The organism is Kitasatospora sp. NPDC058115 (assembly GCF_042884635.1).
Lineage (GTDB): Bacteria > Actinomycetota > Actinomycetes > Streptomycetales > Streptomycetaceae > Kitasatospora.
Genome location: NZ_JBHVTL010000015.1, coordinates 168,698 through 217,319 on the forward strand (window position 1 = coordinate 168,698; position 48,622 = coordinate 217,319).

36 protein-coding genes, 2 tRNA genes and 1 pseudogene (1 of these 39 only partly in view) are annotated in these 48,622 nt (G+C 75.4%); 16 read left to right on the forward strand and 23 right to left on the reverse strand.

Annotated elements, in window-relative coordinates:
• Positions 1-894, reverse strand: the 5' portion of a protein-coding gene (locus tag ACFVVL_RS18215) for an NADP-dependent oxidoreductase (protein WP_387676255.1). It extends 15 nt beyond the left edge of the window; 894 of the gene's 909 nt are visible here — the first part of the coding sequence; it begins with the start codon at positions 892-894; its stop codon lies off the left edge, out of view.
• 196 nt (positions 895-1,090) lie between these two features.
• On the opposite strand from ACFVVL_RS18215, the gene ACFVVL_RS18220 reads away from it, so the two are divergent.
• Complete coding sequence (locus tag ACFVVL_RS18220; RefSeq protein WP_380296517.1) at positions 1,091-2,674, forward strand: Na+/H+ antiporter; 1,584 nt, start codon at positions 1,091-1,093, stop codon at positions 2,672-2,674.
• A 257-nt stretch (positions 2,675-2,931) separates the two neighbouring features.
• On the forward strand, positions 2,932-4,593 hold the full coding sequence (gene pgi / locus ACFVVL_RS18225) for a glucose-6-phosphate isomerase (protein ID WP_387676258.1): 1,662 nt from the start codon (positions 2,932-2,934) through the stop codon (positions 4,591-4,593).
• Between the two features lie 156 nt (positions 4,594-4,749).
• On the opposite strand, the gene ACFVVL_RS18230 is transcribed toward pgi, so the two are convergent.
• The 6 genes from ACFVVL_RS18230 to ACFVVL_RS18255 form a co-directional block, all read right to left on the reverse strand.
• Positions 4,750-4,823 (reverse strand) — tRNA-Lys (locus ACFVVL_RS18230).
• Between the two features lie 89 nt (positions 4,824-4,912).
• Positions 4,913-5,443, reverse strand: coding sequence for a bifunctional DNA primase/polymerase (locus ACFVVL_RS18235; RefSeq protein ID WP_387676261.1), 531 nt, complete (start codon positions 5,441-5,443; stop codon positions 4,913-4,915).
• Between the two features lie 137 nt (positions 5,444-5,580).
• Positions 5,581-5,988 (reverse strand): hypothetical protein, encoded by a 408-nt coding sequence (locus tag ACFVVL_RS18240; protein WP_380295353.1) that lies wholly within the window; start codon positions 5,986-5,988, stop codon positions 5,581-5,583.
• A 319-nt stretch (positions 5,989-6,307) separates the two neighbouring features.
• Positions 6,308-7,678 (reverse strand): AAA family ATPase, encoded by a 1,371-nt coding sequence (locus ACFVVL_RS18245; protein WP_387676264.1) that lies wholly within the window; start codon positions 7,676-7,678, stop codon positions 6,308-6,310.
• Positions 7,679-7,686: 8 nt separating this feature from the next.
• Entirely contained in the window at positions 7,687-9,324 is a 1,638-nt protein-coding gene (locus tag ACFVVL_RS18250; protein ID WP_387676267.1) for a hypothetical protein, read from the reverse strand.
• Entirely contained in the window at positions 9,321-10,592 is a 1,272-nt protein-coding gene (locus ACFVVL_RS18255) for a hypothetical protein (protein WP_387676270.1), read from the reverse strand. The genes ACFVVL_RS18250 and ACFVVL_RS18255 overlap by 4 nt, the downstream gene beginning before the upstream one ends.
• Before the next feature lie 207 nt (positions 10,593-10,799).
• On the opposite strand from ACFVVL_RS18255, the gene ACFVVL_RS18260 reads away from it, so the two are divergent.
• A complete protein-coding gene (locus ACFVVL_RS18260) occupies positions 10,800-11,450 on the forward strand; it encodes a histidine phosphatase family protein (protein ID WP_387676272.1) in 651 nt (216 codons plus the stop codon).
• Between the two features lie 24 nt (positions 11,451-11,474).
• Here ACFVVL_RS18260 and ACFVVL_RS18265 read toward each other — a convergent pair whose 3' ends face one another.
• Positions 11,475-13,082 carry a tetratricopeptide repeat protein gene (locus tag ACFVVL_RS18265; protein ID WP_387676275.1) on the reverse strand — a complete coding sequence of 536 codons (1,608 nt, stop codon included), beginning with the start codon at positions 13,080-13,082 and terminating at the stop codon, positions 11,475-11,477.
• 372 nt (positions 13,083-13,454) lie between these two features.
• Between ACFVVL_RS18265 and ACFVVL_RS18270 the strand changes: the two genes are divergently transcribed.
• The 3 genes from ACFVVL_RS18270 to ACFVVL_RS18280 all read left to right on the forward strand — a co-directional run bounded on the left by ACFVVL_RS18270 (position 13,455) and on the right by ACFVVL_RS18280 (position 15,502).
• On the forward strand, positions 13,455-13,949 hold the full coding sequence (locus ACFVVL_RS18270; RefSeq protein WP_380295380.1) for a hypothetical protein: 495 nt from the start codon (positions 13,455-13,457) through the stop codon (positions 13,947-13,949).
• Between the two features lie 101 nt (positions 13,950-14,050).
• Positions 14,051-14,983, forward strand: coding sequence for a spermidine synthase (locus ACFVVL_RS18275; protein WP_387676278.1), 933 nt, complete (start codon positions 14,051-14,053; stop codon positions 14,981-14,983).
• A 54-nt stretch (positions 14,984-15,037) separates the two neighbouring features.
• The gene (locus ACFVVL_RS18280) at positions 15,038-15,502 is read left to right on the forward strand and encodes a GNAT family N-acetyltransferase (RefSeq protein WP_387676281.1); all 465 of its coding nucleotides are present in this window, start codon (positions 15,038-15,040) and stop codon (positions 15,500-15,502) included.
• Positions 15,503-15,597: 95 nt separating this feature from the next.
• Here the strand turns inward: ACFVVL_RS18280 and ACFVVL_RS18285 are convergent, their stop codons facing one another.
• The 6 genes and pseudogenes from ACFVVL_RS18285 to ACFVVL_RS18310 form a co-directional block, all read right to left on the reverse strand.
• Positions 15,598-16,401, reverse strand: a complete 804-nt coding sequence (locus tag ACFVVL_RS18285; RefSeq protein WP_387676284.1) for a hypothetical protein — start codon at positions 16,399-16,401, stop codon at positions 15,598-15,600.
• Positions 16,402-16,629: 228 nt separating this feature from the next.
• Positions 16,630-17,076, reverse strand: a complete 447-nt coding sequence (locus ACFVVL_RS18290) for a DUF4442 domain-containing protein (protein WP_380755995.1) — start codon at positions 17,074-17,076, stop codon at positions 16,630-16,632.
• A 180-nt stretch (positions 17,077-17,256) separates the two neighbouring features.
• Positions 17,257-17,332: transfer RNA gene (locus tag ACFVVL_RS18295), tRNA-His, on the reverse strand.
• Between the two features lie 125 nt (positions 17,333-17,457).
• Positions 17,458-18,060 (reverse strand): oligoribonuclease, encoded by a 603-nt coding sequence (gene orn, locus ACFVVL_RS18300; RefSeq protein WP_380297703.1) that lies wholly within the window; start codon positions 18,058-18,060, stop codon positions 17,458-17,460.
• A gap of 724 nt (positions 18,061-18,784) precedes the next feature.
• Positions 18,785-19,784: pseudogene (locus ACFVVL_RS18305) on the reverse strand (helix-turn-helix domain-containing protein); the annotation flags it as partial.
• A gap of 1,607 nt (positions 19,785-21,391) precedes the next feature.
• The gene (locus ACFVVL_RS18310; RefSeq protein WP_387676287.1) at positions 21,392-22,534 is read right to left on the reverse strand and encodes an HAD-IA family hydrolase; all 1,143 of its coding nucleotides are present in this window, start codon (positions 22,532-22,534) and stop codon (positions 21,392-21,394) included.
• A gap of 707 nt (positions 22,535-23,241) precedes the next feature.
• Here ACFVVL_RS18310 and ACFVVL_RS18315 point away from each other — a divergent pair.
• Positions 23,242-23,721: a universal stress protein gene (locus tag ACFVVL_RS18315; protein ID WP_380297708.1), complete on the forward strand. Its 480-nt coding sequence runs from the start codon at positions 23,242-23,244 to the stop codon at positions 23,719-23,721.
• 122 nt (positions 23,722-23,843) lie between these two features.
• Here the strand turns inward: ACFVVL_RS18315 and ACFVVL_RS18320 are convergent, their stop codons facing one another.
• The gene (locus ACFVVL_RS18320; protein ID WP_387676347.1) at positions 23,844-24,245 is read right to left on the reverse strand and encodes a hypothetical protein; all 402 of its coding nucleotides are present in this window, start codon (positions 24,243-24,245) and stop codon (positions 23,844-23,846) included.
• Positions 24,246-24,691: 446 nt separating this feature from the next.
• Between ACFVVL_RS18320 and ACFVVL_RS18325 the strand changes: the two genes are divergently transcribed.
• Both ACFVVL_RS18325 and ACFVVL_RS18330 read left to right on the forward strand, forming a co-directional pair.
• Positions 24,692-26,260 carry a hypothetical protein gene (locus tag ACFVVL_RS18325; protein ID WP_387676290.1) on the forward strand — a complete coding sequence of 523 codons (1,569 nt, stop codon included), beginning with the start codon at positions 24,692-24,694 and terminating at the stop codon, positions 26,258-26,260.
• A 22-nt stretch (positions 26,261-26,282) separates the two neighbouring features.
• Positions 26,283-27,053 (forward strand): hypothetical protein, encoded by a 771-nt coding sequence (locus tag ACFVVL_RS18330; RefSeq protein WP_380295129.1) that lies wholly within the window; start codon positions 26,283-26,285, stop codon positions 27,051-27,053.
• Positions 27,054-27,155: 102 nt separating this feature from the next.
• Here ACFVVL_RS18330 and ACFVVL_RS18335 read toward each other — a convergent pair whose 3' ends face one another.
• The 4 genes from ACFVVL_RS18335 to ACFVVL_RS18350 all read right to left on the reverse strand — a co-directional run bounded on the left by ACFVVL_RS18335 (position 27,156) and on the right by ACFVVL_RS18350 (position 33,577).
• On the reverse strand, positions 27,156-28,343 hold the full coding sequence (locus ACFVVL_RS18335) for an acyl-CoA dehydrogenase family protein (RefSeq protein ID WP_380295128.1): 1,188 nt from the start codon (positions 28,341-28,343) through the stop codon (positions 27,156-27,158).
• 122 nt (positions 28,344-28,465) lie between these two features.
• On the reverse strand, positions 28,466-29,434 hold the full coding sequence (locus ACFVVL_RS18340; RefSeq protein WP_387676349.1) for a hydroxymethylglutaryl-CoA lyase: 969 nt from the start codon (positions 29,432-29,434) through the stop codon (positions 28,466-28,468).
• Positions 29,435-29,481: 47 nt separating this feature from the next.
• Positions 29,482-31,773, reverse strand: a complete 2,292-nt coding sequence (locus tag ACFVVL_RS18345) for an acetyl/propionyl/methylcrotonyl-CoA carboxylase subunit alpha (protein ID WP_387676295.1) — start codon at positions 31,771-31,773, stop codon at positions 29,482-29,484.
• Positions 31,774-31,888: 115 nt separating this feature from the next.
• Positions 31,889-33,577 (reverse strand): carboxyl transferase domain-containing protein, encoded by a 1,689-nt coding sequence (locus ACFVVL_RS18350; RefSeq protein ID WP_387676298.1) that lies wholly within the window; start codon positions 33,575-33,577, stop codon positions 31,889-31,891.
• Between the two features lie 134 nt (positions 33,578-33,711).
• Here ACFVVL_RS18350 and ACFVVL_RS18355 point away from each other — a divergent pair, with 134 nt between their 5' ends.
• Positions 33,712-34,401 carry a TetR/AcrR family transcriptional regulator gene (locus ACFVVL_RS18355; protein WP_387676301.1) on the forward strand — a complete coding sequence of 230 codons (690 nt, stop codon included), beginning with the start codon at positions 33,712-33,714 and terminating at the stop codon, positions 34,399-34,401.
• A 334-nt stretch (positions 34,402-34,735) separates the two neighbouring features.
• Positions 34,736-38,869, forward strand: coding sequence for an ABC transporter ATP-binding protein (locus tag ACFVVL_RS18360; RefSeq protein ID WP_387676304.1), 4,134 nt, complete (start codon positions 34,736-34,738; stop codon positions 38,867-38,869).
• 153 nt (positions 38,870-39,022) lie between these two features.
• Here the strand turns inward: ACFVVL_RS18360 and ACFVVL_RS18365 are convergent, their stop codons facing one another.
• A complete protein-coding gene (locus tag ACFVVL_RS18365) occupies positions 39,023-40,021 on the reverse strand; it encodes an ATP-grasp domain-containing protein (protein WP_387676307.1) in 999 nt (332 codons plus the stop codon).
• A 244-nt stretch (positions 40,022-40,265) separates the two neighbouring features.
• On the opposite strand from ACFVVL_RS18365, the gene ACFVVL_RS18370 reads away from it, so the two are divergent.
• A complete protein-coding gene (locus ACFVVL_RS18370) occupies positions 40,266-40,802 on the forward strand; it encodes an NUDIX hydrolase (RefSeq protein WP_387676310.1) in 537 nt (178 codons plus the stop codon).
• On the opposite strand, the gene ACFVVL_RS18375 is transcribed toward ACFVVL_RS18370, so the two are convergent.
• Entirely contained in the window at positions 40,769-41,893 is a 1,125-nt protein-coding gene (locus ACFVVL_RS18375) for a hypothetical protein (protein WP_387676313.1), read from the reverse strand. The two genes, ACFVVL_RS18370 and ACFVVL_RS18375, sit on opposite strands and share 34 nt — an antisense overlap.
• Positions 41,894-42,075: 182 nt before the next feature.
• Positions 42,076-43,182: an ABC transporter substrate-binding protein gene (locus tag ACFVVL_RS18380; RefSeq protein WP_380295116.1), complete on the reverse strand. Its 1,107-nt coding sequence runs from the start codon at positions 43,180-43,182 to the stop codon at positions 42,076-42,078.
• Between the two features lie 297 nt (positions 43,183-43,479).
• Between ACFVVL_RS18380 and ACFVVL_RS18385 the strand changes: the two genes are divergently transcribed.
• From ACFVVL_RS18385 to ACFVVL_RS18400, 4 genes are all read left to right on the forward strand, one after another.
• Positions 43,480-45,111, forward strand: a complete 1,632-nt coding sequence (locus ACFVVL_RS18385) for an APC family permease (RefSeq protein ID WP_380295115.1) — start codon at positions 43,480-43,482, stop codon at positions 45,109-45,111.
• A gap of 291 nt (positions 45,112-45,402) precedes the next feature.
• Positions 45,403-46,419, forward strand: coding sequence for a tryptophan--tRNA ligase (gene trpS / locus ACFVVL_RS18390; protein WP_387676352.1), 1,017 nt, complete (start codon positions 45,403-45,405; stop codon positions 46,417-46,419).
• A gap of 108 nt (positions 46,420-46,527) precedes the next feature.
• Complete coding sequence (locus tag ACFVVL_RS18395; protein WP_387676318.1) at positions 46,528-47,484, forward strand: LD-carboxypeptidase; 957 nt, start codon at positions 46,528-46,530, stop codon at positions 47,482-47,484.
• Between the two features lie 13 nt (positions 47,485-47,497).
• Positions 47,498-48,214 (forward strand): nucleoside/nucleotide kinase family protein, encoded by a 717-nt coding sequence (locus ACFVVL_RS18400; RefSeq protein WP_380295111.1) that lies wholly within the window; start codon positions 47,498-47,500, stop codon positions 48,212-48,214.
• Between the two features lie 220 nt (positions 48,215-48,434).
• On the opposite strand, the gene ACFVVL_RS18405 is transcribed toward ACFVVL_RS18400, so the two are convergent.
• A partial coding sequence (locus tag ACFVVL_RS18405; protein ID WP_387676322.1) for a hypothetical protein occupies positions 48,435-48,622 on the reverse strand: 188 nt, incomplete at its 5' end.

Here is a 48,622-nt window from a genome sequence, read left to right on the forward strand (position 1 = left end):
GACCTTCCCCCGGACGTGGCCGGTGCCGACCAGCCGGTGGGCGTCGGCCGCCCGGCCCAGCGGGAAGGTGTCGGCGATCTCCAGCCGCAGCGCGCCCGCCTCCCAGAGGCCGACCAGCCCGGCCAGCCGGGCCGCCGTCCGCTCCCCCCGGATCCCCAGGACGCCCAGGCGCCGGGCCGCCGGGTAGTCGACCACGGTGCCGATCCGGGCCCGGTCGGCGACCAGCTCGACGGAGGCCTCCAGCGCCCCGCGCCCGGCCGCGTCGAAGGCCGCGTCCACGCCCCGGGGCGCCACCGCCCGCACCCGCCCGACCAGCCCCTCGCCGTACGCGACCGGGATCGCGCCCAGCTCCCGCAGGTAGCCGTGGTTGCGCTCGCTCGCGGTGCCGATCACCGTGGCGCCCCAGGCCCGGGCCAGCTGGACGGCGACCGTGCCGACCCCGCCGGCGGCGCCGTGCACGAGCACGGTGTCGCCCTCGCCCGCCTTCAGCTCGGTGAGCGCGAGGTGCGCCGTCTGCCCGGAGGCCGACAGCGCGCCCGCGTGCTCCCAGGGCATCCCGGCCGGCTTGCGCACCAGCCGCGCGGCGTCGGCGGTGACCAGCTCGGCGGCGCAGCCCAGCAGCCGGAAGCCCAGGACCTCGTCCCCGACCGCCCAGTCCCGCACGCCCTCGCCGAGCCGGTCCACCACCCCGGCGAACTCGTTGCCGGGGATCAGCCCGGGGGCGACCTCGACGCTGGCCGGGGCCCGGCCCTCCCGGATCGCGAGGTCCACCGGCTGCACCCCGGCGGCGTAGACCCGCACCCGCACCTCGCCGGGACCGGGGACGGGGTCGGGCACCGCGGTCACCCGCAGCACCTCGGGGCCGCCGAACCGGGGGACGGTCACTGCCTTCATCGCGGGCACTCCTGTCGGGTCCTGTCGAGCCTCGGGTTCCCCCGATCCTGCGGGGTGAAGTCTGCTTGAGGTCAACCCCTCCCCGGCGTGTCGTCCCAGTTGAGATCATTGTCAGATTTATCCTCGACGGCGGCCCGGGCCATGTCCGGACCGCACTCCCGTGCAGACCCTGCCCGCCACCGAGAGGACGTTCCCCGTGGGCCAGCTGCCCCTGCTCTTCCTGGTGCTGCTCGCCTCCGTGGTGACCATGCCGCTGGCCCGCCGGACCGGCGTGCCCCAACCGGTGCTGATGACCCTGCTGGGCATCGCCATGGCGCTGGTCCCGCAGATCCCCGACATCGCCATCGAACCCGAGCTGATCCTGCCGCTGGTCCTGCCGCCGCTGATCTTCGCCGTCGCCCGGCGCTCCTCGGTGCGCTACTTCAAGGCGAACATCCGCTCGATCCTGCTGCTCGCCGTCGCCCTGGTCGTGGTCACCACCGCCGCCGTGGCCGGCACCGTGCACTGGCTGCTGCCCGGACTGCCGATCGCCGCCGCCATCGCGCTCGGCGCGCTGGTCTCCCCGCCCGACCCGGTCGCCGCCGTCGCGGTGGCCGGCAGCGTCGGCCTGCCCCGCCGCCTGGTCGCCATCCTGGAGAGCGAGGGCCTGTTCAACGACGTCACCGCGATCGTCGTCTACTCGCTGGCCATCGAGGCCGTGGTCGGCGGCGACTTCTCGGCCGGCGGGGCCGTGCTGCGCTTCGTCCTCTCGGCGGTCCTCGCGGTCGTCATCGGCGTCGTCCTCGGCTGGGCCAACACCAAGCTCGCCGCCCTCCTGGAGGACCCCACCCAGCAGGTCGCGCTCAACCTGCTGGTGCCCTTCGCCGCCTACAGCCTGGCCGAGGAGATCCACGGCTCCGGCGTCCTCGCCGTCGTCGTCTGCGGCCTCTACCTCGCCGAGCGGGCCGCCGACGCCGACGCCGTCTCCTACCGGCTGGTCGGCAACGCGTTCTGGGAGATCGTCGAGATCCTCATCACCGGCGTCGCCTTCGGCCTCATCGGCCTCGAACTGGCCACCGTCCTCAAGGAGGCCGGCTCCGGCTGGACCGGCATGCTCGGCGACGCCGCCGTGGTGATCGCCGTGGTCGTGGTGGTCCGGCTGCTCTGGCTGCTCCCGGCCGGCTGGCTCTCCCAGAAGCTGCGCTCCGGCTCCGAGGAGGACACCCCGATCAGCTGGCAGGAGAGCGTGCTGCTCTGGTGGTCCGGGATGCGCGGGGTCGCCACCGTGGCCCTGGCCCTGGCCATCCCGCTCACCCTGGACTCCGGCGAGTCCTTCCCGGAGCGCGGCCGGCTGGTCTTCATCGCGTTCAGCGTGGTGCTCTTCACCCTGCTGGTCCAGGGCCTCACCCTGCCCTGGCTGGCCAAGCGCTTCGAGCTCGACCTCGGCCACGACCGGCACGAGCAGCAGGTCCGCCAGCTCTGGTGGCGGGCCGCCAAGGCCGGACTGCGGCGGCTCGGCGAACTGGAGGAGGCCGACCGGCTGCCCGCCGAGGTCGCCGACCGGCTGCGGGACCGCCAGCACGACCGGCTGGCCCGGCTCTGCCCCGAGAACTACGCCGAGGAGGAGGCCGCCGAGGCGAAGCAGCGGCTCGTCCAGTGGCGGGAGGCGCACAGCGTCGAACAGGAGATGATCGCCGCCTCCCGGCGCGAGATGCTGGTCGCCCGCGCCGAGCCCGGTGCCGACCCGGAGCTCGTCGACCAGGTGCTGCGCGGCCTCGACCTGCGCTCCGAACGGCGGTGACGGCCGGGCGGTGACGGCGGGTCGGGCGGCCGCGCGGTGACGGCCGGGCGGCCGCCCCGCGACGCGCGTCCGAACGGCGGGCATCCCGACGGATCGTCCGGATGCGGAATGTGCGCCCGGGGTCGCGGTGTTGCATAGGCTGGCCCCGGGCAAGGCCGTCAAAGGAGTCGGCGCACCCCCAGTACCCGCACGACCTCGCGAAACCCTCCCGCCTGGCCCTGCCGGTATCTGCACCCAGACGAAACGAGGAGCCACCGATGTCGGAGACCCGCGCCGACGCCCGTACCCCGCTGGACCGTACCCCGCAGTGGGCCGCCCTCGCCAAGCACCGGGAGGAGTTCGGTGACACGCACCTGCGCGAGCTGTTCGCCGCCGACCCGGAGCGCGGCCGCCGCTACACCCTCCAGGTCGGCGACCTGCACGTCGACTACGCCAAGCAGCTCGTCACCGACGAGACCCTGGCGCTGCTGCGCGACCTGGCCGGGGCCACCGGTGTCGCCGCCCTGCGGGACGCCATGTTCCGCGGGGAGAAGATCAACACCACCGAGCACCGCGCCGTCCTGCACACCGCGCTGCGCGCCCCGCGCGGCGCGGTCGTCGAGGTCGACGGCGAGAACGTCGTCCCCGCCGTGCACGCCGTGCTGGACAAGATGGCCGCCTTCGCCGAGCAGGTCCGCAGCGGCGAGTGGCGCGGCCACACCGGCAAGCGGATCCGCACCGTGGTCAACATCGGCATCGGCGGCTCCGACCTCGGCCCCGCGATGGCCTACGAGGTGCTGCGCTCCTTCGCGCAGCGCGACCTCGACGTCCGCTTCGTCTCCAACGTGGACGGCGCCGACCTGCACGAGGCGGTCCGCGACCTGGACGCCGCCGAGACGCTCTTCATCGTCGCCTCCAAGACCTTCACCACCATCGAGACCATCACCAACGCGGTCTCGGCCCGGAACTGGCTGCTCACCGAGCTGCGCGCGGACACCGACGCGGTCGCCAAGCACTTCGTCGCGCTGTCCACCAACGCCGAGGGCGTCGCCGACTTCGGCATCGACACCGCCAACATGTTCGAGTTCTGGGACTGGGTCGGCGGCCGCTACTCCTACGACTCGGCGATCGGCCTCTCGCTGATGATCGCCATCGGCCCGGACGCCTTCCGCGAGATGCTGGACGGCTTCCACCTGGTCGACGAGCACTTCCGCACCGCCCCGCCGGAGGAGAACGTCCCGCTGCTGCTCGGCCTGCTCGGGGTCTGGTACGGCGCGTTCTTCGACGCCCAGGCGCACGCCGTGCTGCCGTACTCGCACTACCTCTCGAAGTTCACCGCCTACCTCCAGCAGCTGGACATGGAGTCCAACGGCAAGTCGGTGGACCGCGACGGGCGCCCGGTGAGCTGGCAGACCGGCCCGGTGGTCTGGGGCACCCCCGGCACCAACGGCCAGCACGCCTACTACCAGCTGCTGCACCAGGGCACCAAGGTGATCCCGGCGGACTTCATCGGCTTCGCCCGGCCGGTCGCCGACCTGCTGCCCGGCCTGGTCGCCCAGCACGACCTGCTGCTCGCGAACTTCTTCGCCCAGACCCAGGCGCTGGCCTTCGGCAAGACGCCGGAGGAGGTCGCCGCCGAGGGCGTGCCGGCCGAGCTGGTCCCGCACAAGACCTTCCGGGGCAACCACCCGACCACCACCGTGCTGGCCGGCGAGCTGACCCCCTCGGTGCTCGGCCAGCTGGTCGCCCTCTACGAGCACAAGGTGTTCGTCCAGGGCGCGATCTGGAACATCGACTCCTTCGACCAGTGGGGCGTCGAGCTGGGCAAGGTGCTCGCCAAGCGGATCGAGCCGGTGCTGCTGACCGGCGAGGGCACGGAGGCGCTGGACAGCTCCACCGCGGCGCTGGTCGCCCGCTACCGCGAGCTGCGCGGCCGCTGAGCCGCTCAACCGCTGAGCCGCCGGGCCCGTGCACGGGCCGTCCGCCTCCCGGCGGGCGGCCCCCGCGCGGCCGGCCCCCGCACGCTCCCCGCTCCGCTCCGGACCCGGGAACGCCGGAAAGCCCCTCGTTCTCACGAGGGGCCTTCCGGCTGTCTGTGCGCCGCCAGGGACTCGAACCCCGGACCCGCTGATTAAGAGTCAGCTGCTCTAACCAACTGAGCTAGCGGCGCCTGCTGACAGGGAAGACTCTAGCAGCGGGGCCGGGTCCGGCCAAAATCGAATACCCGCACCTCCCGGGCCCGGTACCGGCCGGGGGCGCTCAGGGCGCGGAGACCGGCTCGCGGGCCGCCCGGACGCAGGCCCAGAGGACCACGGAGGCCCCCGGCAGCCACGGCTCCCGGCTCTCCGGGGCGACGATCCACCGCCCCCGGCCGTGCTCCGCCGCCTGCGGCCCGCCGTCCGCCGTCCGCTGCACCGGCGGCACGGTCACCGTGTCGCCCTTGCCGTGGCACAGCAGCGGGGGCACGTCCCGGGCCCACTCCTCCCAGGCCAGCAGCCGGCGCAGCCGGGGCGCCGCCCCCGGCTGCACGAACAGCAGGGTGCGCCCCCGGACGACCGCCACCGGCCCGCAGCCGGGCCCGGAGGCCCACAGCTCGTCCAGGACCCGGCGGCCGAACAGCGCCGGCATGCTGATCACGTCGAAGGCCCGGCCGCAGGGCAGCACCGAGGGCGCCCACGGGCGGGACTCCCACAGGGCGCGCATGCTGCGCGGGTACTCGCTGGCGGAGGCGAGCCAGGCCTCCCCGGCCACGGTCACGTACTCCACCGATTGATAGGTCCAGATGTCCACGGACAGCAGGGTGGGGTGTCCGGAGCGTGTCCGGGAGGGAAAGCGCGGTTCGCCGGACAGCGGGGCGGGCGGGGGCGTACCCTTCCGCGTCCTCCGGCATATGCCAGGGGCGACCGGGCCGGGGACCGCCGGCCGGCTCAGTCCTCGTGCCGCCGGGGGCTGAGCAGGGTGCGGCCGTACTCGATCATCTTGGCCGCGTAGTCCGGCGTCCAGTCGGCCCGGTCGGCGATCTCGGCCTCGGACAGCGCGTCGAACCGGCGCGGGTCCGCCAGTTGCGCGGCCGCGACCGCCTGGAAGTCGGTGGCCCGCTCGGCGGCCGCCCGGAAGGCCAGCGTCAGCTCGGTGGAGCGGCGCAGCAGCTCGGCCGGGTCGTCGATCGACTCCAGGTCGAAGAAACGCTCCGGCTCCGGTTCGCCGGCCGGCGGCTCGAACAGCAACTGCACCGGGCGCTGCCGCCGGCCGGACGCCGTACCGGCGCCCGTGCCGGGACCGGCCGGCGCGGCGGGGCCGCTCGGGTCGGACGCCTGCGCATGGGAGTCGGGCATGGACGGACACCTCCGGGTGCTCGATGGGGGGCGGGCGACGGCCGGTACGGATCGGGCGCCGCCCGGTCGTGGCCGTCGTCCATTGTCTCGCGGCGGCGGCCGGTAACGGAACGGTGCGCGTCCGGGCGCTATTCCCACCCGGCGCGCCGGGAGCGTGCGTCCGCCGGTGCGGCCTTCCACACGCCCCTGCGGCCCGGTGCGCGCCCGCGTCTGCCGCGAGCTGCCGCGCCCGCCCGTGCCGTCGGTGCGGCCCGCGCCGTCCGTGCGGCCCCCGCCTTCGCCTTCCGTGCCGTCCGCGCCGGCAGGCCGCCCCCGGTCGTCAGAGCCGGTCCAGCCGCACCCGGTGCCCGGACAGGTGGTGCAGCACCCGGTGGTTGGCCTCCCAGCCGTCGGGGAACGCCACCGGGACGTTCAACTGCACCGGCTCGGTGGCCGGATGCTCGTCCAGCAGGTCCGCGATCCCGGCCCGGGCCACCACGATGCAGGCGTGGCGGTGCCGGGAGGCCAGCACGCAGAGCCGGCCGGTCTCCAGGTGGAACGCGGTCGCGTCCGGCCGCCCCGACAGCGGGTGCAGCACCACCGTGACGTCGTACTCGCGCCCCTGCAGCCGGTTCGCGGTGTCCACGGTCACCGCCGGTCCGGCCGCCGGGTCCACCGGCACCCCCGCCCTGGCCAGCGCCGCCCGCACGGCCGCCGCCTGGTCCCGGTGCGCCGTGCCGACCGCGACCCGGTCCGCCGTGAGCGGGGCCGCACCCTGCTCGGAGTGCGCCGTCAGCCCGCGGTCCAGCAGCCGGCGCACGGTCGCCGCGACGGCCGCCACCGCCTGCGGGTCGGTGCGCACGGTGTGCCGGGCCGGCAGCTCCAGCAGCGCCCAGCCGTGCTCGGCGGCGCGGTCGATCGCCGCGTCCACCGCCGAGCCGTCCGGGCGCACCGAGGCGGTCAGCGAGCGGTCGCCGGGGCCGGTGCCCGAGCGGAACGGCGTGAACGGGTAGAACGCCCCGGAGATCAGCGGCGCCGCACTGGCCGGCAGCCGCCAGGACACCGGCAGCCGGTGCGGTTCGATCTGCGGATTGTGCGCGAGCAGGGTGACCACCGCGCTGCTCGACGGGTCGTACGACAGGCCCGCCCACTGCTCGGTGCCGACCACCGTGAACGGGTCCAGCTGGCCCGGGTCGCCGACGAACAGCGCCCGCTCGAACAGCCGCGCCACCGCCAGCAGCGCGTCCGACCGCATCTGGTACGCCTCGTCGACGATCGCGTGCCGCCACGGCTGCTCGGCCCGCACCCACTGCCACTTCGCCGAGGTGGAGATCACCACGTCCAGCTCGGCCAGCTCGGCGACCTTGTCCGAGGGCGTGACGTTGGCGTGCCGCAGCACCTCCGGCCCCGGGCGCGCGTCGGCCGCGTGCAGCCGGCCGATCGTCAGGTCCGGTGCCTTGACGGCCAGCCGGTCGACCAGGTCGTCCACCTGGCCGTTGGTCTGGGCGACGATCATCAGCCGCTCGCCGGCCGCGACCAGCTCCCGGGCGGCGCGCACCACCAGGGTCGACTTCCCGGCGCCGGGCGGCGAGTCCACCACCACGCCGCGCGGGGCTCCGGCGGCCGGGCGGACGGTCGCCTCCAGGATCCGCGCCACCGCGGCGTCGGCGGCCGCGCCCGGGGTCTGGCCGGCGGCCTGCTCGGTGCTCATCGGGCGGATCACTCCCAGTCCTCGGCGGCGCCGGTCACGACCGGCACCACGGTGACGGCGGCGCCGGGCGGGCCGCCGTGCGTCCACGGCGTGTCGTCCGGCTCGGGCAGCGGCGCGGCCTGTCGGACCGTCAGTTCGAACAGGGTGAAGGTCACCCGCTCGCCCGGCTCGGGCAGGCTGCCCGGCTCGGGTTCCCGCTTGCGCCCCATCCCGGACAGCAGCCGCACGGTGATGGTGCCTTCCTGCGGGTCGGCCGCCGCGATCACGGCCTTCTGCGCCGGCCCGGCCGCCGCCTCCGGCCCCGCCGGCTCGCGGACCCGGTGCACCTCGCGGCCCGGGTCGGCGTGCGGACGGTCGTCGGTGCGCACGATCACCAGCGGGCGCGGCTTGGGGGAGCGGCCGGTGGTGTCGTAGTCCGGCACCACCTCGGTCACCACCCCGCTGAACGCCTCCCCGGCCAGCCGGTGCCCGGCCATCGCCAGCGGGTCGTCCAGCGCCTCCTGGACGTCCAGCCGGGCCTGCTCGCGCTCGCGCTGGGCGAGCTTGCGGGCCGCCGTCACGGCGTCGTCGATCCGCGGCTGCGGGGGCTCCCCGGCCGCCAGCCGGTCCCGGTGGCCGGTGTACGACCAGCGGTCGCCGGTCCAGCGCTCGGGCAGGTGGCGGGCCGGCGGCAGGGCACGGAGCAGGTCCAGGCCGTGCCAGACGTCGTGCCAGGTCGGCAGCAGCTCCTCGTGCAGGACGGCGCGCAGCTGCTCGACGGCGACCCGCACGGCCTCCCGGGCCGCCGCGGCGTCCGCGCCGCCCGCCGCACCCGTGGCGTCGGCCCCGCGCAGCGCCGCCGCGGCCGCGTCGTAGCGGGCGATCGCCGGGGCGAGCACCTTGGCGTCGAACACCGGGTCGGTGGTCGGACCGGCCGGCGGGTGGAGCAGCCGGCCCGTCCCGCCGCGCCCGGTCTCGGCCCGCTCGGCGGCCTGCGCGCCGCTCAGCCCCTCCGGCGGGGTGTGCCAGGCCAGCCGGGCGGCCAGGTGCTGGTCCTCCAGGTGGCTCTGGCCGGTCGCCCAGTGCCGGGCCAGCAGGCCGGTCACCGGCAGCAGCAGGCTGGTGCCCGGCACCATCGCCCGCTCGGCGAGGTGGGTCAGCCAGCGGCCGAGCAGCGGCACCCGGGCGGGGGCCGGGAACGGGCCCGGGTCCTCGTCCTCGGCGGTGCGGCGGAACCGGGTCGAACGGCCGAGCAGCGCCAGGTACCGCACGCCCCCGCTGTTCGGGACGATCAGCTGCGGCGCGTCCGCGCACAGCTCCCGGACGACCGGCGTCCTCTCCCCGCTCTCCGGATCCTTCTCGGAGCCCTCGATCAGCTCGACCTCGTCGCCGAAGGACTCCAGGTAGGGCAGCAGATCGGCGGCCAGGTCGGCCAGGAACTCCGAGCGCAGCGTCCGGTTGAGCGGCTGCGGCACGATGTGCAGCGCCGGCGCGTCGCGGTCGGTGCCCAGCAGCACGGCCAGCGGCGCGCCGTCCTCGCCGGCCGAGGTCAGCGGGACGAGCACCATCGGGCGCTCGGAGAGGTGCCGGTGGCGGACGGTCGCCAGCGGCTCGGCCCGGCCGCTGCGCACGGCCTCCAGCCGGGCCAGGGTGGACAGCAGGCTCACCGCTCGGCCCCCGCCCCGGCGGGCGCGGGGCGCCCGAGCGCCTCGGCGCGCAGCGCGGCGGCGTACGCCAGCCGGGCGGCGGCCTCGTCCGCCCCGTCGCCGTCCTCGTCGCCTTCCCCGTCGCCGTCCTCGCCGGCGCCCGCCCGGGCGGACCCGGCCGGGCCGGTGCCGGCGACGGCCAGCGCCTCGGTCACCGTGCGGATGCTGCCCAGCTCGCCCCGCACCCCCCGGCCGAGCTGCTCGACCCGGTCCCCGCAGCGCGCCTGGGCGCGGCAGTGGAAGCCGAGTTCGCAGGTGGAGAGGCAGTCCGGGCTGTACGCGGCGGGCACCGTGCCGACCGTCTTCTCCAGCTCCTCGGCCGACCGGACCGGCACGCCGTCCGCGCCGGGGGAGAGGTCGAGGTCCGCCCCCGGCGGCAGCACCGCCAGCAGCCGCTCGATGCCGGTCATCCGGCTCAGCTGCCGGCGGGTGGTGGCCAGCTCGCGGCGCACGTCCACCGGCACGGCGGTCGGCCGGCTGCCGAAGTCCTCCGGGCAGACCAGCAGCACGCTGGTGCGCGGACTGCCGGGCAGCCGCTGCTCGGCGTACGGGTCCGGGTCGACCGGCCGCCCGGCCAGCGCGGCGGCGGCCTCCTGGAGGGCCAGCACGTAGACGGCGGCCTGCCGGGCGGCGGCGCCCACCTTGCCCGGGTCGGCGGTGCCGTCCAGCACCGGGAAGGACTTGATCTCCACGACCGTGCAGCGGCCGCCGTGCACCACGACGGCGTCCGGCTCCAGGTAGGCGGTGGAGCCCGCCACGTCCAGCCGCAGCATCGGGTGGTCGAGCAGCGTCCAGGCGTGCTCGTCGGCGGCCGCCTGCGCCAGCGCGGCCGCCGTGCGGTCGGCCCGGACCGCCGGGCCGGAGGAGCGCAGCAGGTCCGGCACGAGCAGCGGGCCGCCGTCCTCGGACAGGCCGAGCCGGCCGCGCAGCGGCTCCAGCAGCGCCGCGTAGCCGTTCTCCTTCAGCCGGGCCTCGAACACCACGCCGCGCGCCAGCGCGAACGGCGACCGGCCGAAGGGGGCGGGGCGGCCGAGCCGGGCGGCCAGTGCCGCCTTGTCCACCCCGGCGGCGTCCAGCACGGCGCGGCGGTGGCACCCCGGATTGGCGGCCAGGGCGGCGAGGGCACGGGCGTTCAGACTGCGCTGCGGCGCCGGTCCGCGCAGCTCGGCGAGCCGCTGGGCGAGCGGCTCCGCCGGCCCGCGGAGCGGGGCGTTCGTCGAGACGTTCATGGTGCGGCCCAGTGTCGCATCCGGCTCCGACAATCCGCCCCGGACGGGGGCGTTGGCGGCGAATGCGCAGGTGCCGGACCCGCCGGCGGACGGAGCCCGGGATCGTGGGCGCTCCGCCGGTGGGGGATCATGGAGACCGGTGCCCGCCGGCGAGGCCGACCGCTGCCGCCGCCCCGACGGCACCGCCCGAGCACGAGGAGCCTGCCCATGCCCGCCCGCATCCTGCTGGTCCGCCACGGCGAGACCGACTGGTCGGCCACCGGCCGCCACACCGGCCGCACCGACATCCCGCTGACCGAGGAGGGCCGGGCGATGGCCCGCGCGCTCGGCACCCGCCTCGCCGGGGCGCCCTGGAACGGCCTGCCCGACGCCCGCGTCCTGACCAGCCCGCTCGGCCGCGCCCGGGAGACCTGCGAGCTGGCCGGCTTCGGCGACCGGGCCGTGGAGCGCCCCGAACTCCTGGAGTGGGACTACGGCCGCTACGAGGGCCGCACCGGCGCCGACATCCGCGCCACCGACCAGCCCGGCTGGCTGATCTGGCGCGACGGCGTCCCCGGCGGCGAGAAGCTCTCCGAGGTCGCCGCCCGGGTCGACGCGCTGCTCGCCGACCTCAACGCCGCGCACGGCGTGCCGGACCCGGACACCACGGTCATGCACTGCGCCGACTGCGACGTCCTGCTCTTCGCCCACGGCCACCTGCTGCGCATCCTGACCGCCCGCTGGCTCGGCCTGCCGCCCGAGTACGCCCAGCGCTTCAAGCTCGGCACCGCCGCGCTGTGCGTCCTGTCCTGGGAGTACGGCGCCCCGGCGGTCGAACTGTGGAACGACCAGGGCCACCTGGAGACGCTGAGGCACTGACCCGGGCCGGCCGCCCGCGCCGGTTCAGGCGGCCGTCGTCGCCGCGCCGTACTCGGCCAGGAACCGCCCCACCTCCGGCACCCGCCGGTGCTCCCGCAGCCGCTGCGCGGTGTCCGCGAGCATGGAGCGGATCCGGGCCGAGCGGACGTCGCCGAACAGCGCGACGGCGGCCGAGCCGTGCCCGGCCGCACCCGTGAGGTCGCCCCGGCCGAGCCGGTCGTGGGCGAGCTCGGCGGTGTAGAGCACCCGGTTGCGCACGAAGTGCGGCTGCTGGAGCGCCATGGCCAGCCGGGCGTGCTCGCTGGCCCGGTCCCAGTCCCCGAGCGCGGACCAGCACTGGGCCTGCAGCCCGGCGAGTTCGGCGTCGCCGAAGAACGACATCCACTCCGGGTCCGTCGCGCGGGGGCCCTGCTCGAACAGCCCGCGGGCCCGGCCGATCGCCCGCTCGCAGGCACCGCGGTCGCGCAGCAGCGCCCAGCCGCCCGCCTCACGCATCGTCAGCAGCGCGAGCAGCCGCGGCGACGCGAGGTGGCGGGCGGCGGACTGCCCGGCCTGGGCGGCGCGCAGCGCCTCGCGGGGGCGGCCGGCGTCCCGGGCGAGGAAGGCGCTGTTGGAGAAGACGTGCGCCTCCAGCGCGGGATCGCCGGCCATCCGCGCGGTGGCCAGCGCCTCCGCGTAGTACGAGCGGGCGTCCCCGAGCCGGTTCGAGTCGTGCGCCAACCAGCCGACCGAGATGGCCAGTTCGCCGGCCCCGGCCTGGAGCCTGCGCTCGGTGTCGGTGGAGTACTCGCAGGCGTCGAGCAGCAGATAGGCCTCCCGCAGGGAACGGCCGGCCTGTTCGAACAGGGCGTCGCCGCCGTGCGCGTCGTCGGCCAGCCGGATGTCCCGGACGGCCTGCTCCACGCCGAGCACCTCGGCCGCGCCGACCTTGCGGGGCAGCGGCGCGGGGCCGGGACGGCCGGGCACCACGGCGCCGGGCGGCGCCGGGAGGACGGCCGCGCCGTGGGGGGCGGCGGCCTCGGCGGCCCGACCGGGCAGGTCGAGGCCGATCACGGAGGCCAGCGCGGCAGAGCCGCCGGCCAGGAAGGTACGGCGACGCACGTCGTCGTTCTCCTCGTCACGGGGGAGCGGTTCGTCGGACCCCCGGGGCGCCGTCGCGAACCTCGGCACCGGGGCCCCGACCGGTGGGGGTGGTTCCGCGTACGGCGAGGCAGCGTACGGGAGCCGGGTGGCGAGCGGCGAGCGGGGGACGGGCAGCGGCGGGAACGCCGGATGGAAAGGCGGTGGCACCCCGGCGCCCCGCGGACCGCCCCCCGCGCCCCCGCCGCCGCCCCCGCCGCCGTCCGCCGGACGGCGGCGCAGCGCGGTGCGGGGGACGAAGCCGAGGTCGGTGAGCGAGCGGTCCGGCCACATGTGCCGGAACACCCGCTCGTAGGCGTAGTTGGGACAGCGGATCTCGCCCGACTCGACCCGCCCGACATACCGGGCGTCGCAGGAGACGTGCTCGCCGATCTCACGGGCCGCCCGGCGCACCGCCGTGGCGAACTCGCCCGGCGAGCGGTCGCCGCGCAGCGCGCGCATCGCGGTGTTGGGTGACGGGCGGTTCGGCTCGGCCGGTGGGGTGGCTGCCATGGTGCGCTCCGTGATGGTGCGGGTGGTGGTGCGGGGTCGGGCGGCGGCGGGGCGGCGGGGTCGCCCCACCGCGCGTGGGTCCGGTGGGGCCCGGTGGACGGCCGGGCGCGGCACGACAGTACCGGGAGTCACCGGACGGACACAGCGGGTTCGCTGTCGATGTGCCATCAATCCGGGGCAAACGGGGCAAAGTTCCCGGGATCCGCCATGAAATGCCATGCCTTGCTGTAAGGCGCCCCGTGGCCTGCGGAACGGGCCCGGCGTTGTCCTGGTACACGGAAGCCCCCGCCGCCGTCCCCCCTGCCGCGCCCCTGGCGGCACCCCCACCCGGGCGGAACGGCTTCCGGTCCCGACGAGGTGACAGGAGGGCCCATGCCGGCCACAGGAGTACCGCAGTTCCGCCGCCTGGCCGTCGGCGGGGTGCTCGACGGAGCCGCCCCCGCCCTGCTGCCCGAGTCGGCCGACGACCGCGACCCCGGCCGGTCCCCGTCCGGCGGCGGCCCCGCCCCCCGCCCGCGCGCCGACGCCGTGCTCGTCGCCGCCTTCGACACCGTGACGGTCGCGCTGCGCCACGGCCTGGAGGCGGTCGACATCCTGCGGCTGCGCCGGGCCTGCGGCGCCGTGCTGCAGAGCAGCAACGGCGCCACCGTCTCCTTCCTCGTCCCGGCCGGCACCTCGGCGTCCTGGCACCTGCCCGGCAGCTCCTGTACCGCCGGCGCCCCCCTGCTGCCGCCCACCGACCCGCGCTGGGTGATGCCCCCGGCCGGCGCCGACCGCGCCACCCGGCCCACCGACCCCTGGGTCCTGCGCTCCGCCCTCTGCGAGGCCGCCTGCACCCTCGCCGCCGGCGGCCTCGGCCCGGCCTGATCCCGGCCCGCCCCGGGCCCCGACCCGGCCCCGCCCCTCGCCCCCGCCCTCGCCCTCGCTGAGCTGCGGGGTTCCGCCGCGCGGCGGCGATAATCGGGGGCATGGGACGAAGCAACCGAGCCGGCCGCACCGCGGACCGCAGCCGCACCACCGCCGAGAGCGGCCCGCCCGCCGCCACCGGCCCCGGCGGCCGCACCCACGCCCAGGGCCCGCTCACCCGCGCCGTCGACTCCGGCCTCGCCGAGCTGCGCCCCGACCGTGACCGCCCGCACGCCTGGTCGCTGCTGATCGACGGCGCCCCGCAGTCTCTGGTCGACCTCGCCGACCCCGCCCACCTGGGCTTCGAGTACCAGCGCCGGCTCGGCCACCTGGTCGACCTGGTGGCCCCGCCCGGCCGGCCGCTCACCGTCCTGCACCTCGGCGGCGGCGCCCTCACCCTGGCCCGCTACGTCGCCGCCACCCGCCCCCGCTCGCGTCAGCAGGTCGCCGAGATCGACACCGCGCTCACCGAACTGGTCCGCGCCGAACTCCCGCTGGAACGCGGCTGGCAGGTCAAGGTGCGCGGCGCGGACGCCCGCGGCGTGCTGGAGCGCACCCCGGAGGGCAGCGTCGACCTGGTGATCGCCGACGTCTTCTCCGGCGCCCGGGTCCCCGCCCACTGCACCACCGTCGAGTTCACGGCGCTGGCCGCCCGGGCGCTCGCCCCCGGCGGCTGGTACGCCGTCAACATCGCCGACGGCTCCGCCCTGCCGTTCGCCCGCTCCCAGGTGGCCACCCTCGGCGTGGTCCTCCCCGAACTCTGCCTGGTCGCCGACCCGGCGGTGCTGCGCGGCAAGCGCTTCGGCAACCTCGTCCTGGCCGCCGCGCACACCCCGCTCCCGCTGGCCGAACTCACCCGCCGGGCGGCCTCCGACGCCTCCCACGGCCGGGTCGAACACGGCCGCGCCCTCGCCGACTTCGCCGCCGGCGCCGTCCCGGCCACCGACGCCACCGCCACCCCGTCCCCGGCCCCGCCCCCGGGGGTCTTCCGCTAGTTTCGGTCCACCGGGTCCGGATCCCGGAGAACCCGACCAGGAGGAGCACCCACCATGCTGATCCGACCGGCCCGGCCGGACGAGGCGGCGGCGCTCAGCGCCCTCGCGCTGCGCTCCAAGGCGCACTGGGGCTACGACGCGGCGTTCATCGAGGCCTGCCGGGCCGAACTCACCCTCCACCCGGAGCGGATCGGGCCCGACCGCACGGCCGTCGCCGAGGACGACGGCCGGGTGCTGGGCTTCGTCACCCTCACCGGCGAGCCGCCGGAGGGCGAACTGGGCATGCTCTTCGTCGAACCGGCCGTCATCGGGCGGGGCATCGGCCGCCGCCTGATGGAGCACCTGCGGGCCGAGGCGACCGCCCTCGGCTTCGCCCGGATCACCTTCGGGGCGGACCCGAACGCCGAGCCGTTCTACCTGGCCGTGGGCGCGGTCCGCACCGGCACCACCCCCTCCGGCTCCGTCGCCGGCCGCGAACTGCCGCTGCTCACCCTGCACTTGCCCACCCCCGGTCGCTGATCCCCGCCTCCCGGCCCTCGCCTCGTGGCCGACGCCCCGACGCCCCGACGCCCCGGCGGCCGACGCCCCGCGCACCGGGTCCGGCCCGGCGCCACTCAGTGTCCCTTCGGCAGGCCCCGGTGCTTGTACATCGCGGCGCCGGTCAGCAGCAGCCCCGCCGTGATCGGGGCGAGGACGGCGGTGGCGGTGCCGGCGGTGTCGTGGGCGACGGTGACGGCGGCCGTCCTGGCCGCGGTCCCGGTGGGCGCCGCCGTCCCGCCGGCGGCCGTGCCCCCGGCGGCGGCCGCCGCACGCTCCCGCCCGGCCGTCGGGCCGTCGGGCCGTCCGGCGGGCAGCCCGCTCCCGCCGCCCGCCGGGGCCGGACGCCCGGTCCCGGGCTGCGGGGGCCGGTCCGGCGCGACCGGCGGCGGGGGAGGTGCGGCCGGGCCGTGCGGGGAGCCCGCGGGCCGCGCCGGCCGGGCGGCGTCGGACCGGGCGGAACCGCCGGACGGCCCGGCGGGCGTCCCGTCGCCGGCCGCGCGCGCCTCGGCGGGGCGGGCCTGGGCGGGCACGGCGCCGAGCAGGCCCGAGGCGATCGCGAACGCGTCCGGCACGGCGGCCCGCTGTCCCGGCAGGGGCAGGCCACCGGCCCTGATCAGGTCCTGGAGCGCCCGGCCGATCGAGCCGGCCGCGGCGGCCGGCTCCAGGACCAGGACGTCCGCGGCGACCTCCGGGACGGCGTCGGCGAGCCCGTCCAGCAGCCCCGCGGACGGGTCCGGCCCGGGCTGCTCCGCCGCCGCGCCGGGCGTCGCCGCCCCGCCGCTCAGGGCCCGGCCGACGCTGCGGCCGGCCGGTTCCGGGAGGGTGTCGGCGCCGGCTGCGCAGGTGACGGGGGCGCCGAACCCCCACAGCTGTGCCACGAGCGCCCCGCCCGCCGCGAGGGCCCGCGGCCGGGGCAGCCACCGCCGGGCCCCGCGCCGCCCGCCGCCGACGGTCCGTCGGTCGGGTTCCGGCCCCCTGGTCGCGTGTTTGGCTCGCACGTGAATCGACAACGAGCGGGCGGACCGTGAGGTCACGGGCGCCGTCACGGACAGTCATCGGACGCCTCCGCCGGGGACGGCCGGCGCGGACCGTCCGCCGCACCCCGCTCAGGAGTTGGGGCGCAGCGTCCAGACGACCGTCATGACGCCGGTCACCGCGCCGTCGGCGCGGGTGATCTCGACGGTCACCGGGAACTCCGGGCGCTCGCCCCGGTCGAGCTCCGCGACGATGTCGGCGGCCGGCCGGCCGAGCACGGCGGTGGCCGTGACGGCGCCCATGGCGAGCTTCTTGTACGCGATCTCGGCGCTCACGGCCAGCGGCACCGCGCGCGAGAGCTGGTCGCCGAAGGCGCCCAGCACGATGCAGCCGCTGGCCGACTCGGCCAGGGTGAACATCGCACCGGCGTGCGGGCCGCCCACGTGGTTGTGGTACTCGGGCTGGTCGGGCAGCCGGAGCACGGCGCGCTCCGGAGTGGTCTCCAGGTACTCCAGCTTGAGGGTCCGGGCCATCGGGACGGTGGAGTCGAGCAGCTGGCCGATCGAAGCAGTGGTCATGGCGGCAACGTTACTAGCCAGTAGCTTCCGGCGGCAGACCCGGATCCGGACGAACGCGTGAGACGCGGACCACGGTGCGGCGTGCGCCACACCCCACCGCCGCCCGGCCGCCGCCGATGTGAGGGAACGCGAAAAAGCCCGAGGGGCCGGTCCCTTGACGAGACCGGCCCCTCGGGGCGATGGGGTGAGTGACGGGACTCGAACCCGCGGCCACCTGGACCACAACCAGGTGCTCTACCAACTGAGCTACACCCACCATCTGTCCGGACCGCTTCCGCCTTTCGGCTTCCCCGCTCCGACAAGAAGAACTCTACAGGATCCGGAAGGGTGCTCGCGCCAGGGTTTCCGTTCCCCCGCGCGAGCACCTCCGCCGCCCCGGGCTCAGCCCGCCGGGGCCTGGTACTTCTCGGCGATCGCCCGCGCGGTGTCGGTGTCCGGCCCGGGCTGCGGGACGAACACCGCCTCGCGGTAGTAGCGCAGTTCGTCGATGCTCTCGCGGATGTCGGCGAGCGCCCGGTGGTTCCCGCCCTTCTGCGGGCTGTTGTAGTACGCCTTGGGGTACCAGCGCCGGGCCAGCTCCTTGATCGAGGAGACGTCCACGATCCGGTAGTGGAGGTGGTTCTCCAGCGCGGGCATGTCCCGGCCCAGGAACCCGCGGTCGGTGGCCACCGAGTTCCCGCACAGCGGCGCGCGCCCGGCCTCCGGCACGTGCTCGCGCACGTACGCGAGGACCAGCGCCTCCGCCTCGGCCAGCGTGACCCCGTGCTCCAGCTCGTCCAGCAGCCCGGAGGAGGTGTGCATCGTCCGCACCACCTCGGGCATGTTCGCCAGCGCCTCGGCGGGCGGGCGGATGATGACGTCCACGCCCTCGCCGAGGACGTTCAGCTCCGAGTCCGTCACCAGCACCGCGACCTCGACCAGGGCGTCCCGGTCGAGGTCGAGGCCTGTCATTTCACAGTCGATCCATACCAAACGGTCATTCACACAACTCACCCTACGGCGCGATCACGCGCCGCGGGCACCGGAGGAGCCGAGCGCGGCGCCGGGGCGCGGCCCTCGGACCCGTGCTCGTCCTGGGCGTGGCCGTCCCCCTCCCGGGCCTCCCGGCCGGGATGACCGGCGGGGTGCGCCGGGCGGGAGGCCCGTCCGGCACGGCCCTCGCGGGGCTCCCCGGCCTCCGCCGCGGTGCCCCGGCCGGCCTGCGGACGGAGCTGGCCCGCCCGGGCCTGCCGGGCCCGGACCTCCGGCGCCCCGTCCTGCGGCCGGTCGGCCGCGCTCCGGTGCCCCTGGCCCTGGCCGCGCGCGCCCGGCTGCGGGACCCCGTCCTCGGCGGCGGCGTGCTCCGCCGTCCTGGGCGGACGGCCCGCGCCCGGCCCGGGCTGCGCCGGGACCATCGACGGGCGCGCCGGACCGCGGCCGGTCCCCGGCTGCCCGGGGTGCGACGGATGGCCGGCCTGCTGGTGCGGGTACGGCTGCCCGGCCCGCGCGTGGACGCCCGGCCCGGACGGCTGCCCGTGCTGGCCCGGATGCGCGGCACCCGGCCCGCCCGGGAACCCCGGGACGGCCGGCTGCCCGTGCCCGACCGGCCCGCCGTGGCCGCCGTGCTGGCCCGGCACCGATCCGACGGCCGCCGCGGTGGCCTGCGACCCGACCGTTCCGGCCGTCCGCAGGTCGCCGCCCGCCGACGCGGCCGACGCCGCGGCCGCCGCCCCGGGCCGCCGGGCCCGGTAGCTCGTCCGGTACGCGGCCGGCGAGACCCCGAGCTGGCGCCGGAAGTGCCCGCGCAGCGCCACCGGCGAGCGGAAGCCGCAACGGCGCGCGACGTCGTCCACCGACAGCTCCGAGGTCTCCAGCAGCCGCTGCGCCTGCAGCACCCGCTGGGTGATCAGCCACTGCAGCGGGGCGCTGCCGGTGAGCGTGCGGAACCGCCGGTCGAAGGTCCGCCGGCTCATGTAGGCACGAGCCGCCAGCACCTCGACGTCGAACTGCTGGTTGAGGTTCTCCAGCGCCCAGGTGACCACCTCGGCGAGCGGGTCGTTGCCGATCTCCTCAGGTAAAGACTGATCGATGTACTGGGCCTGTCCTCCGCCGCTGCGACGGCTCGGCACCACCAGCCGGCGGGCGAGCGCGTTGGCCGCCTCGGCGCCGTGGTCGCTGCGGACCACGTGCAGGCACAGGTCGATGCCGGCGGCGGTGCCGGCCGAGGTGAGCACGTCGCCGTCGTCGACGAACAGCTCGCGAGGGTCGACGTGCACCCGGGGGTAGCGCTTGGCCAGGGTCGGCGCGTACATCCAGTGGGTGGTCGCCGGGCGGCCGTCCAGCAGACCGGCGGCGGCGAGCACGAACGCGCCGGTGCACAGGCCGATGATCCGTGCGCCCTCGTGGTGCGCCTTGCGCAGTGCGGTGATCGCCTCGACCGGCGGCGGCTGGGAGATCGAGCGCCAGGCCGGGACCACGATCGTGCCGGCCCGGGCCAGCGCCTCCAGCCCGTACGGGGCGGAGAGGGTGAGGCCGCCGGTGGTGGCGAGCGGGCCCTCCTCGCCGGCGCAGACCAGCAGGCGGTAGCGCGGCACCCCGGCGTCCTGGCGGTCGACGCCGAAGACCGAGAGCGGGATCGAGCTCTCGAAGATCGGTGCGCCGCCGAAGATCAGGACGGCGACGGTCTCGCGGCGGCGGCGGCCGGAGAGCTTGCGGGGCGCGGCGGCCATCACGGGCGCCGAGGAGCCGTTGAGGCCGGTGGCGGGACCGCCGTGGCCGCCGGGGCCGTGCATCGCCGGACCGTGTCCGCCGGCGCCGTGCCCGACGGCGCCGAGGCCGAGCGGTCCGGCGGGGAGACCGCCGGCGGACACGGGGCCGGACAGCCCGGGGAGGGCGGGTCCGAGGCCGTTGCCTGGGGCACCCGGGGCGAAGGCGGCGGCGGACGGTCCGGCGGCGAAGGCCGTGAACCCGTCCGGTCCGGAATGGCCGCCCGGGTGCCCCCCGGAATGGCCGGTAACCGACGCTCCGACCCGGCCGTCCGAGCCGCTGCCGTACCCCCCGGAATGGCTGACGGCCGGTCGGCTGACGGGGCGTCCGCCGTGCTCCGGGGCGGCCGGGAAGGCCGGGGTTCCCGTGCCCGGTGGGGCGCCCGGGCCGGCCGGGGTTCCCGGTGCCGACGGGACTCCCGGGGCGGACGGGGCCGCAGGGGAATAGGAGGGGTACGAGGCGGTGCCGGAGTGACGGGTGTTGGCGGTGGAGGCCTGGGAGCCGGCGCTTCTCGCGGAACGACCCGCGATGCCGGCCACGGCCTGGCCGCTGTCAGGACCCGCGTCGCTCCTGCTCACCCTGCTCAAGGCGCTCAAGCCCCCTCGGTGGTGTGGTGTGGTCGTGCGGCACTGCTGGCCAAGATCGAATCTATCGGGTGGACCGTTGCCGTTGTGACAAGTTCACCATCCGACGCTATGTCGACATGGCAATTTGGCGTGATGCATTCGATCACGAAGCGTGGCAGCCGTCGACCCTTCTGGGAAGGGGGCCGGGGCAACGGTGGCTGGTTGTCGCGGGACGGGTCCTGGGACGTCCGGCTCGGAGGTGCCCGGCCGGTGCGCCTGGGCTGCGGATTTGCCCAAGGGCGGGGGAGCCGCGCGAGATTGACTGAAAATAGCCGGTGCACGCGAGGGCGCACGGCCGCACGGCGTGCGCCTCCCAGGCTTCATCCGGCCAGTGCCGGGGCCCGGGAAGGGTGCTCGGCGGCCTCATGCCGCCGTTCTCCCGGGGAGATCCCCGGCCGGCCCTAACCGGCCAACGGCGATGCCCGGCCCCTTGGGGCGTGGGCGCAGGCCCCGGCCGGGACGGCCGGCGGGCCGTCGAACCGCGCCGACCGGACGGGGCGTGACGCGTGGGCGGAGACCGAACCGGCGTCGCCGGGCCCGGACCTGACGACGCCGAGGGCGATGAAATGGTTGCACGATGAACGACCCGGATTCGAACGGTGCGATCACGTCCGTGCGGCGACGGGCCTTGCGCGGTGGCGCCGCTGACGGTGGGTGAGTCGCCGGGGCCGCCGCCGGATGCTCCGGCCCGACCGGCTGCCGCCGGATCGGGTGTCCTCGTCGGGTTCGCCGGACGCGACGGCCGCGCACGGCGGGCGTCGTACCCGCGATACGCGGCCGCCCGGCTTGCGCGCGGCCTGGCTGTTCGGGCCTGGCTCTGCGCGAGACCGGCTTCCGCGCGGGCCCGGCTTCCGCGCGGGACCGGCTTTCGCCCGGGACCGGCTTTCGCCCGGGACCGGCTTTCGCCCGGGACCGGCTTTCGCCCGGGACCGGCCCGAAGTCCGCTACCCGGCCCGGGCCGGTCGCTGCGGTACCGCGAAGTCCGGCCGCGCCGGGAGCGCGCCCAGGGGTTCCGCCACTGCGGGAAGGGTGGCGGCATCCCCGGCAAACCCGTCGGACCGGTTTCGGACAGTCTGTCCCGCATCGGTGACGGTTGAAGCACTGCCGGTGGTGTGCGCGGTCGAAGGCGCGTGTCCACCCTCGGCGGCGTACGGCCGCAGCGGGGCGCCGTCGCGCGGGACGCCCGGCGCCGCCGCCCGCCGCTCCGCGCCGGGGCCGGACTGCGCCCCGATCGCCCCCGTCCCGCAGATCGCCCCGGGAACGGCTGCCGCCCGGACACCGGCGGGCCCGCGCTCGTGGGTGCGCGGATGGCCCGCACCGCCCGCCGGCCCCGACAGGCGCGCGAGCGCCACGCCGCCGCCGACGACGGAACGGCGCGCGGCGGGAGCGGTTCCCGCCCGGGCCTCCCGCCGGGGCGCCGGAGCACCGCGGGCGGCCAGCACCTGCCCGACGGCCTCCGGCAGGCCGGCCGCCTTGAACGTCGGCCGGTAGGCGGGCTCGGCCCACGGGCGGCCGTGGTGCAGCCAGACGCTGCGCAGCCCGGCCAGCTCGGCACCGGCGATGTCCGCGGGGGCGTGGTCGCCGATCATCCAGGTGTGCGCGGCCCAGTCCCCGGTCGGTGTGACGCCGCAGCGCCGGGCCGCGATCTCGAAGATCAACGGGTCCGGCTTGAGGCAGTCGGCCTCCTCGGAGATCACCCACCCGTCGACCATCGGCCCGAGGCCGGTGCGGCGGATCTTCTCCAGCTGGGGACCGGTGCTGCCGTTGCTGACGATGCCGAGCGTCCACCCGGCCGCGCGTGCCGCCCGCAGCGCGTCGATGTTGCGCGCCGGGCAGTTGATGTAGGAGTTGATGCCGTGCCGGTAGTGGGCGAGCAGCCGGTCGAGCGACTCGTCGAGGCCGTAGCGGCGCCGGGCGGCGGACAGTACGGTGCTGCGCGGTACGTAGCCGCCGCCGTCGATGGTGACGAGCCAGTCGACGTCTGCGGGCGGCAGCGCCCGTTCGGTCAGAAAATCCTGAGCCCAGGCCCGGAATGCGGCGTCCCTGGGGAGCAGCGTGTTGTCGAGGTCGAGCAGGAGCAGGGGCATGTCTCGCATGGTGCCAGCGGTCGCGCCTATGCACCTGGCAAATGCCAGACGGCGTCCCGAACCGGTGCCCCTTGGCTGAAACGGGTGCCGGTCGGCGGCGCACCGCCCGCCCCACTGGTCTCCCCGCTGCTCGTCTCACTGCCCGGTGACCGTCCGCAACGGATCGTCATCGATCCATGACAGTCCGGTCACGGTGTCCCGGAGAGCTGTTGCGCCACCCGGCCCGCTCCGTCAAGCTCCAGGGAACCTCCCACGCCGGAGGGGCGCTTCCGCGCCCGGACGGGGGCGCGCCGCAGTGGCGCGCGCATCCCTCGTTCGCGGGAAGAGTGCCGCCCCGGGGCCGCGCGGCTGGGCTGCGTGTCCGGCCCGTCGTACTCTGAAAGGAACAGGTCACAAACGGTGGTGCTCGGCGCAGACCGACGTCTTCCCGTGGGCGGGCCTGCCGCCCGGGCAGCGTTGTCCTCTCCTGTCGGCCCATCTCCTTCGAAGAGCCTTGTGCCATGGCTGGTTCTGAGCCCTCCCCGCCGGTCGAACCGGACGAGGACGCCCGGGGCGGTGGTCTCACCCGCCCCCTTCGCCACCTCGTGCGCCGTGGCCGCTCCGGCTCAGGCGCCCGCCAGCGGCGCGACGAACGGCGCCCCGATGCCCCGGAGCCCCCGGTGACGGGCCGGCCGGGACCGGGCGCCGAGCGTCCGAGCGCCTCCGACCTGCCCGGTGCGGCGGGCGAACCGGTGGACCGCGAGGCACCCGCCGGGGCCTGCGACCCCGCCTTCCAGCACGGCGTGGTGGTCGGCTTCGACGGCTCGCTGTCCAGTGAGCGAGCGCTCGCCTACGCGGTGGGCATGGCCCGCCGCTCCCAGTGCGGCCTGGTGATCGTGCACGTGGCCAACCGCCTGCCCGCCACCGTCTGGGCGGGCTGCGAGCCGCCGGTCTTCGTCGACCTCCCCGACCACCGGACGGAGGTGCTCGGCCTGGAACTCGCCTGTGCGGACTTCCTCGCCGGGGTGCCCTGGATCCTGGTCGAGCGGGGCGGCGACATCTGCCACGAGATCGAGGAGGTCGGCCGCGAGTTCGCCGCCGACGCGATCGTGGTCGGCACGACCCACGGCCTGCTCGGCAAGATCTTCGGCACGGTCTCCGGCCGCCTCGCCCGCCGCGCCAACCGCCCCGTGATCGTGATCCCCTGACGGCCGGTTCGCTTCCGACCTCCCGTTCCGGCCCTCCCTCCCGGAGCGTCGCGCGCCGCCCGGCCATCCTCCCCGGAGCGGAAGCGGCCGACCGTGCCCCGTCGGCCGCATCGTCCGGTTGCTCACTCCGGGTCCGCTGAGCCTCGCTTGTCCTCGACGTGGACGACGTGAAGCTCGGTGCCGTCCCGATGACGCTTGGAGCGACCGAACAGTCCGACCGCGATCTCCGGAAGCTCCTGGGACTCATCGAGGCCGACGTAGGTGAGGATGTCGTTGTGGTGGCCGGTGACGATCCAACCGTCGGCGTCCTTGAGGTCGGTCACCCCGAAGTCTCCCGACGGCGATCCGGCGTGCACGGGGCCGAACTCCTTCAGGAGAGCGGTGGCCTGTTCGGCAAGCTCCCCGCTCGGGGCTGTCAGCACGACACAAGTGCCGTGTTCGAACAACACCCATGACTTGCGGGAGTCGGTGAGAATTCGTCGCCAGGTGTCTATCAGCATCTCGGTGTTCACGGCGATCATCATGCCGGACACCGGCGCAGGGTGACGGTCGGTCGGCGACTTCGGCGGGATCGCGACTCCCGACCATGCGGGTCCGCGAGTCTGCGGGTCCGCGGGTCCGCGGGTCCGCCGGTCGGACGGGCGGGGTGGTGTGGGCCGAACGTGTCATCCATGCCGACGGCGCGCGGTGCCGCCCGCTCCGCCGTGGGGGTGCGGCAAAGAATGACAAGGTGATCGTTGGGCCAGCCTCGCCGCCGAGTCGTTCCCCACGCCGTCCCCCCTGCCGTCCGTTCCCCCGCGCCGCCGCCTCCCCCCTTCTTTCTCTTCTCCTCCTGCTTCTCCTCGCCCCGGCCCCGGCCGGTTCGGCCCACGCTCTCCGGGCGTCGGCACTCCGTCCGGCGGGCGGCGAGGCCCGGGGAGCGATCCGGCTGGAGGTCCGCACCAACGGCGCCACCGGTGTCGACGTCCGGGTGCGCGCCGACGAACAGCTGCTCCGCGTCTACCGGTTGACGAACCAGGCCGAGTATCCGCTCACCGTCTCGACCGTGACCGACGCCCAGGTCTCCGGGGCGGCGGTGGTCTGCGGGAACCAGCAGCCCTTCGCCCTCCCGCCGTTGGGCGTGGTCGAGTGCTCGGCCACCCTGCCGGCCCTCAGCGGACGGCAGCGGACCGCGGTCCGGGCCGAGGCGACCGCCCCGAAGGGCATGCCGGCGGCCGTCGCGACCGCGGAGGCCGGCTACCAGGGGCTGGTCGCCGGGATCACCCTGGCCCGTGTCGGTGTTCCCACGGGCACGGGTGTGGTGGTTCGCGCCGCCCGTTCCGCACCGCGCCGAATCCTGACCCTTGCTCAGGTTCGCTTTGGAGCCGCTCCCTTCCTGCCGATGGTGGTCGGTGGCGACGTCCGGCTGCGATACCGGGTCGACGCCGTCGGGGATTCGCCGATCAGTTCGGTCAGCGTGGTGGACCACCTCCCGGGGGTGGGGCCGGTCAGCTGTACCGGACAGGCCGCGGGCGGCCTGCTGGAACCGGGCCACCCGCTGGACTGCGCCGCCTCCGGGCAGGCCGTGCCCGGTCGGCACACCGCCCTGGCGAGGGCCGAAGGCCTGGCGGTCGACGGCGCGGTCGGCCAGGACGGCCGCCCGCTGCCGCCCCGCCCGGTCGCCGCCGACGCCCCCGGCGAGTACGAGGGCGAGGCCCCGGCTCCGGCTCCGGCCGGTGCGGGCACTGCGGCGGTCCCTCCGGCGGCGGCCGGCGCCGCCAACCCCGCCGCCGCTCCGCCGGGCGCCGCCGCGAACCCGGGTGCCAACGCGCCACCACCCAACCCGGCGGCCGCAGCCGCCGCCCCCAACGCCGTGGCGGCAGCGGCGGCTGCAGCAGCGGCTGCGGCTGCGGCTGCGGCCGCGGCAGCCGCAACGGCCGCTGCTGCAGCCGCCGCAGCAGCGGGATCCGCGGTGCCCTACCGCCCGGGCACCAGCATTTTCGGGCTGCCCGCCAGCCCGTTCCAGGCGGTGACGGCCGCAGGCGGGGGTGCTGCTGCTGCCGCTGCTGCCGCCGCCACTGCTGCCGCAGCGGCCGCCGCAGCAGCAGCGGCAGCGGCCGGAGGTGCCGCCGGGGCCGCAGCTGCTGCCGCCGCCGGAGCTGCCGGAGCCGCCGGGGCGGCCGGAGCTTCCGGAGCCGGGGGTGCGGCCGGGGCCGGTGCGGCGGGACCGGGAGCCGCCGCAGGCGGAGCGTCGGGCGGCGCTGGCGCAGGCGCGGGTGCCGGCTCCGGAGCCGGATCCGGCCCGGGCACCACGGGACCGGAGCAGCCGGGCCAGTCCAGCAGCCCGAGCCCCCAGGGGAACGAGGCCGCGGTTGCTCAGATCCCGGACGACACACCGTTCGACTGGGACGAGGACTGGGGCACCGACGAGGTTCTGATGCTGCTGCTGGCGATCCTGCTCCCCGTCCTTGTCGTGCTGGCCGCCGCCCTGTCGGTGCGGCAACGCCGGCGAGATGGTCCTGGAGGTGGTGGCGGTGGAGGTGGTGGCGTCGGTGAGTGAACCTCGGGGGAGTGGTCGGTAGATGTGGATCAATGTCGTGGCCGCGCTGGCCGGCGCAGCGCTCGCCCTGGCCATCGGTGCACTGGTCGGCCGGTCCCGCGGCTCCCGCGAGGGCGCGACCAACCCGTCCGCGATCGGCTTCGCGGGCGCGGCGGTGCTCGGTTTCTTCGCCCTCTTCACCGGATTCGCCATCGCCGGTGCGTGGCAGCAGCTCAACACTGCCCGCCAGCACACCTACGAGGAGTCCCGGGCGCTGACCGAGGTGTACTGGTCGGCACGGCTGCTGCCCGGTCCGGACCGTCCGGTGGTCCAGCAGCGCGTGCGCGCCTACACCCATCAGGTGATCACGGACGAGTGGGAGCAGATGGGCCATGGGCACGGCAGTGCCGAGGCCTGGGCGGCGGCCGACCGGATCCGGATCGCGGTGGACGCGGTACGGAGCCAGAACGCATCCGAACTCGCCGCCAAAGCCGATGTGCTGAGGAGTCTGACGGACGTCTTCGCGCGACGGAACGCCCGGCTGGCCGATATCCGCGCGCAGGTGCCGGCGCTGGTGCTGGGGGGTCTGGTGGTGGGATCGGTGTTCGTGCTGGCGACGCCGCCGCTGGTCGGGCTGACCGCCACCGGGCGCAACCTGGTGCTGATGGGGTTCGTGGGGGCCTCGGTGGCCTTCGCGGTCAGCCTGGTGTTCCAGCTCAGCGGCCCATTCGACGGCGCCGTCAAGGTCACGCCGACGGCGTTCGAACTCGCACTGACCCGGTACGACCAGATCGACTCGGGCGGTCCGGGGTGACTCCTTCCTGCTGGTACCGGCCCCGGTCCGGCGGTCCGGTTCTCCCCGGGTCCGCCGGCCCGGGCGGGCCGGCGGACGGGGCGGTGACGGCGTGCGGCCGCCTCAGGAGACGCCGAGCTCTCGCGCGATGAGCATCCGCTGGACCTCCGAGGTGCCTTCGCCGATTTCGAGGATCTTGCAGTCCCGCCAGAAGCGGGCGACGGGGAATTCGTTCATGAAGCCGTACCCACCGTGGATCTGGGTCGCCTCGCGGGCGTTGTCGACGGCGGCCTCCGACGAGTACAGCTTGGCGATCGCGGCCTCCTTCTTGAACGGTTCCGAGTGCAGCAGCCGGGACGCGGCGTCCCGCCAGGCGAGGCGGGCGGTGTGGGCGCGCATCTCCATGTCGGCGAGCTTGAACTGGATGGCCTGGTTGGCGCCGATCGGCCGGCCGAAGGCGCGGCGCGTACCGGCGTACGAGACGGACTGGTCGACGCATCCCTGGGCCAGGCCGGTGGCCAGGGCGGCGATCGCGATGCGGCCCTCGTCGAGGATCCGCAGGAACTGGGCGTAGCCGCGACCTCGCTCGCCCAGCAGGTTGGCCGCGGGGACGCGGCAGTCGGTAAAGGACAGTTCGCGGGTGTCGGATGCGTTCCACCCGACCTTCGAGTACTTCTTCGACACCTGGAACCCGGGGGTCCCGGTGGGCACGATGATGGAGGAGATTTCCCGCCGTGGCGAGGAGAATTCGCCCTCTTCACTCGAACGAGCGATCGGTTCGGTGAGCGCGGTGACGGTGACCAGGCCGGTGATGTCGGTGCCGGAGTTGGTGATGAAGCACTTGGTGCCGTTGATCACCCACTCGTCGGTCGCCTCGTCGTACCGCGCGGTGGTGCGGGTCGCCCCGGCGTCGGAGCCGCCCTCGGGCTCGGTCAGGCCGAACGCGCCGAGCAGTTCGCCCGAGGTCAGCCTGGGCAGCCACTCGCGCTTCTGCTCCTCCGTCCCGAAGCGGTAGACGGGCATCGCGCCGAGCGAGACCGCCGCCTCCAGGGTGATCGCGACCGAGGAGTCGACCCGGGCCAGCTCCTCCAGCGCCAGACAGAGCGCGAAGTAGTCGCCGCCCATGCCGCCGTACTCCTCCGGGAACGGCAGGCCGAACAGGCCCATCCGCCCCATCTCCCGCACGATCTCGTAGGGGAACTCGCCCTGCTCGTAGTACTCGCCGATCTTCGGCGCCACCACGTCCTGGGCGAATTCGGCCACGGTGCGCCGCAGTTCCTCGTGCTCGGTGTTCAACCGGTGGTCGAGCATGGTGATCCTCCTGGGGCCCCGCCGGGTGGGCGCGGGCGTGGTCGGGACGACCGCCGCCGTTGCTGGTGTGACGGGCGGGCGGTGTGATGAGCGGACGAGTATGAGGGGCCGGTCGGGACGGGTCAGTCCGGTGATCCGGCCGGGGTCGTGCCGAGCAGGGCCTGGACCGCGCGGGAGGGGCTCGGCCGTCCGAGCCGGCCGGCCATCCAGCCGCTGGTGGCGACCAGGGCACGCAGGTCGACGCCGGTCCGGATGCCGAGGCCGTGCAGCATCCACACCAGGTCCTCGGTGGCCAGGTTGCCGGTGGCGCTCTTGGCGTAGGGGCAGCCGCCCAGCCCGCCGGCCGAGGCGTCGACGGTGGTGACCCCGGAGCGCAGCGCCGCCAGCGTGTTGCTGAGCGCCTGGCCGTAGGTGTCGTGGAAGTGCACGGCGAGCCGGCCGGCCGGCACCCCCGCGGCGGCGAAGCCGTCGAGCAGCGCGGTGACCTGGCCGGGGGTGGCCACGCCGATGGTGTCGCCGAGGCTCAGCTCGGCGCAGCCCATCTCCAGCAGCCGCACGCCGTGGCGGACCACCTGGGCGACCGGGACCGGGCCCTCCCAGGGGTCGCCGAAGCACATCGACAGGTAGCCGCGGACGGGGACCCCGGCCCCCGTGGCCCGCTCCACCACGGGGCTGAACATCGCCATCGCCTCGTCCGCCGAGCGGTTGAGGTTGCGGCGGGCGAAGGTCTCGGTGGCGCTGGCGAACACCGCGACGTCGGTGACGTGGTGGGCCAGCGCCCGGTCCAGCCCGCGCTCGTTGGGCACCAGCACCGGCAGGCGCAGGCCCGGGTGACGGTCCGGCAGGTCGGCGAGCCGGGGCATCAGGTCCTCGGCGTCGGCCAGCTGGGGTACCCATTTCGGGTGAACGAAGCTGGTGGCCTCGACGGTGCGCAGACCGGCGGCCGCGAGCCGGGCGACGAACTCGGCCTTGACCTCGACGGGGACGAGCGTGCCCTCGTTCTGCAGGCCGTCGCGCGGGCCCACCTCGTGGATCCGCACCTCCTCGGGCAGCCCGGCGGCGCGGACCGGGTCCGGCAGGCCCAGGTCCAGGGCGTCCGGTTCGCGGTCGGGGCCGGCGCCCCCCGGCGCGGGGGCGGTCACGACCGCACCTGCGCGGGGGTCTCGGCGGGAGCGTCCGCCGGGGCTTCGGCGGGGGTCACCACGACCAGCAGCTCCTCCATCGCGACGGTGGCGCCGGCGGTGGCCCGCAGCTCGCTCACCGTGCCGTCGTGCGGGGCGGCGATCACGTGTTCCATCTTCATGGCCTCCAGGACGAGCAGGGGCTGGCCCTTGCGGACCGGCTCCCCGGCCGTGGTCTTCACGACCGTGACGGTGCCCGGCATCGGCGCGGTCAGCGCGCCGTGGTGGGCGGCGCCGGTGGCCGTGCTCTCGCCGACCGCGTCGTGGGTGTGCACCGGCCAGGCGTCGCCGTCGATGCCGAGCCAGGTCACCGGGCCGGCGGCGGGTGCGGCGGGGTCGCCGGCGGCGAGGGCGAAGCTCGTCCGCAGGCCGTCGACGGTCAGGTGGAGGCGGTCGCCGGAGCGGCCGGCCCGGGCCCGGTGGACCGGTCCGGCGTCGAGCCGGAGCTCGACCTCCAGGGCGCCGTCGGACGGATTGTCAGCGGCGTCCGTTACGTTGCCCGCAGTGATCGACCGGACGCTCACCGCCACCGGGTCCTGGCCGGGGGCGCGGAGTCGGTGGGTGGTCCAGGCCGGGTCGCCGCCCAGGCGCCAGCCGGAGGGAAGGGAGAACGGGTCGGTCCAGCCGTCGGCGTCGGCGGCCGGGGCGAGGTCCAGGTGCCGCGCGAGCGCGGCCGCGTAGTAGAGGAGGTGGGCGGGTGCCGGCGCCTCCGGCGGCAGGGAGCCGGGGGACACGTCGTCCGGTGCGGTTCCGGCGGCCGGGGAGTACGGCGAGGCGAGCAGCCCTGGCTGCTGCTGGGCCGTCTGCTCGACCAGGCCGGTGTCGAGCCGGCCGGCGGCGACGTCGGGGTGGGCGAGGAGCCGGCGCAGAAAGCCGGTGTTGGTGGTGACGCCGAGGATCCGGGTGTCGGCCAGCGCGGCGCGCAGGCGCCGCAGCGCGGTCGGCCGGTCGGGTCCGTAGGCGATGACCTTGGCGAGCATGGGGTCGTAGGAGCTGGTGATCACGGTCCCGGGGGCGACCCCGGAGTCCACCCGGATGCCTTCGCCCCGTGGTTCGTCGAGGAGCAGGATGCGTCCGCCGGTGGGCAGGAAGTCCCGTTCCGGGTCCTCGGCGCAGATCCGGGCCTCGATGGCGTGGCCCTGGAAGGAGATGTCGGACTGGGCGAAGGGGAGGGATTCACCGGCGGCGACCCGCAGCTGCCACTCGACCAGGTCCAGCCGCCGGGGCCGGCCGGCGGCGGGGCTCCGGTCGTCGGCTGCCCGGTTGGCGGATGCGGAGTCGGCCACCGCGACGGCGAGTTCGGTGACGGGGTGTTCCACCTGGAGACGGGTGTTCATCTCCATGAAGAAGAAGTCCCGCACGCCCTCGCCGGCGGCGGGGGAGTCCGGGCCGATGCCGGGGACGATGAACTCCACGGTGCCGGCACCGGTGTAGCCACAGGACTCGGCGGCGCGGACGGCCGCGGCGCCCATCGCCGCACGGGTCTCGGCATTGAGCAGGACGGAGGGAGCCTCTTCGATCAGCTTCTGGTGGCGGCGCTGCAGACTGCACTCGCGCTCGCCGAGGTGGACGGTGGTGCCGTGGGCGTCGGCCAGCACCTGGACCTCGATGTGGCGCGGCCGGTCGATCCAGCGCTCCAGCAGCAGGGTGTCGTCCCCGAAGGCGGTGCGGGCGACGCGCCGGGCCGCAGCGATCTCGGCCGGAAGTTCGGCCGGGTCGCGGACCAGCCGCATGCCCTTGCCGCCGCCGCCGGCGGACGGCTTGAGCAGCACGGGGTAGCCGATCTCCTCGGCGGCCGCGACGAGTTCCTCGTCGGTGGGCGCGGTGGCCCGGCTGCCCGGGACCACCGGTACGCCGGCGGCCCGCACGGCCTCCTTGGCGTTGATCTTGTCACCCATCAGCTCGACCGCGGCGGGAGGAGGTCCGATGAAGACGAGGCCGGCGTCGGCGCAGGCGCGGGCGAAGACGGCGTTCTCGGCGAGGAAGCCGTAGCCGGGGTGGACGGCCTGGGCGCCGGTGCGGCGGGCGGCGGCGAGGATCTGGTCGGTCCGCAGGTAGGTCTCGGCGGCGGAGCTGTCGCTGCGGCCGTCCGGGCCGAGCCGGACCGCGACGTCGGCCTCGCGGACGTGCGGCGCGTCGGCGTCGGCGTCGCTGAACACGGCGACCGAGCGCACGCCGAGCCGCCGCAGGGTGCGGATCACCCGGACGGCGATCTCGCCGCGGTTGGCGACCAGAACTGTGTCGAACATGGGAGGCGTTCCTCCGGGTCGAGGGGAGCCGTACGAAGGAGGTGGTGGTACCGGGCGCGTGCCGGGCACCGGGGAGGCGGCGGGGCGGGTGGGCCGCCGCCCGCAGGAGGGAGCGCTACATCCGGAAGACGCCGAACGGGGCGGGCGCCGGGAGCGGGGCGTTGGCGCAGGCGGTGAGCGCCAGGCCGAGCACGGTCCGGGTGTCCATCGGGTCGATCACACCGTCGTCCCAGAGCCGGGCGGTGGCGTAGTACGCGTTGCCCTGGCGCTCGTACTGCTCGCGCACGGGGCGCTTGAACTCCTCCTCCGCCTCGGTGGGCCACTGCTCGCCGTGCGCCTCCAGCTGGTCGCGGCGGACGGTCGCCAGTACCGACGCGGCCTGCTCGCCGCCCATCACGGAGATCTTGGCGTTCGGCCACATCCACAGGAAGCGGGGTGAGTAGGCCCGGCCGCACATCGAGTAGTTGCCGGCTCCGTACGAGCCGCCGATCACCACCGTCAGCTTCGGGACGCGGGTGCAGGCGACGGCGTTGACCATCTTGGCGCCGTGCTTGGCGATGCCGCCCGCCTCGTACTGCCGGCCCACCATGAACCCGGTGATGTTCTGCAGGAAGAGGAGGGGGATGCCCCGCTGGTCGCACAGCTCGATGAAGTGGGCGCCCTTGAGGGCGGACTCGGCGAACAGCACGCCGTTGTTGGCGACGATGCCGACCGGGTGGCCCTGGATCCGGGCGAAGCCGGTCACCAGGGTCGCGCCGTACTCGGCCTTGAACTCGGCGAACCGGCTGCCGTCGACCAGCCGGGCGATCACCTCGCGCACGTCGTAGGGCGTGCGCGGGTCGACCGGGACGGCCCCGTACAGACCGGCCGGGTCGACGGCGGGCTGCTCGGCCGCGGTGAGCGGCCACGGGCGGGCCGCGCGCGGGCCCAGCCCGGAGACGATGGTGCGGACGATGGACAGGGCGTGGGCGTCGTCCTCGGCCAGGTGGTCCGTGACGCCGGAGGTCCGCGCGTGCAGGTCGCCGCCGCCGAGCTCCTCGGCCGTCACCACCTCGCCGGTCGCCGCCTTCACCAGCGGCGGACCGCCGAGGAAGATGGTGCCCTGGTTGCGGACGATGACGGCCTGGTCGCTCATCGCCGGGACGTAGGCGCCGCCGGCCGTGCAGGAGCCGAGCACGGCGGCGATCTGCGGGATGCCCGCGGCCGAGAGGCGGGCCTGGTTGTAGAAGATCCGGCCGAAGTGGTCGCGGTCCGGGAAGACCTCGTCCTGCATCGGGAGGAAGGCGCCGCCGGAGTCGACCAGGTAGACGCAGGGGAGCCGGTTCTCCAGCGCGACCTCCTGGGCGCGCAGGTGCTTCTTGACCGTCATCGGGTAGTAGGTGCCGCCCTTGACGGTGGCGTCGTTGGCGACCACGACCACCTCGCGCCCGGCGACCCGCCCGATGCCGGCGATCACCCCGGCCGCCGGGGCGGCGCCGTCGTACATCCCGTCGGCCGCCAGCGGGGCCAGTTCGAGGAAGGGGGAGGCTGGGTCGAGCAGGGTGTCCACCCGGTCACGGGGGAGCAGCTTGCCGCGCGCGGTGTGGCGGGCGCGGGCCTTGGCGCCGCCGCCGAGCGCGGCCGAGCCGAGCTTCTCGCGCAGTTCCGCGACCAGCGCCCGGTGCGCGGCGGTGTTCGTCCGGTACGCCTCGGAACCGGGGTCGACGGCCGTGCCGAGCCGGGGCGCCGGGGCGGCGGCGCCCGGGGTGCCGGCCGCCGCGCTGCCATTGATGCCGGTGGGTGCGCCGGCGGTGGAGATGACCATCCCAAGAGCTCCCTTGCCCTCGGCGGCAGGTGGGCCGGCGGGGCTGGTGAGCCCGCGACCCCCACACGTTAATGAACGTTAACTTCCGTCGCCCAGGTTAACGACCGATAACCCCACTGTCTACGATGGGCCGCATGCCGAACGTCCCACCCGCCTCCGGGCTCCCGCGCCGCGACCAGATCCGCAAGGAGGCCGCCCGGTTGTTCGCGGCCCGGGGCTTCCTGGGCGTCGGCGTGGACGAGATCGGCAAGGCCGTGGGGATCAGCGGCCCGGGGCTCTACCGGCACTTCGCCGGCAAGGACGCCATGCTCGCCGACCTCCTGATCGGCATCAGCGAGCGGCTGCTGGAGGAGGGCCGCCGCCGGGCGGGCGGCAACGAGGGGCCGGCCGCCGCGCTGGACGCGCTGATCGGCGGCCACGTCGACTTCGCGCTGGACGACCGCGACCTGATCACCCTGCACGACCGGGAACTGCTCAACCTCCGCGAGGAGGACCGCCGGACGGTCCGCCGCCTCCAGCGCGCCTACGTCGAGCTCTGGGTCGACGTGGTCCGCCAGGCCTATCCGCCGCTTGCGGCCGCGTCCGCCGAGCCGGTCGCCCGGGCGGCCGTGCACGCCGTCTTCGGGCTGATCAACTCCACCCCGCACAGCCACGGGCCGAACCCCGCCCAGGGCGACGAACGGGCCGGGCTCGCGCGTGACGCGATGGCCGCGCTGCTGCACAACCTCACGCACGGGGCCTTCTCGGCGGCCGCCGACGCTGCGGCCGCCGACGCCACGGCCGCCGACGCCGAGCGGGCCGCCGCCGGGGCCGCCCGCGCCTGAGCGCGGATCCCGTCGGGCCGCGTTGCGCCGTCCGGGGGACGGCCCGCCCGCCGGTGTGCGCCGGTGCCCCGGCCGGTCCGCCCCGCCCCACCCCGCCGGGCCCCGTACGCTCGGGCCGGCGGCCTAGGACCAAGGGCGGTCGGCGCCCTGCGCCGGTGGGCGGTGGCCCGCCCCGGGCCGGTCGGCGACCCTGGTAGCGGGCGCGCCGGTCCGGTCCGCCGGGAATCACCGCAGGTTGCGGGCTGTTGCCCCCTCCGTCGGGCCGGGATCCCCGGCTCGCCCTGGCCTGAAACTCCATGGCGGCCACCCGACGGAATGGTTAGCATCCCTAAATATGCCTGAGACTCACGGATCTACGGTGGAGCTTTCGCCGAGCGGCACCCGAGCCGGCACCCGAGCCAGCACCCCGGGCGGCCCCGGGGACGGGCACGTCCGACCGGACGCGGCCCCGGACCCCACGACCACCGCCGGCGACGGCACCGGAACCAGTACCGGCCCCGGCCCCGGCTCCGGAACCGGACCCGCCACCGGCGGCGAGGACGACGCCGGCCACGGCCGGGGCTGGCTCCGGCGGCTGCTCGGCTACTGCTGGCGCTCCCGGCGCAGCGTGCTGCTGGCCTTCGGCGCCTCGCTCCTCGGCATGGCCGTCACCGCCCTGGTGCCCCTGGTCACCAAGGTGATCATCGACGACGTCATCACCGCGCACACCCGCCCGCTCGCCCCGTGGGCCGTGGTCCTGCTGCTCGCGGCCGCCGTCGTCTTCGGCTGCACCCAGGTCCGCCGCTACTACGGCGGCCGGCTCGCCGTCGACGTCCAGCACGACCTGCGCGCCGACCTCTTCCGTTCGCTCGGCAGGCTCGACGGCCACCGCCAGGACCGCCTGGACACCGGCCAGGTCGTCGGCCGCGCGACCTCCGACCTCCAGCTGGTCAACGGGCTGCTCTCGATGCTGCCCATGATGACCGGCTACCTGATCATGTTCGCCGTGTCGCTCGGCGTGATGATCTGGCTCTCGCCGCCGCTCACCCTGGTCGCCCTGGTCATGGCCCCGGCACTGTGGTGGGTCTCCTCGCTCAGCCGCAAGCGGCTCTTCCCCGCCACCTGGGCCGCCCAGCAGGAGGCCGCGGCCGTCGCGGGCGTGGTCGACGAGGCGATCGGCGGCGTGCGGGTGGTCAAGGGCTTCGGCCAGGAGGCCCAGGAGCTCGACAAGCTGGAGGCGGCCTCGGGCCACCTCTACGCGGCCCGGCTCCGCTCGATCCGGCTCAACAGCCGCTACAACCCCGCCATGCAGGCGATCCCCGCACTCGCCCAGGTGGCGGTGCTGGCCTTCGGCGGCTGGCTCGCGGTCGACGGCCGGGTCTCGCTCGGCACCTTCGTCGCCTTCTCCACCTACGTGGCGCAGATGACCGGCCCGGTCCGGATGCTGACCATGGTCATCACGGTCGGCCAGCAGGCCCGGGCCGGGGTCGAGCGCGTGCTCCAGCTGATCGACGAACGCCCGCTGGTCCGGGAGCGCCCGGACGCCGTCACCCTCGACCTCGCCCTCCCGCCCGCCCCCGACCGCGCCGGGGAGGGGACCCCCCACGCCGCCCGCGAGGCCGACGCCGCCGGAACCCCGTCCGCGGCCGCGCCGGCGCCGGGCCCGCGCGTGGCCGGCCCGCTCACCACCGAGGTGGCGCTGGAGTTCGACCAGGTCGGCTTCCGCTACGACCCCGAGCACCCGGCGCCCGTCCTGCACGGCCTCAGCCTCCGCCTCGCCCCCGGTGAGACCCTGGCCCTGGTCGGCGCGTCCGGCTCGGGGAAGTCCACCGTCGCGCAGCTGGTGCCCCGGTTCTACGACCCGGCCTCCGGCGCCGTCCGCCTCTACGGCCACGACCTGCGCGACCTGACCCTCGACTCGGTCCGGGCCGCCGTCGGCATCGTGCCCGAGGAGAGCTTCCTCTTCTCCGAGACGGTCCGCACCAACATCGCCTACGGGCGCCCGGACGCCACCGACGAGCAGGTCGTCGCCGCCGCCCGCGCCGCCCAGGCCGACGAGTTCGTCCGGGCGCTGCCCGACGGCTACGAGACCAAGGTCGGCGAGCAGGGCCTCACCCTCTCCGGCGGCCAGCGCCAGCGCATCGCCCTGGCCCGGGCGATCCTCACCGACCCCCGCGTCCTGCTCCTCGACGACGCCACCTCCGCGGTCGACCCGCAGATCGAGGCGGAGATCCACGACGCGCTGCGCTCGGTCATGGCCGGCCGCACCACGCTGCTGATCGCCCACCGCCGCTCCACCCTCCAGCTGGCCGACCGGATCGCCGTCCTCGACCGCGGCCGGCTGCTGGACCTCGGCACGCACGAGGAACTGGAGGCCCGATGTCCCCAGTACCGGGCCCTGATCACCGACCCCGAGGCCGGCCGCACCCCCGCCGCGCAGAAGCCCGCCGACCCGGCCCACCCGGCCGACCTCGCGGACCCGAAGCACCCGGTGAGCCCGACGACGACCACCACGGCGACCACGCCGGAGACGGCCCCCGACCCCGCCGCCACCCCCGCGCCGCCCGCACCCCCCGCGATGCCCACCCCGGCCCTGGCCAAGGCGGCCCGCACCGCCGCCCCCGGCCTGCTCACCCAGGTCGCCGCCCTCCCGCCGGCCACCGACACCCCGGCGGTCCCCCGCGCCGACGCCGAGCGCGGCGACCCCGACTTCAGCCTCCGCCGCCTGCTGCGCCCCTTCCGCGCACCGCTCGCCCTCGCCCTGCTGCTGGTCGCCCTGGACGCGGGCGCCGCCCTGGTCCTGCCGATCCTGATCCGGCACGGCATCGACGACGGCGTCAGCAAGGGCGTCATGACCGGCGTCACCGTCGCCTCGCTCGCCGCCCTGGCGGTCGTCCTGCTGGACTGGCTGGTGCAGAGCGCCGAGAACCGGGTCAGCGGCCGCACCGGCGAACGGGTGCTCTACACGCTCCGGCTCAAGATCTTCGCCCACCTCAACCGGCTCGGCCTCGACTACTACGAGCGCGAGCTGTCCGGCCGGATCATGACCCGGATGACCACCGACCTGGACTCGCTCACCTCGTTCCTCCAGACCGGCGTGGTCACGGCCGTGGTCAGCCTGCTGACCTTCCTCGGCATCCTGGCGGCCCTGCTGGTCATCGACGCCGGACTCGCCCTCGCGGTCTTCGCGGTGCTGCCGCTGCTGGTGGTGGCGACCCTGGTGTTCCGCCGGAAGTCCAAGACCCAGTACGAGATCTCCCGGGACCTCATCAGCACGGTCAACGCCGACCTCCAGGAGAACGTGGCCGGCATGCGGATCGTCCAGGCGTTCCGCCGGCTGGACACCAACACGGACCGCTTCGTCGCCCGCGGCATCGCCTACCGGGACGCCCGCGTCCGGGCGCAGCTCTACATCTCGTTGTACTTCCCGTTCGTGCAGTTCCTCTCCAGCGTGGCCGCCGCCCTGGTGCTGATCGTCGGCGCGTCGCGGGTGGACGCCGGGACGCTCACCGTCGGCGCGCTGGTGGCCTACCTGCTCTACATCGACCTGTTCTTCGCACCGGTCAACCAGCTCTCCCAGGTGTTCGACGGCTACCAGCAGGCGGCCGTGGGCCTGGGCCGGATCCGCGAGCTGCTGCGCACCCCGACCAGCACCGCGCAGGCCGCCGACCCGGTGCCCGTCCCGGCCGGACTGCGCGGCGAGATCGAGTTCGACCGGGTCGGCTTCGCCTACAACGGCGGCGCGGACGGCGCCCCGGACGTCCTCACCGACATCAGCCTGCGGATCCCCGCCGGGCAGACGGTGGCGCTGGTCGGCGAGACGGGTGCCGGGAAGTCGACCCTGGTCAAGCTGGTCGCCCGGTTCTACGACGCGACGGCCGGCACCGTGCGGGTCGACGGCGTGGACCTGACCCGCTACGACCTCGCGCAGTACCGTCACCGGCTCGGCGTGGTGCCGCAGGAGGCCTACCTGTTCGCCGGAACGGTCCGCGAGGCGATCGCCTACGGCAGGCCCGGTGCCTCGGCGGCCGAGGTGGAGGCGGCGGCCCGGGCGGTCGGCGCACACGACATGATCGTCCGGCTGTCCGGCGGCTACGACCACGAGGTCACGGGCCGGGGACGGAACCTGTCGGCGGGCCAGCGCCAGCTGATCGCGCTGGCCCGGGCGGAGCTGGTCGATCCGGACGTCCTGCTGCTGGACGAGGCCACCGCGGCGCTCGACCTGGCCACCGAGGCGGCGGTCAACCACGCCGCGGACCGGCTGAGCGGCGGGCGCACCACGTTGGTCATCGCCCACCGGCTGACCACCGCCGAGCGCGCCGACCGGGTCGTGGTGCTGGACCACGGCCGGGTGGTCGAGGACGGCACGCACACCGAACTGCTCGCCCGGGGCGGGGTCTACACCCGGCTCTGGCAGGCGTTCGTGGCGGAGGGCCACGGCGGGAGCGAGGCCGCGCCCGCCCCGGCCGCGGACGTGATCGTCGGATAGCCGCACCGAACGGCGGCGGGAACCCGAAGCGGTCCCGCCGCCCCGGTCACGCCGTCCGGTCCGCGGCCCTCCGCATCACGCTGCCCCGCACCACGCCGCCCCGCATCACGCCGCCGCCCCGCACCACACCGCCCCGCACCACACCGCCCCGCATCACGCCGCGAGCAGGGCGATCAGCAGCCCCGAGGGATCGATTCCCCGGGGCAGCTCGCTCACCTGCCCGTCCCCGACCTCGACCACCCGCCAGCCCGAGCCGTCGGCCCGCTCGGCGAGGTCGGTGGTGACGAACCGGCAGCCCAGCGCGCGCACCAGCGGCCGGACCACGGACAGGTCGGGAGCGGCGGGGCAGCCGGGCAGGTCCGGGTGCGGCCCGACCAGCACCGGCTCGCCGTCCAGCCACCACACCCGGGCCTCCACCGCCCGCCGCCGCCCGTCGGCCGCGTGCCGGGACGCGCCCCGGCCGGCGGCCCGGTCCGTGTCGGGCCCCCCGCCGGGGGCATCGTCGGAGCCGTTGCCGGGCGGGGCGGTGCGGGTGTCCCACCCCACCCGGGTGAACTCCTCGAACCGCCGCAGCACCACACCTCCCGCCAGGTGTTCGGCCTGCAGTTCCACGAACCGCGCGACCACCCGTTCGACGGCGGGCAGATCCGCCAGCTCGGGGATGAAGCAGGCCTCGTCCCACTCGTGCTTGCGGGACTTCACGTAGTCCTTGACGATCGCCGGCCCCCGCCCGCCGAGCCGGGCGACGGCCGGGGCCAGCCGGGCCGCCCCGAAGGGCTCGGTCCCCGCCGCCGGCAGCCAGACGCTCTGCGGCGTGGCCCCCTCGAACACCTCGTACCAGCCCGGAAGTTCGTGCGCCGAGGCGTACCCGGGCGGGCTGGTCAGCAGGTGCCCGCCGCGCTCCGCCAGGGCGGCGGCGAACTCCGCGTAGCGGTGGGAGGGGAGCATCCACCCCCGGTACCAGAACGGCCCGCGCCCCGCCGGCACGCCGCGGACGGCCGGGTGGGCGTCCCCGGCGAGCAGCGCGTCGTGGTCGACCAGGTGGTGCTCGCCGCCCAGGTCGCGCAGTAGCCTGGCCTCCCAGGCGAACTGCGGGTCGACCCGGCGCGGGTCCAGCGGGTGGGAGGGGAGGAGGAAGGCGGGAGCGGGCATGGGCGTCAGGGTAAGGCCACCGGCGGACCGGCGGGCCGTCAAAACCCCGACGTCACAGGCCTCGACCCGCTCGGACGCGTCGGTCCGGCAATCCGTCGGACAGCCGGTTCCACCGGGCCCGCCGCCCGCGCCCGGGCCGCCCGCGGAATCCGCCCACCGGAATGCCGCCCGCCGAATCCGCCCGCCGAATCCGCCCGCCGGACTCCGCTCGACGGCCGGAGCCGCCCGCTGCGAGAGTGACCCGATGCGAAACCTGTGGCGCAACGCGCGAAGGACCCCGCGGCAGGCGGCCCGCACGGTCGTCCTGGACGAGTCGGGCTCCGTCTTCCTCCTGCGCTCGGACAACAGCGAGGTCGGCGTGCACTGGACCATGCCGGGCGGTGGCATCGAGCCCGGCGAGACGCCGTGGACGGGGGCGCGTCGCGAGCTCTGGGAGGAGACCGGCTGGTCCGACCTCGAACCCGGTCCGCTGCTCTGCACCTGGGAGCACGACTTCACCTGGCACGGCACCCCTGTCCGCCAGCATGAGCACATCTACCTCACCAGCGGCCCGCACCGGGGCCCGGTCGGCGACGTCAGCGCGATGCACGCCGCCGACAAGATCCTCGACTGGCGCTGGTGGACCCCGGAGGACCTCGCCGACACGAACGCGGACGCCCTCTGGCCGCCCCGGCTGCCCGAACTGCTGGCCGCCGTCCGACCGGGCTGGCTCGGCGACGGCCGCGCACCCGAGCCCGTCGACCTCGGCTACATCCCGAACGTCCGGCCCGCCCGCTCCTGACCGCCCGTCCCCGACCGCCCGGCCCCGGCCGGTTCCTGGACCGCCCGCCGACCGCCGCGCCGCCCGGGCGCACCGGCCCGCCAGTCCCGCGGCTCCAGTTCCCGGTCGTGCAGCGCGTCGGGGTTGATCACGACGGAGAGCCGCGCTCCGGCCAGCCGCTCGTAGGCGAGGCCGGTGGCGTTCAGCAGGTGCTCGGTCGGCACCGACACGGCGATCGCGGGCCGCCAGGCGGGCAGGACCACCAGACAGGTCCCCCGGCCGAGCCGGACGAGTTCGGCGGTGGCCCGGACGGCGGGCCGCTCCGCGCAACGCCCGTTCGGTCCGGCCGGCCCGGGGCCTCCCGCGGCCTCCGGCAGCTGCGGGGTACCGCCGATCAGGACGCCCAGCGGTGCCTCGGCACCCGTCGCCCGCGCGTCCGGTGCGCTCCGGTCGCCGCCGCCGGTGCGCGGCCCCGGGACGGACGGCACGTCCGCCGGGGGCACCGGGCCGGCGTCCACGGCGGACGGCCGGGGGGCTCCGGCCGCCTGCGGGTGCATCCGGCGCAGCCGGCGCGACGGCGCCGGGCGCCGGGTGACGACGGTGCGCAGTTCCTCCTGGGCCGCCCGCAGCACGGGGACGCTCCGGTCCCGGGCGGGCGGCGGCTGTTGGAGCCGCACGAAGCCCTCGACCCCGCCGTCTCGTCCCCCCGCACGCTCCGGCCCGGCCCCGAGGCCGGTACCGGGCCCGGTACCGCCGTCCGGCCCGCCGCCCGAACCGCCCTCCCCCGACGTCTCCGCCCCGCCGGACCGCCGGGCGGCACTGCCGCGCGGCCGTGGCACGGACCCGCCGGTCAGGACGCCGGTGGTGCCGGCCGTCCGGCCGTCGGCCCCCGCCGCCGCGATGGAGCAGAGGGAGGCGCCGCCCGCCGGTCCGGCGGGTGAGGCACCGCCGGCGGCTCCCGCGTCCCCCGCGTCCCCCGCGTCCCTCCTGCTCTCCGCGTCCCCCGCGGACCCGTCCGGGAGCGGGGGCACGGGGAACACCGGGGGCGCCGGCGGCGCGGACGGTGCGGCCGACGCGGGCCGGTCGGCGGCGGTCTGGTCGAGCGTGGTCATTGGCACGGGCCCTTCGGGGTTCGGTGCCGTCGATCCTCCCGTACCGGGCGATCTGCTCCAAGCGCCTTTCCGCCCCGTGTGCCGCATGCCACCCTTCCGCCCCGTTCGTCCCATCCGTCCGGCCCGCCCCACGTCCTGACGCCCCATCGGTCCGGCCCGGCCGTCCCCCCCCGGAGCGCCGGTCAGGCGCCGGGCGCCACGAAGCCCTTCAGGTCGGACAGGACGACGTTGGCCGCGGCCACGCCGAGGCCGAGGAACCAGGTCTCGTCCGGGACCGGCCGGGCCTGCCCGGACTTGACCGCGCCGAGCGTCTTCCACAGCGCCCCGCCGAGCACGGCGTCCTGGTTGGTGGAGCTGGGGGTGCCGTAGACGCCGTAGAACACCCAGTCGGCGTCCGCCTTGTCGATCTGCTCGGGGCTGATCTCCACCGCGAGCTCCTTGACCTGCATGATCTTGGGCTGCGGCAGCTGGGTGTCGGTGAGGATGGTGCCGATGAAGGACAGCTCCGCGTAGAGCCGGGTCTTGCCGGGCATGAAGCGCAGCGGCGTGATGGTCGGCCGCTTGTCGCCGAGCTTGGCGCCGATCGCCGCGGCCGCCGCCTGGTAGGCGTCGAGCTGGGCCTTGGCCTCCGCCTCCAGGCCGAACGGGCTCGCGTTGAGCACGAAGTTCTGCTTCCACGGGTAACCGGGGCGCAGCGAGAACACGGTCGGCGCGATCTTGGAGAGCTGCGCGTACTGGTCCTGGGCGCGCAGCTGGCTGCCGAGGATCAGGTCGGGCTTGAGCGCGGCGATGGCCTCCAGGTTGAGGCTGTTGATGGTGCCGACGTTGGCGGGGTCGCCGGCCTTGTCCTTGAGGTAGGACGGCATGGTCTTGGAGCCGTCGGTGTGGACGACGCCGACCGGCTGGATGCCGAGCGAGACGACGTTGTCGAGCTCGCCGGTGTCGAGGACCACGACCCGGACCGGCTTGGCGGGGATGACGGTCTCGCCCATCGCGTGCTTGATCGTCCGGGGGTAGACGCCGGGCGCGGCGTCGGTGCCGAAGGCCTTCATCTTCTCGATCACGGCGGCGTAGTCGTCGCCGCCCTGCTTAACCGACTTCTGGTCCGGGGTGGAACCGCCGGAGGGCTTGGCGGTCGCGCCGCCGGAACCGCCGCTGCCGGAGTCGCCCGAGCTGCCGCAGGCGGTGAGCAGCCCGCCGAGGCCGAGCACGGCTCCGCCGGTGAGGGCCGTGGTGAGCAGCGTGCGGCGGGTGGGGCGGGCGGTCGGACGGCCGGGGGTGGGGGACACGCGGCACTCCTTCACGGGCGGTGCGTCGGGGTTAGGTGAGGCAAACCTATCCGACGGCGCCGCCGGGCTTCCCGTCGCATCGCCCGAGGGGGTCCGGCCGAGCTCCGAAATATCCCAAACTGTGACATACCACAGCAAATCAATTCGGTAACGACCCTTAGAAATAAAGGTACACGCCTTAACAACCCATGCATCGTCGGGCAACTGCTGATCACGCTCAGGCAAATCGAAGGGAGTGGCTCAGATCACCCACGGTTGGACTACTCAACCTTCGCCGCCCGCACCTAGGGTGCGCTGGTGTTTGATCAGCAGCTCTCAGAGCACGGAAGCAGCGGCCGGGCAACGGCGCCCGCCGCTCCGCAGGGTGCCCCGGTCAGTGGCGCCAGTGGTGGAGTCCCCGGCGCTGCGCCGGAGGCGGCGGGGGCGACGGGGGCAGCGGGGGACAAGGGCCTACGGGGCAACTCCGTCGGCCTGCTGAGCAGCGTGGTCCTGGGCGTCTCCACGGTCGCCCCGGTCTACTGCCTGACCGCGACGCTGGGTCCGACCGTCACCGCCGTCGGCGTCCAGATGCCCGCGGTCTTCCTGGCCGGCTTCCTGCCGATGCTGCTCGTCGCGTTCGCGTACAAGGAGCTCAACAAGGACTTCCCGGACTGCGGCACGTCCTTCACCTGGACGGTCAAGGCCTTCGGCCCCCGCGTCGGCTGGATGGCCGGCTGGGGCCTGACGGTCGCCACGATCATCGTGCTGTCCAACCTCGCCGGGGTGGCCACCGACTTCCTGTACCTGATGCTCGGCGAGATGACCGGCAGCAGTGCCATCGGCGACCTCAACGACAACAAGGCCGTGCACCTGGCCACCGTCGTCGTGCTGATCGCCGCCGCCACCGCGATGAGCTACCGCGGCATGACGGCCACCAAGTGGTTCCAGTACAGCCTGGTCGGCCTCCAGCTCGCCGTCCTGCTGCTGTTCTCCGGCATCGCCATCGCCAAGGCCGCCGCCGGCGACCTGCCCGACTCGATCGGCTTCTCCGCCTCCTGGCTCAACCCGCTCGAAGTGAGCTCGTTCAGCGCGTTCACCGCCGGCCTGTCCCTGTCGATCTTCATGTACTGGGGCTGGGACACCTGCCTCACCATGAACGAGGAGACCAGCGGCAGTGCCAAGACCCCGGGCCGCGCCGCGATGATCTCGATGGTCACCCTGGTCGGCTCCTACCTGCTGGTCGCGATCGCCGCCCAGATGTTCGCCGGCGTCGGCACCGCCGGCACCGGCCTCGGCAACCCCGACACCGCCGACAACGTCTTCGCCGCCCTGGCCCGCCCGGTGCTCGGCTCCCCGTGGAGCATCCTGCTCTTCGTGGCCGTCGTCGCCAGCGCCGCCGCCAGCCTGCAGACCACCTTCATCCCGGTCGCCCGCACCCTGCTCGCGATGAGCGCCTACCGGGCCGTGCCGCCGCGCTTCGGCACCGTCCACCCGCGCCACCGCACCCCCGGCTTCGCCACCGTCGCCGCGGGCATCGCCACCGCCGCCTTCTACGTCGGCATGAGCGTGATCAGCGAGAACGTCGTCCAGGACACCATCCTGGCGCTCGGCCTGATGATCTGCTTCTACTACGCGCTGACCGCCTTCGCCTGCGTCTGGTACTTCCGCCGCTCGCTGCGCGACAGCCTGCGCGACCTCGCCGTCAAGGGCATCGCCCCGCTGCTCGGCGGCGTCCTGCTCAGCGGCGTCTTCCTGCAGACCCTCACCGACGCCTGGGACCCGGAGTACGGCAGCGGCGCCGTCTTCGGCATCGGCTCGGTGTTCGTCATCGGCGTCGGCATCCTGCTGCTCGGCGCGGTCCTCATGGTCGTGTACGGGGTCTACCGGCCCGCGTTCTTCCGCGGCGAGACGCTCCGCAAGGACACGCCCGCCCTCGTCGTCGAGGACTGACGGCACCGGGGAGCCGAGCGGGCCCGCACGGGCACCCGCTATCCTCGAACCCATGAAGCGCTTCGCAGGTCTCAGCTGGTGGCCGTCCTAGGACGGCCACCAGCCACGCCTGACCAGGGCCGTCCGGGATGGACGGCCCTGCTGCGTTTCTCCGACGGGACGGGCCCCGAGCCCCGGACGGCCGCCACCACCGCCGTACCGAGGAGAAACCCCGTGACCACCACCACCGTCGCCGACCGCACCGAGCCCGGCGACCGCACCGAGCCCGCCGACCTCGTCGGATTCGACGCCCTGGACGAGACCGTCCGCCGCGACCCGGGCGCCCACCGGGTCCTCACCGGTGACCGCCCCACCGGCCCGCTCCACCTCGGCCACTACTTCGGCAGCCTCCGCAACCGCGTCCGCCTCCAGCGCCTGGGCGTCGAGATGTTCCTGGTCATCCCCGACTACCAGGTCATCACCGACCGGGACGTCGCCGACCGCCTCGCCGAGCACACCGAGAACCTCGTCCTGGACTACCTCGCCACCGGCATCGACGCCGACCGCGCCACGATCTTCACCCACAGCGCCGTCCCCGCCCTCAACCAGCTGCTGCTGCCCTTCCTCAGCCTGGTCAGCGTCGCCGAGCTCCACCGCAACCCCACCGTCAAGGACGAGATCGCCCACTCCAGCCAGTCCGCCGTCAACGGACTGATGCTCACCTACCCCGTCCACCAGGCCGCCGACATCCTCTTCTGCAAGGCCGACCTCGTCCCCGTCGGCAAGGACCAGCTGCCCCACCTGGAGGTCACCCGCACGGTCGCCCGCCGGTTCAACGAGCGCTACCCGCACCCCGACGGCAGCACCGTCTTCCCCCGCCCCCGCGCCCTGCTCGACGCCGCCCCGCTGCTGCTCGGCACCGACGGCGGCAAGATGAGCAAGAGCCGCGGCAACTCCATCCCGCTCGGCGCCGACGAGGACACCACCGCGCGGCTCCTCAAGGGCGCGAAGACCGACACCGACCGCCGCATCACCTACGACCCCGCGACCCGCCCCGAGGTCTCCAACCTGGTCCTGCTCGCCGCCCTCTGCCAGGACCGCGCCCCCGAGGAGGTCGCCGAGGAGATCGGCGACGGCGGCGCGGCCGCGCTCAAGCGAACGGTCACCGAGGCCGTCAACGAGCACTTCCGCCCGATCCGCGCCCGCCGCGCCGAACTCGCCGCCGACCGCGGCCACCTCCGCGACGTCCTGCGCGCCGGGAACGAACGCGCCAACGCGATCGCCGACACCACCCTCGCCGAAGTGCGCGAGGTCATGGGATCGCTGTGAACGCGTCAGGGGCATAACCTCTCGGGGCCGGTCCCGCACCGGCCCCGAGACCCACCCCCCACCCGCGACCACGTCGCACCCGCGACCGCGCCCGGAAGGAACCCGGCCATGGACCACCACCCGACCACCCCCGGCCGAGGACTGACCCGCCCGCCGCACCTCCGCCCCGGGGACCACGTCGCCGTGGTCGCCACCAGCGGCCCCGTCGACCCCCGGCGACTCGCCGCCGGCACCGCCCTCCTGCGCTCCTGGGACCTGGGCGTCACCGTCGCCCCGCACGTCCTCGACACCCACCCCGTCCTCGGCCACCTCGCCGGCACCGACGCCGACCGTGCCGCCGACCTCCAGGCCGCCTGGCTCGACCCCACCGTCGACGCCGTCATGTGCGCCCGCGGCGGCTACGGCGTCCACCGCATGGTCGACCTCCTCGACTGGGACGCCCTGCGCGCCGTCCCGCCCAAGGTCCTGATCGGCTTCAGCGACGTCACCTCCCTGCACGAGGCCTTCGCCCGGCGCCTCGGCCTCGCCACCCTCTACGGACCGATGAGCGCCACCGCCACCTTCATCGAGGACGGCCCCACCGCCGAACACCTGCGCCGCACCCTCTTCGACCCCGCCGCCACGACGGTCCTCACCTCGGCCACCGCCACCGCCCTCGTCCCCGGGCGGGCCCGCGGCGTCACCGCCGGCGGCTGCACCCACGTCCTCGCCGCCGAACGCGGCACCCCCGCCGCCCGCCCCTCCTACGCCGGCTGCATCCTGGTCCTGGAGGACGTCAACGAGCACCCCTACCAGCTCGACCGGATCCTCACCCAGCTGCTGCGCTCCGGCGCGTTCGACGGCGTCACCGGCATCGCCCTCGGATCCTGGGAGGGCTGTGGCCCGCCCGACCGGGTCCGGGACGTCATGCTCGACCGCCTCGGCCCGCTCGACATACCGGTCGTCTGGGAACTGGGCTTCGGCCACTGTCCCTCCACCCTGACCGTCCCGCTCGGCGTCCCCGCCCTGCTCGACGCGGACGCCGGCACCCTCACCCTGGACCTTCCCGCCCTCGCCGGACGCTGAGTAGGGTGCGGCCATGAACGCGGACCCCTCCACGGGGACACCCACCGTGGCCGACCTCGACGCGGACAGCCTCACGGCCCTCGCCCTCCGCCTGCTGCACGGCCCCGGCAGCAACGCCCGCACCGTCCTCGGACTCGCCGGGCCGCCCGGTGCCGGCAAGTCCACCCTGGCCCGGTACCTCGTCGCCGAGGTCGAACGCCACGAGGGCCCGGGCAGCGCCGCCTACCTCCCCCTGGACGGCTTCCACCTCTCCGCCGCCCAGCTCGGCCGCCTCGGCCTCGGCCACCGCAAGGGCGCACCCGCCACCTTCGACGCCGACGGCTACATCGCCCTGCTCCACCGGGTCACCACCGACCGCTTCCGGGACATCTACGCCCCCGACTTCGACCGCGAGCTCGACGAACCGGTGGCAGCCCGGCACGTCGTCCACCCGCACACCCGCCTCGTCGTCACCGAGGGCAACTACCTGGCCGCCGCCGACCACCCCTGGCCCGAGGCCCGCCGCCTGCTGCGCGAGCTCTGGTACGTCGAGACGGACGACGCCGTCCGCGAGACCCGCCTGCTGGACCGCCACCGCGCCGGCGGCCGCGACGAGGCCGCCGCCCGGCACTGGGTCACCGGCAACGACCACCCCAACGGCGAGTACGTGAAGGCCGGCCGCGCGGACTGCACCCGCATCGTCCGAGTAGGCCGTTTGCCTTCGCCTCCGAATGGGCGTAGTGTTCTCTAGTCGCTCGGCAGGGAGCACCGGACACGCATCGGCGCGGACGGTCCCGGAGCGGCCAATCCTCTGAAACACCACCTCTTCCCGGTTCGGGCCGAGGCGTGTCGTTATTTGTTTCGACGCGTTCCGGCTCAGGGTTTATTTGGCGTGTGCATTTATGGGGATTGCGGCCGGATTCGCTTTTCGGGGCGGGGATCGGCTAGAGTTTGAAACGTCGGACGGGGCGTCAAGCCGCAGAAGACATCAGCGAGTTGGATGAAGGAAGCGCCGGGAACGGCACGGAAAACATCTGATAAGCTGGAGACACGAAAGAACGAAACGCCCGGAGGGCCGGTGTGAAAGCCGCCTGATGGAAGCGTCCGTTCCTTGAGAACTCAACAGCGTGCCAAAAGTCAACGCCAGATATGTTGACAT

Coding starts and splice junctions, on each gene's coding strand:
- ACFVVL_RS18395 (WP_387676318.1), top strand. CDS start 46,528: ATGGACCACCACCCGACCACCCCCGGCCGAGGACTGACCCGCCCGCCG.
- pgi (WP_387676258.1), top strand. CDS start 2,932: ATGTCGGAGACCCGCGCCGACGCCCGTACCCCGCTGGACCGTACCCCG.
- ACFVVL_RS18310 (WP_387676287.1), bottom strand. CDS start 22,534: ATGCCCCTGCTCCTGCTCGACCTCGACAACACGCTGCTCCCCAGGGAC.
- ACFVVL_RS18280 (WP_387676281.1), top strand. CDS start 15,038: ATGCTGATCCGACCGGCCCGGCCGGACGAGGCGGCGGCGCTCAGCGCC.
- ACFVVL_RS18350 (WP_387676298.1), bottom strand. CDS start 33,577: ATGGTCATCTCCACCGCCGGCGCACCCACCGGCATCAATGGCAGCGCG.
- ACFVVL_RS18290 (WP_380755995.1), bottom strand. CDS start 17,076: ATGACCACTGCTTCGATCGGCCAGCTGCTCGACTCCACCGTCCCGATG.
- ACFVVL_RS18330 (WP_380295129.1), top strand. CDS start 26,283: ATGTGGATCAATGTCGTGGCCGCGCTGGCCGGCGCAGCGCTCGCCCTG.
- ACFVVL_RS18260 (WP_387676272.1), top strand. CDS start 10,800: ATGCCCGCCCGCATCCTGCTGGTCCGCCACGGCGAGACCGACTGGTCG.
- ACFVVL_RS18375 (WP_387676313.1), bottom strand. CDS start 41,893: ATGACCACGCTCGACCAGACCGCCGCCGACCGGCCCGCGTCGGCCGCA.
- ACFVVL_RS18245 (WP_387676264.1), bottom strand. CDS start 7,678: ATGAGCACCGAGCAGGCCGCCGGCCAGACCCCGGGCGCGGCCGCCGAC.
- ACFVVL_RS18270 (WP_380295380.1), top strand. CDS start 13,455: ATGCCGGCCACAGGAGTACCGCAGTTCCGCCGCCTGGCCGTCGGCGGG.
- ACFVVL_RS18345 (WP_387676295.1), bottom strand. CDS start 31,773: ATGTTCGACACAGTTCTGGTCGCCAACCGCGGCGAGATCGCCGTCCGG.
- ACFVVL_RS18360 (WP_387676304.1), top strand. CDS start 34,736: ATGCCTGAGACTCACGGATCTACGGTGGAGCTTTCGCCGAGCGGCACC.
- ACFVVL_RS18365 (WP_387676307.1), bottom strand. CDS start 40,021: ATGCCCGCTCCCGCCTTCCTCCTCCCCTCCCACCCGCTGGACCCGCGC.
- ACFVVL_RS18355 (WP_387676301.1), top strand. CDS start 33,712: ATGCCGAACGTCCCACCCGCCTCCGGGCTCCCGCGCCGCGACCAGATC.
- ACFVVL_RS18265 (WP_387676275.1), bottom strand. CDS start 13,082: ATGGCAGCCACCCCACCGGCCGAGCCGAACCGCCCGTCACCCAACACC.
- ACFVVL_RS18370 (WP_387676310.1), top strand. CDS start 40,266: ATGCGAAACCTGTGGCGCAACGCGCGAAGGACCCCGCGGCAGGCGGCC.
- ACFVVL_RS18255 (WP_387676270.1), bottom strand. CDS start 10,592: ATGAACGTCTCGACGAACGCCCCGCTCCGCGGGCCGGCGGAGCCGCTC.
- ACFVVL_RS18335 (WP_380295128.1), bottom strand. CDS start 28,343: ATGCTCGACCACCGGTTGAACACCGAGCACGAGGAACTGCGGCGCACC.
- ACFVVL_RS18400 (WP_380295111.1), top strand. CDS start 47,498: ATGAACGCGGACCCCTCCACGGGGACACCCACCGTGGCCGACCTCGAC.
- ACFVVL_RS18275 (WP_387676278.1), top strand. CDS start 14,051: ATGGGACGAAGCAACCGAGCCGGCCGCACCGCGGACCGCAGCCGCACC.
- ACFVVL_RS18320 (WP_387676347.1), bottom strand. CDS start 24,245: ATGATGATCGCCGTGAACACCGAGATGCTGATAGACACCTGGCGACGA.
- ACFVVL_RS18240 (WP_380295353.1), bottom strand. CDS start 5,988: ATGCCCGACTCCCATGCGCAGGCGTCCGACCCGAGCGGCCCCGCCGCG.